This window comes from Desulfoluna sp. CYM3A (assembly GCF_056829965.1).
In genome coordinates this window covers 2,112,668-2,169,794 of sequence record NZ_CP186556.1, presented here as the reverse complement: position 1 = coordinate 2,169,794, position 57,127 = coordinate 2,112,668, and the positions used below count along the sequence as shown (strand labels likewise).

General features: G+C 57.0%; 56 protein-coding genes and 2 pseudogenes (1 of these 58 only partly in view). 30 read left to right on the top strand and 28 right to left on the bottom strand.

What is annotated here, in order from left to right:
- On the bottom strand, positions 1–73 hold the beginning of the coding sequence (locus tag ACOYW1_RS11200; protein ID WP_482422859.1) for a hypothetical protein. Its footprint begins 113 nt before the window's first position; 73 of the gene's 186 nt are visible here — the first part of the coding sequence; its start codon is at positions 71–73; its stop codon lies off the left edge, out of view.
- Here ACOYW1_RS11200 and ACOYW1_RS11195 point away from each other — a divergent pair.
- The gene (locus tag ACOYW1_RS11195) at positions 62–349 is read left to right on the top strand and encodes a hypothetical protein (protein ID WP_482422858.1); all 288 of its coding nucleotides are present in this window, start codon (positions 62–64) and stop codon (positions 347–349) included. The genes ACOYW1_RS11200 and ACOYW1_RS11195 overlap by 12 nt on opposite strands.
- Here ACOYW1_RS11195 and ACOYW1_RS11190 read toward each other — a convergent pair.
- Together ACOYW1_RS11190 and ACOYW1_RS11185 are read right to left on the bottom strand one after the other, a co-directional pair.
- Positions 318–815, bottom strand: coding sequence for a glycyl-radical enzyme activating protein (locus tag ACOYW1_RS11190; RefSeq protein WP_482422857.1), 498 nt, complete (start codon positions 813–815; stop codon positions 318–320). The genes ACOYW1_RS11195 and ACOYW1_RS11190 overlap by 32 nt on opposite strands.
- A 99-nt stretch (positions 816–914) precedes the next feature.
- Positions 915–1,814: a sulfite exporter TauE/SafE family protein gene (locus ACOYW1_RS11185; RefSeq protein ID WP_482422856.1), complete on the bottom strand. Its 900-nt coding sequence runs from the start codon at positions 1,812–1,814 to the stop codon at positions 915–917.
- Between the two features lie 155 nt (positions 1,815–1,969).
- Here ACOYW1_RS11185 and ACOYW1_RS11180 point away from each other — a divergent pair, with 155 nt between their 5' ends.
- The 3 genes from ACOYW1_RS11180 (at position 1,970) to ACOYW1_RS11170 (ending at position 4,532) form a co-directional block, all read left to right on the top strand.
- Positions 1,970–3,019 (top strand): TOBE domain-containing protein, encoded by a 1,050-nt coding sequence (locus ACOYW1_RS11180; protein ID WP_482422855.1) that lies wholly within the window; start codon positions 1,970–1,972, stop codon positions 3,017–3,019.
- Positions 3,020–3,106: 87 nt separating this feature from the next.
- A complete protein-coding gene (locus ACOYW1_RS11175; protein WP_482422854.1) occupies positions 3,107–3,796 on the top strand; it encodes a DsbA family protein in 690 nt (229 codons plus the stop codon).
- A 388-nt stretch (positions 3,797–4,184) separates the two neighbouring features.
- Positions 4,185–4,532 carry a hypothetical protein gene (locus tag ACOYW1_RS11170; protein ID WP_482422853.1) on the top strand — a complete coding sequence of 116 codons (348 nt, stop codon included), beginning with the start codon at positions 4,185–4,187 and terminating at the stop codon, positions 4,530–4,532.
- 94 nt (positions 4,533–4,626) lie between these two features.
- Here the strand turns inward: ACOYW1_RS11170 and ACOYW1_RS11165 are convergent, their stop codons facing one another.
- The gene (locus ACOYW1_RS11165; RefSeq protein WP_482422852.1) at positions 4,627–5,760 is read right to left on the bottom strand and encodes an amidohydrolase; all 1,134 of its coding nucleotides are present in this window, start codon (positions 5,758–5,760) and stop codon (positions 4,627–4,629) included.
- A 262-nt stretch (positions 5,761–6,022) separates the two neighbouring features.
- Between ACOYW1_RS11165 and ACOYW1_RS11160 the strand changes: the two genes are divergently transcribed.
- Positions 6,023–7,945, top strand: a complete 1,923-nt coding sequence (locus ACOYW1_RS11160; protein WP_482422851.1) for an AMP-dependent synthetase/ligase — start codon at positions 6,023–6,025, stop codon at positions 7,943–7,945.
- On the opposite strand, the gene ACOYW1_RS11155 is transcribed toward ACOYW1_RS11160, so the two are convergent.
- The 4 genes from ACOYW1_RS11155 to ACOYW1_RS11140 all read right to left on the bottom strand — a co-directional run bounded on the left by ACOYW1_RS11155 (position 7,915) and on the right by ACOYW1_RS11140 (position 10,358).
- On the bottom strand, positions 7,915–8,409 hold the full coding sequence (locus tag ACOYW1_RS11155; protein WP_482422850.1) for an Lcl C-terminal domain-containing protein: 495 nt from the start codon (positions 8,407–8,409) through the stop codon (positions 7,915–7,917). The two genes, ACOYW1_RS11160 and ACOYW1_RS11155, sit on opposite strands and share 31 nt — an antisense overlap.
- 120 nt (positions 8,410–8,529) lie before the next feature.
- Positions 8,530–9,321, bottom strand: coding sequence for a DUF3786 domain-containing protein (locus ACOYW1_RS11150; protein ID WP_482422849.1), 792 nt, complete (start codon positions 9,319–9,321; stop codon positions 8,530–8,532).
- 135 nt (positions 9,322–9,456) lie between these two features.
- On the bottom strand, positions 9,457–9,729 hold the full coding sequence (locus tag ACOYW1_RS11145) for a universal stress protein (protein ID WP_482422848.1): 273 nt from the start codon (positions 9,727–9,729) through the stop codon (positions 9,457–9,459).
- Positions 9,678–10,358 carry a universal stress protein gene (locus ACOYW1_RS11140; protein ID WP_482422847.1) on the bottom strand — a complete coding sequence of 227 codons (681 nt, stop codon included), beginning with the start codon at positions 10,356–10,358 and terminating at the stop codon, positions 9,678–9,680. The genes ACOYW1_RS11145 and ACOYW1_RS11140 overlap by 52 nt, the downstream gene beginning before the upstream one ends.
- A gap of 113 nt (positions 10,359–10,471) precedes the next feature.
- On the opposite strand from ACOYW1_RS11140, the gene ACOYW1_RS11135 reads away from it, so the two are divergent.
- A complete protein-coding gene (locus ACOYW1_RS11135) occupies positions 10,472–10,669 on the top strand; it encodes a hypothetical protein (protein WP_482422846.1) in 198 nt (65 codons plus the stop codon).
- A 129-nt stretch (positions 10,670–10,798) separates the two neighbouring features.
- Here the strand turns inward: ACOYW1_RS11135 and ACOYW1_RS11130 are convergent, their stop codons facing one another.
- The 9 genes from ACOYW1_RS11130 to ACOYW1_RS11090 form a co-directional block, all read right to left on the bottom strand.
- On the bottom strand, positions 10,799–11,707 hold the full coding sequence (locus ACOYW1_RS11130) for a (Fe-S)-binding protein (RefSeq protein WP_482423705.1): 909 nt from the start codon (positions 11,705–11,707) through the stop codon (positions 10,799–10,801).
- Entirely contained in the window at positions 11,592–12,188 is a 597-nt protein-coding gene (locus ACOYW1_RS11125; protein WP_482422845.1) for a 4Fe-4S dicluster domain-containing protein, read from the bottom strand. The genes ACOYW1_RS11130 and ACOYW1_RS11125 overlap by 116 nt, the downstream gene beginning before the upstream one ends.
- A 41-nt stretch (positions 12,189–12,229) precedes the next feature.
- Positions 12,230–12,907 (bottom strand): sulfate respiration complex protein HmcE, encoded by a 678-nt coding sequence (gene hmcE, locus ACOYW1_RS11120; protein WP_482416398.1) that lies wholly within the window; start codon positions 12,905–12,907, stop codon positions 12,230–12,232.
- A 113-nt stretch (positions 12,908–13,020) separates the two neighbouring features.
- The gene (locus ACOYW1_RS11115) at positions 13,021–13,968 is read right to left on the bottom strand and encodes a cytochrome c3 family protein (RefSeq protein ID WP_482422844.1); all 948 of its coding nucleotides are present in this window, start codon (positions 13,966–13,968) and stop codon (positions 13,021–13,023) included.
- Positions 13,969–14,589: 621 nt separating this feature from the next.
- Positions 14,590–15,978, bottom strand: a complete 1,389-nt coding sequence (gene hmcF / locus ACOYW1_RS11110) for a sulfate respiration complex iron-sulfur protein HmcF (protein WP_482422843.1) — start codon at positions 15,976–15,978, stop codon at positions 14,590–14,592.
- A gap of 79 nt (positions 15,979–16,057) precedes the next feature.
- Positions 16,058–16,735, bottom strand: coding sequence for a sulfate respiration complex protein HmcE (hmcE, locus tag ACOYW1_RS11105; RefSeq protein ID WP_482422842.1), 678 nt, complete (start codon positions 16,733–16,735; stop codon positions 16,058–16,060).
- Between the two features lie 15 nt (positions 16,736–16,750).
- Positions 16,751–17,698: a cytochrome c3 family protein gene (locus tag ACOYW1_RS11100; protein WP_482422841.1), complete on the bottom strand. Its 948-nt coding sequence runs from the start codon at positions 17,696–17,698 to the stop codon at positions 16,751–16,753.
- A 650-nt stretch (positions 17,699–18,348) separates the two neighbouring features.
- Positions 18,349–18,942 (bottom strand): hypothetical protein, encoded by a 594-nt coding sequence (locus ACOYW1_RS11095; protein WP_482422840.1) that lies wholly within the window; start codon positions 18,940–18,942, stop codon positions 18,349–18,351.
- A 158-nt stretch (positions 18,943–19,100) separates the two neighbouring features.
- Positions 19,101–20,912 carry an acyl-CoA dehydrogenase gene (locus tag ACOYW1_RS11090; protein ID WP_482423704.1) on the bottom strand — a complete coding sequence of 604 codons (1,812 nt, stop codon included), beginning with the start codon at positions 20,910–20,912 and terminating at the stop codon, positions 19,101–19,103.
- A 222-nt stretch (positions 20,913–21,134) separates the two neighbouring features.
- Here ACOYW1_RS11090 and ACOYW1_RS11085 point away from each other — a divergent pair, with 222 nt between their 5' ends.
- On the top strand, positions 21,135–21,956 hold the full coding sequence (locus ACOYW1_RS11085; protein WP_482422839.1) for an SDR family NAD(P)-dependent oxidoreductase: 822 nt from the start codon (positions 21,135–21,137) through the stop codon (positions 21,954–21,956).
- A gap of 346 nt (positions 21,957–22,302) precedes the next feature.
- Here the strand turns inward: ACOYW1_RS11085 and ACOYW1_RS11080 are convergent, their stop codons facing one another.
- On the bottom strand, positions 22,303–23,058 hold the full coding sequence (locus ACOYW1_RS11080; RefSeq protein WP_482422838.1) for an alpha/beta hydrolase: 756 nt from the start codon (positions 23,056–23,058) through the stop codon (positions 22,303–22,305).
- A gap of 239 nt (positions 23,059–23,297) precedes the next feature.
- The gene (locus tag ACOYW1_RS11075; RefSeq protein ID WP_482422837.1) at positions 23,298–26,006 is read right to left on the bottom strand and encodes an FAD-binding and (Fe-S)-binding domain-containing protein; all 2,709 of its coding nucleotides are present in this window, start codon (positions 26,004–26,006) and stop codon (positions 23,298–23,300) included.
- A 593-nt stretch (positions 26,007–26,599) separates the two neighbouring features.
- On the opposite strand from ACOYW1_RS11075, the gene ACOYW1_RS11070 reads away from it, so the two are divergent.
- Complete coding sequence (locus ACOYW1_RS11070; protein WP_482416406.1) at positions 26,600–27,865, top strand: 3-dehydroquinate synthase family protein; 1,266 nt, start codon at positions 26,600–26,602, stop codon at positions 27,863–27,865.
- Positions 27,866–27,881: 16 nt separating this feature from the next.
- Here the strand turns inward: ACOYW1_RS11070 and ACOYW1_RS11065 are convergent, their stop codons facing one another.
- Positions 27,882–28,322: an acyl-CoA thioesterase gene (locus ACOYW1_RS11065; protein ID WP_482422836.1), complete on the bottom strand. Its 441-nt coding sequence runs from the start codon at positions 28,320–28,322 to the stop codon at positions 27,882–27,884.
- Between the two features lie 413 nt (positions 28,323–28,735).
- Here ACOYW1_RS11065 and ACOYW1_RS11060 point away from each other — a divergent pair, with 413 nt between their 5' ends.
- From ACOYW1_RS11060 to ACOYW1_RS11000, 13 genes and pseudogenes are all read left to right on the top strand, one after another.
- Positions 28,736–30,388: a sigma-54 interaction domain-containing protein gene (locus ACOYW1_RS11060; RefSeq protein ID WP_482422835.1), complete on the top strand. Its 1,653-nt coding sequence runs from the start codon at positions 28,736–28,738 to the stop codon at positions 30,386–30,388.
- The gene (locus tag ACOYW1_RS11055; protein WP_482422834.1) at positions 30,372–30,518 is read left to right on the top strand and encodes a helix-turn-helix domain-containing protein; all 147 of its coding nucleotides are present in this window, start codon (positions 30,372–30,374) and stop codon (positions 30,516–30,518) included. Before ACOYW1_RS11060 ends, ACOYW1_RS11055 begins: the two co-directional genes overlap by 17 nt.
- Positions 30,519–30,999: 481 nt before the next feature.
- The gene (locus tag ACOYW1_RS11050) at positions 31,000–32,433 is read left to right on the top strand and encodes a hypothetical protein (protein WP_180145087.1); all 1,434 of its coding nucleotides are present in this window, start codon (positions 31,000–31,002) and stop codon (positions 32,431–32,433) included.
- A gap of 76 nt (positions 32,434–32,509) precedes the next feature.
- Entirely contained in the window at positions 32,510–33,220 is a 711-nt protein-coding gene (locus ACOYW1_RS11045) for a nuclease-related domain-containing protein (protein ID WP_482422833.1), read from the top strand.
- A gap of 265 nt (positions 33,221–33,485) precedes the next feature.
- On the top strand, positions 33,486–33,857 hold the full coding sequence (locus ACOYW1_RS11040) for a hypothetical protein (protein ID WP_482422832.1): 372 nt from the start codon (positions 33,486–33,488) through the stop codon (positions 33,855–33,857).
- 908 nt (positions 33,858–34,765) lie between these two features.
- A pseudogene (locus tag ACOYW1_RS11035) lies at positions 34,766–35,547 on the top strand (4-hydroxyphenylacetate 3-hydroxylase N-terminal domain-containing protein); the annotation flags it as partial.
- A gap of 57 nt (positions 35,548–35,604) precedes the next feature.
- A complete protein-coding gene (locus ACOYW1_RS11030) occupies positions 35,605–36,243 on the top strand; it encodes a 4-hydroxyphenylacetate 3-hydroxylase C-terminal domain-containing protein (RefSeq protein WP_482423703.1) in 639 nt (212 codons plus the stop codon).
- A complete protein-coding gene (locus ACOYW1_RS11025) occupies positions 36,236–36,568 on the top strand; it encodes a hypothetical protein (RefSeq protein ID WP_482422831.1) in 333 nt (110 codons plus the stop codon). The genes ACOYW1_RS11030 and ACOYW1_RS11025 overlap by 8 nt, the downstream gene beginning before the upstream one ends.
- 22 nt (positions 36,569–36,590) lie before the next feature.
- Positions 36,591–37,124: a hypothetical protein gene (locus ACOYW1_RS11020; protein WP_482422830.1), complete on the top strand. Its 534-nt coding sequence runs from the start codon at positions 36,591–36,593 to the stop codon at positions 37,122–37,124.
- A complete protein-coding gene (locus ACOYW1_RS11015; RefSeq protein WP_482422829.1) occupies positions 37,067–37,891 on the top strand; it encodes an acetyl-CoA hydrolase/transferase family protein in 825 nt (274 codons plus the stop codon). Before ACOYW1_RS11020 ends, ACOYW1_RS11015 begins: the two co-directional genes overlap by 58 nt.
- Positions 37,892–38,824: 933 nt before the next feature.
- Positions 38,825–39,334: a hypothetical protein gene (locus tag ACOYW1_RS11010; protein WP_482422828.1), complete on the top strand. Its 510-nt coding sequence runs from the start codon at positions 38,825–38,827 to the stop codon at positions 39,332–39,334.
- Positions 39,303–39,776, top strand: a complete 474-nt coding sequence (locus ACOYW1_RS11005; protein ID WP_482422827.1) for a uroporphyrinogen decarboxylase family protein — start codon at positions 39,303–39,305, stop codon at positions 39,774–39,776. The genes ACOYW1_RS11010 and ACOYW1_RS11005 overlap by 32 nt, the downstream gene beginning before the upstream one ends.
- Complete coding sequence (locus ACOYW1_RS11000) at positions 39,727–39,963, top strand: uroporphyrinogen decarboxylase family protein (RefSeq protein WP_482422826.1); 237 nt, start codon at positions 39,727–39,729, stop codon at positions 39,961–39,963. Before ACOYW1_RS11005 ends, ACOYW1_RS11000 begins: the two co-directional genes overlap by 50 nt.
- 104 nt (positions 39,964–40,067) lie before the next feature.
- On the opposite strand, the gene ACOYW1_RS10995 is transcribed toward ACOYW1_RS11000, so the two are convergent.
- On the bottom strand, positions 40,068–41,432 hold the full coding sequence (locus ACOYW1_RS10995) for an acetyl-CoA hydrolase/transferase family protein (protein WP_482422825.1): 1,365 nt from the start codon (positions 41,430–41,432) through the stop codon (positions 40,068–40,070).
- A 296-nt stretch (positions 41,433–41,728) separates the two neighbouring features.
- Entirely contained in the window at positions 41,729–42,331 is a 603-nt protein-coding gene (locus ACOYW1_RS10990) for a hypothetical protein (protein ID WP_482422824.1), read from the bottom strand.
- A 493-nt stretch (positions 42,332–42,824) separates the two neighbouring features.
- Between ACOYW1_RS10990 and ACOYW1_RS10985 the strand changes: the two genes are divergently transcribed.
- The 4 genes and pseudogenes from ACOYW1_RS10985 to ACOYW1_RS10970 all read left to right on the top strand — a co-directional run bounded on the left by ACOYW1_RS10985 (position 42,825) and on the right by ACOYW1_RS10970 (position 45,144).
- Positions 42,825–43,025 carry a cold-shock protein gene (locus tag ACOYW1_RS10985; protein WP_180145060.1) on the top strand — a complete coding sequence of 67 codons (201 nt, stop codon included), beginning with the start codon at positions 42,825–42,827 and terminating at the stop codon, positions 43,023–43,025.
- Positions 43,026–43,370: 345 nt separating this feature from the next.
- Positions 43,371–43,838, top strand: a pseudogene (locus ACOYW1_RS10980) (type 2 periplasmic-binding domain-containing protein); the annotation flags it as partial.
- Positions 43,839–43,933: 95 nt separating this feature from the next.
- A complete protein-coding gene (dctP, locus tag ACOYW1_RS10975) occupies positions 43,934–44,392 on the top strand; it encodes a TRAP transporter substrate-binding protein DctP (protein WP_482422823.1) in 459 nt (152 codons plus the stop codon).
- 191 nt (positions 44,393–44,583) lie between these two features.
- On the top strand, positions 44,584–45,144 hold the full coding sequence (locus ACOYW1_RS10970) for a rhodanese-like domain-containing protein (RefSeq protein ID WP_482422822.1): 561 nt from the start codon (positions 44,584–44,586) through the stop codon (positions 45,142–45,144).
- 59 nt (positions 45,145–45,203) lie between these two features.
- On the opposite strand, the gene ACOYW1_RS10965 is transcribed toward ACOYW1_RS10970, so the two are convergent.
- The 4 genes from ACOYW1_RS10965 to ACOYW1_RS10950 all read right to left on the bottom strand — a co-directional run bounded on the left by ACOYW1_RS10965 (position 45,204) and on the right by ACOYW1_RS10950 (position 49,042).
- Complete coding sequence (locus ACOYW1_RS10965; RefSeq protein WP_482422821.1) at positions 45,204–46,052, bottom strand: HAD family hydrolase; 849 nt, start codon at positions 46,050–46,052, stop codon at positions 45,204–45,206.
- Between the two features lie 589 nt (positions 46,053–46,641).
- The gene (locus ACOYW1_RS10960; protein ID WP_482422820.1) at positions 46,642–47,859 is read right to left on the bottom strand and encodes a DNA/RNA helicase domain-containing protein; all 1,218 of its coding nucleotides are present in this window, start codon (positions 47,857–47,859) and stop codon (positions 46,642–46,644) included.
- Positions 47,775–48,707: a DNA/RNA helicase domain-containing protein gene (locus ACOYW1_RS10955; protein ID WP_482422819.1), complete on the bottom strand. Its 933-nt coding sequence runs from the start codon at positions 48,705–48,707 to the stop codon at positions 47,775–47,777. Before ACOYW1_RS10955 ends, ACOYW1_RS10960 begins: the two co-directional genes overlap by 85 nt.
- A gap of 86 nt (positions 48,708–48,793) precedes the next feature.
- Positions 48,794–49,042: a hypothetical protein gene (locus ACOYW1_RS10950; RefSeq protein ID WP_482422818.1), complete on the bottom strand. Its 249-nt coding sequence runs from the start codon at positions 49,040–49,042 to the stop codon at positions 48,794–48,796.
- A 1,285-nt stretch (positions 49,043–50,327) separates the two neighbouring features.
- Between ACOYW1_RS10950 and ACOYW1_RS10945 the strand changes: the two genes are divergently transcribed.
- From ACOYW1_RS10945 to ACOYW1_RS10925, 5 genes are all read left to right on the top strand, one after another.
- Entirely contained in the window at positions 50,328–50,606 is a 279-nt protein-coding gene (locus ACOYW1_RS10945; protein WP_482416422.1) for a hypothetical protein, read from the top strand.
- Between the two features lie 310 nt (positions 50,607–50,916).
- A complete protein-coding gene (locus tag ACOYW1_RS10940) occupies positions 50,917–51,714 on the top strand; it encodes an RNA ligase RtcB family protein (protein ID WP_482422817.1) in 798 nt (265 codons plus the stop codon).
- Positions 51,708–52,049: an RtcB family protein gene (locus ACOYW1_RS10935; RefSeq protein WP_482422816.1), complete on the top strand. Its 342-nt coding sequence runs from the start codon at positions 51,708–51,710 to the stop codon at positions 52,047–52,049. Before ACOYW1_RS10940 ends, ACOYW1_RS10935 begins: the two co-directional genes overlap by 7 nt.
- Positions 52,046–52,672, top strand: a complete 627-nt coding sequence (prfH, locus tag ACOYW1_RS10930; RefSeq protein WP_482422815.1) for a peptide chain release factor H — start codon at positions 52,046–52,048, stop codon at positions 52,670–52,672. The genes ACOYW1_RS10935 and prfH overlap by 4 nt, the downstream gene beginning before the upstream one ends.
- A 1,216-nt stretch (positions 52,673–53,888) precedes the next feature.
- Positions 53,889–55,547: a hypothetical protein gene (locus ACOYW1_RS10925; RefSeq protein WP_482422814.1), complete on the top strand. Its 1,659-nt coding sequence runs from the start codon at positions 53,889–53,891 to the stop codon at positions 55,545–55,547.
- Here ACOYW1_RS10925 and ACOYW1_RS10920 read toward each other — a convergent pair.
- Both ACOYW1_RS10920 and ACOYW1_RS10915 read right to left on the bottom strand, forming a co-directional pair.
- Entirely contained in the window at positions 55,531–55,797 is a 267-nt protein-coding gene (locus ACOYW1_RS10920) for a helix-turn-helix transcriptional regulator (protein ID WP_482422813.1), read from the bottom strand. The genes ACOYW1_RS10925 and ACOYW1_RS10920 overlap by 17 nt on opposite strands.
- Entirely contained in the window at positions 55,748–56,686 is a 939-nt protein-coding gene (locus ACOYW1_RS10915; protein ID WP_482422812.1) for a hypothetical protein, read from the bottom strand. The genes ACOYW1_RS10920 and ACOYW1_RS10915 overlap by 50 nt, the downstream gene beginning before the upstream one ends.
- Positions 56,687–57,127 lie beyond the last annotated feature (441 nt).

Below are 57,127 nucleotides of genomic sequence, written 5' to 3'. Positions count from 1 at the left end.
TTCCGTGCCAGAGCGGATTGTAAGGCAGGAGCTGAACCTCCCGGGCCCCCAGGGAGCTGAGATGGTCGGCCACGGCCGTGATGTTCTCATCGGTTGCCGTGATCCCGGGAACCAGGGGAATCCTGGGGAGAAGCTCCAGCCCCCCTTCCTGGTGAAGTTCCAGGAGGTACTCGAGGTTTGCGAGAATGCGCGCGTTGCCCGCACCGCAATACTGTTTGTGGGTTTCAGGGGAGATGAGCTTGATATCGACGTATACCGTGTCGGTGTGGGGACGGATGTGGGCGTCAAAGGCCGACCGGGAGAAGTGGCCGCTGGTCTCAAGGAGTGGTGTGAATGCCCCGTGACTTGAACCGCTGCATGAGCTCGCCGCAGTATCGGGGAAACAGGGTCGGCTCGCCTCCGGACAGGGTCACCCCTCCCCCTGAGGCGTCGAAAAAGGGCATGTCTTTTGACACCGCCGACACCACCTCATCCGGTTCCATGGTGCTGCCCACAGGCTCCAGGGCCTTTGACGGGCACACCTCGGTGCATGCCATGCAGAGGGTGCATCGGGAGCGGTCCGGCCCCCACCCGGGGTCGAGGGCCCCTTGCCGACATACCCTCAGGCACTCTCGGCAACCGATGCATTTTTCCGCGTCGAAGGAGAGCTCCGCCCCTGTCTTTTTGCTTTCGGGGTTATGGCACCAGGCACAGTCAAGGGGACACCCTTTGAGAAAAACCACCGTCCTGATGCCGGGGCCGTCATCCAGTGACGCGCCCTTGATCTCCAGGACCAGGGGCGCATCGCGTTTGTCAGCCGCTTCTGGGGGATTCATGCGCACCTTCATGTATGGGGTAAATCCATCTATTTTTACGTCGGATCAGTCCATATGGGCATGAAACACCGTAACGATGTTTACAAGAGCGGTCAATCCTTATCTACGGGCGGACGTGCGTGATAAATTCAACGATGTACTTTCCGGCGGTTCCGGCAAGAACAAGGCAGAGGAGCCACTTGAGCCCGCTTCGGTACGGTACATTTTCTGGCACCGGGCGCCCGTGTAGATGCCTGCGATGCCGCCCAGGCCGAAGAGAAGCCCCAGGCCCCAGTCCGGGGCAATATGCATGGAGGGAAAAAAAGGGGCCATGCCCTGATAGAAAAGCACCCCGGTAATGGAGGTCACAAAGGTGCCCATGAGGGTCGCCCCGGCGATGGTGTGGACCGGAAGCCTGTAAAACGAAACAAAGAACGGCGCGATGATGGCCCCGCCGCCTATGCCGTAAATGCCACCGATGATGCCCACCACAAAACTCATAAAAGAGATGCCGGGCACCGAAAAGCGATGGGTATGCCCCCGAAAGGTATAAGCCATCTCCCGAAGGTTCCAGAAAAGGACCGTGGTCTTAAAATCACCCCCCTCTTCCGTTTTCGGCTCCTTTTCCCTGGTGTCGAGGAGCTGCCTGACCATGCGAAACCCGATGTACAGAAGGACCATGCCCACAAACATCTTGAAGTGAAGCGGGTCCGGCAGGTAGAGCACCCGGATCATCGCCCCCAGAATCACCCCGGGCATGGTTCCCACCACCACCACCAGGGTCAGGGGCCAGACCATGCGCCCCTCCTTGATAAACCGCCACACCCCAGAAGGGATGGCCACAATGTCAAGAGCTGATCGTGCCACCGAGGGGTGCACGTAGCCAAGGACGGACATCTGAAAGGGAAGAAGCAGAAAGGCGCCTGAGAGTCCGGCCATGGAGGTAATGAAAGAGACGCCGAAGGCCACGACGGGGGGGATCCAGGGGGCCACGTGGATACCTGCGGTTTCGAAAAGCATGGTCACCTCCTTTGGGAAGGGGGTTGTCATGAAGCGCGCCCGATGGTTAATTGGCACGGTTTTTATAATTTACATGTCACTTGTACCATTCGATTTCCAGCCATGTCAACCCGATTTCCTTGGAAAGAAACGGATCTGCCGCTATAATGCCACCCATGAAAACACCGCCGCACGCATCCGCCAACCCATCGACCATCCTCACGCCTTCCGAGGAGGAGCGCACCCTCGACCCTGTTCAGCTGGCCGCCCTGGAGACAGCCTTTCGGGACTGGGTCTCGGCTGCACGGCGCTCCGACGTGCGAAGGTCCCGGCAGAGAATTTTCTGCATCTTCCTGCTCATTCGCTACACCGGTGCCCGTTTAGGGGAAATCCTGGGCATCGCCTCCACCGATCAGATCGATTTTACGGGCCACACCGTGCATATCGGAAGCCGGTCCGCCGGGTACCGGGATGTCCAGATCCCTCCCCACGTGGCCGAGGGAATCCTCGAGGTCCTGCCGCCATCCACCGAAGCCCCTTTTTCCGTGGATCCGGGGCATGTGCGGAGAAAGTTTTATGAACAGGCAGAGTCCTGCGGGCTGGTCAAGGCCATGGGAAGCCCCAACGTCATCCGCCGGTCCCGTGCCCTGGAGCTCCTGCGCAGCAACCTGCCCCTTCCCGTGGTCCAGAAGATGCTCGGCCACAGCACGGCGGGCCTCACCGCCTCCTGGCTCGATTTTTCCGAACAGGACATGCAGCGGGTGGTGGCCCATGTCACCCGACGCGAGAGCAGGATCAAGACAAGCGCAAGGAACAGCTTTGCCGGAAAGGTGGCCCGCATGGTCCCCGGAGAGATCCAGACGGTGGTCACCCTGGACACCCTGGGGGGCTACCCCATCACCGCCATCATCACCAATGAAAGCGCCGGCCGACTGGCCCTGAAGCCCGGAACCCTTCTCACCGCCGAGGTAAAAGCCCCCTGGGTCCTGGTGGCCGCAGGGCCCCACCCTCCCCTGACCAGCTGCGCCAACACCCTTGAAGGAACGGTGCGACGTATTATTAAAGGTGGAAACACAACCGAGGTGATCCTCGGTCTCAAAGACGGCACCGAGGTCTGCGCCCTCATGACCCGCTCCGGGGACGATGATCTGGGGCTTCGGCAGAACGATACGGCCTGGGCCCTCATCGATGCGTTTTCCGTGATTCTCCGTATGGGGGACCTGTAGCGCCAAAAAGGCGCCTTGAGCTGGGGGCAAGGTATGGTATAAGTGGGATCTTGTGAGGATCAAACGGGGAACCGGAGGACGAAAGACATGAGCCAGACAAACGACAAAGAGATTATTTATGTGGGCGACCCCATGTGCGCCTGGTGCTTCGGATTTGAGCCGGTCCTGGATGCCCTCATGGAGCGCCTCGGGTCTTCGGTGCCCTTCCGGTTTATGATGGGGGGGCTGCGGGTGGAGGATCCCATTGCCATCACCGACGCCATCAAGCCGAAGCTTCTTGAAAACTGGCAAGGAGTGACCCGGGCCACGGGTCAACCCATCAACGGCCACCTGCTGGCAGATGCCCCGGATTTTCTCTACGACTCGGCACCGGCCAGTCAGGCGTTCGTTGCCGTCAGACGCCTGGACCCTGCCCTGGCCCTGCCTTACTACCGCGCCCTTCATCACGCGTTTTACCTGGAAATGAAAGACATCACGCAGCCGGAGATCCTCTGCGACCTCGCCAAAGGGATCGGCGTGTCCCCGGAGCAGTTTCTGCCCCTTGCGCAAAGCGACTCTGTCCGTGCAGAGGCCTTCGACGATTTTGCCCTGGCCCGGGACTACAACGCCCTGGCGTTTCCCGCCCTGGTTCTCAGGGAAGGCGAGGCGGCATCGGTGCTCAACCAGGGCTACAAACCGCTCTCCGCCCTCACCGGCATCCTCGATGACTGGGTGGCGGGCACCCTGCCCACCTCCGAGATCACCCCTGCCCTCCTCATCTTCGGCCGCGCATCCTGATGCGGAGGAATCATCGCAACCTATCAATATTCATATCAATGTTTAGAAAAATAACACTTCATATTCATTCCGTCCCGTGACATAATTCAATCATCCGTAAACGGTCGGACACCCCCACGCCTCCACCCCCACACTGCGCTTTTAAACCAAACCCCACCTCTCCATCAGGCCCCCAGACCGAAGACGTCGGGCCAGGCCCGGGCACCAGCCATCATGAAATAACCAAATCATTGGGCCACCCCGCAGGGCTGACACACCTTCCGGGTCGATCCGGCCTGCCGCGGAACGGATAAAGCGCCTGCTTTCCCCATGGGACAGACGGGGTTGCAGGGATGTTTGACGGGTTGTAAGTCGCTGTTTTTCATTCTTTAAGAATCAGGAGAATTCCATGCTCAAGCCATTTTCAACCAACCACGACATCAAGGGTAAAGCAACGGGTTTTTCCATAACAAACAGCGAAGGCAAGGAACGCAAGTTTGCCCTGACGGACAACACGTTGCCCGAGTCCCGCACAGACAGGCCCCAGTCCTGTTTTGTCCGCGCCCCCTTTTCCCTTTTGTTCAAGGGCGCTGAGTGCACCTGCTCATCCAGGGGAAGGGTGACCATCCGTCCCCCGGCCAGGGAAGACGCCTCCGGGTTTGAGACAACCGAGCCCCGGGACGAAAACGGCAATGAGGCCCCGCGCCTTCGCTTCCAGGCGGTGTTCAATTCCAACTCCGGGTTGTGGAGCACCTGATCCGCCCTGGCCCGGATATGTCATGAGAAAGCATCCAGGCAAAACGTAAATCAGCGTTTGCTGTTTGATTTTCTCACCCTTCGGGCGAGCCGGGTCAGAGGGTCATGCTGCGCTGAAACGTTCGGATGATGGCGGAAAAAAGGGCAACACCCGGCCCGAGAAGGGCGTCCGGAAAGTTGTAATCTGCGTTGTGAAGCTGCGGCCCCTCGCCGCAGCCCAGCCCCACCATCACCCCGGGGTACCGGTGGGTGAACCACCCGAAGTCCTCACTCCACCTCATGGGCTCGGAAAGTGTGGTGACGTCCAGGCCCGCATCGGTGGCGGCCTCCATCACCATTTCCGCCATCTCCCGGTCCACGGGTGTTCCCGGAAACTCATTGGTCACCATCACCTCGCATCCCACGCCTGAAAGCCCGCTTTTCTCCTCCAACGCCTCCTTGATACGGGACATACGGTAATGCAGGTATGCGTCCGCCTCCCCTCGCAGGGTGAGCTGCACCCGGGCTTCGCCGGGGCTCACCCCGAAGCCGGGTCCTCCCACCTGAAGATGGGTCACCGTGCTCATGAAAAACGGTCCGCCCTGTTCCCGTGCCAGCAGGCCCTCATCGGCCAGGAGCGACTGCACGATGGGCATGGGGGAGTTCCCGTGCTCCGGCCAGGCCGCATGGCTGGGTGTGCCGGAGAGGTGAATGTCCATGCCCAGGGAGGCGCAGGCAAACAGCCTGTCCGGCACGCACACCTGCCCCAGGGGCCTGCCGGGCAGGTTGTGAAGGGCAAAGACCCGATCCGGGATGATACCCTGGAACCGAGGGTCCTTGATGACGGCCTCGGCACCGTCCCCGGTCTCTTCGGCCGGTTGAAAGAGAAGCACCACCCGCCCCCGCTTCGGGGGAGCCTTTGAGAGTTCCCGCGCCAGGCCGCAAAGGATGGCCGTGTGCCCGTCGTGGCCGCAGGCATGGGACAACCCCTTATGAACCGATGCATAGGGAAGGCCGGTCATCTCGGTGACGGGCACTCCGTCAAGATCGGCCCGGAAGAGAAGGGTCTCTCCGGTGGACATCCCGTCGAAAAAAACGGCCACTCCGTGGCCGCCCAGATCCCTCACCATGCCGTGATGGTCGCAGCCACTGAGCCAGTCTGCAACCATCCCTGCTGTCTTCTCCTCTTGCCCGGAGGCTTCGGGTATGCGATGCAGTGCCTGCCGAAGTGCTACCAAGTCTTCATCCATGATCCCCATGTCCCACATCTGACGGGCACCTGTAAGGTGCCCTCGTTGACCTTGGCCCAAGGGAGAGCGCCATGCTCCTCCAGGGCTGAACAAACGACCCGCATCACAACGAAAACGAGCCGACGGCGTGCAAACAACTGGACGCCCCTGTGCAGATATGCCATGAACATATACGCAGAGCCACCAGCATTTCAACCACCCTTTCGCCCCCTTTCTCCGCTTGTCATCGGTGAACGCGGGCCGACGCATTCCGGAGCCTCCCATGACCATCACCCCCACGGACAAATGGTACATCACCACCCAGACCTTCCCCGAACTCCTGAACCGAAACGTTACCCGCTTCGGGCACCGCATCGCCCAGCGCTGGAAATGCAGAGGATCAGATGAAACCGCCGCCCTCACCTATGGAGAGATGGGCGAAGCCGTCCGCGAGGTAAGCTGCGGCCTCATGGCCCTGGGCATTGAAAAAGGCGACCGGGTGGGGATCATGGGCACCACATCGCCCCAATGGACCCAGGCGGACTACGCCATCCTCTGTGCCGGGGGCATCACCACCTGTGTCTACCCCAGCCTCACGGCCAAAGAGCTGGCCTATCTCATCAACGATTCGGGAAGCACGGTGCTGTTTGTACAGGACGCCTCTCTCCTGGAGACGGTGCGGGCCGCGCGAAACCGGATGCCGAACCTGTCCCGGGTCATTCTCCTTGAGGGAAACGAGGCGGGGGGCGCCGACACCCTCACCCTCGACGAATTGAAGCAACGGGGCCGGACGGCCCACGACGCCACTCCGGAAGCCTGGGAGGCGAGGTGGAAATCCGTGGGCCTTGGGGACCCCATGACCATTGTCTACACCTCGGGAACCACCGGCAACCCTAAGGGCGCCGTGCACACCCACGCTTCCGTCAACGCCGCCTGCAGGCGGGACCTGGCGGCCATCCCCGTCCTCACGGAAAAGGACCTCCTCCTCTCCTTTCTGCCACTGGCCCACACCTACGAACGCGAATGCGGCCACGCCATCGCCATGCACGCGGCCCTGCCCGTGGCTTACTCCAGCCCCAAAACCCTGCTGGCGGACCTGGCTGTGTTCCGCCCCACCTTTTTCATGTCTGTGCCGCGGATTTACGAACGCATCTACATGGCCATGAAAGAGAACGCATCGGCCTCTCCCCTGAAGCGCCGCCTCTTCTTTTCTGCCATGGAGACCGGACGGCGCGTGGTGGATGCCCGGGCCGACGAGCGGGGGTTCGTGGACATGTCCGAAGGGACCGATCTCCTCTCCGGGGCCGGGCCCCTGCTCTCCGTAAAATACCGGCTCTTCGACCGGCTGATCTTCGAAAAGGTCCGCAATAGACTGGGCGGACGGTTCCGTTTCGCGTTTTCCGCCGCCGGAAGCCTCTCCGCGGACCTGTGCAAAACCTTCATGGCCATGGGGGTGCGCATCTTCGAGGGGTACGGCTCCACCGAAACCTGCAACACGGTCAATCTCAACACTCCGGGGGCCATCCTGCCCGGATCGGTGGGCGCCCCGTGCGCGGGTGTGTCCGGTCGCATTGCAGACGACGGGGAGTGGGAGGTCAAAGGGGAGAATCTCTTTGTGGGGTATTGGAACAACGAAGAAGCCACGCGGGCGGCCTTTACTGAAGACGGGTACTACCGGACCGGGGACATCGTTGAAAAGGTGGCCGGGGACCACATCCGCATCGTGGACCGCAAAAACGGGCTCCTTGTGCTGGACACGGGCAAAAACGTGCCCTCGGCAAAAGTGGAAGGTCTTTTTGCCCTTTCCGCGTATATTGACTCCGTCATGGCCGTCGGCAGCGGGAAAAAATACGTCACCGCCCTTGTGATCCCCGACTTCGACGCCCTTCTATCGGCCCTTACGGCCCGGGATCCCGAAGCAGAGCGGTACGCCCTCTCCCATGCCAACGGCCTCTGCACGGAGGTGATGCGCGAAATGCTCCACCTCCCTGAGGTGAGGGCGCTCATCCAGGCTGAAATCGATACGGCCAACGGCCAGCTGGAGCCCCACGAACAGATCAAGGCCTACCATGTCTCCCACCGGCGCCTCACCGAAGAGGCCGGGGAGCTCACCCCCACCTTCAAAGTGAAGCGCAAGGCGGTGATGGCCCGCTACGCCCGTGACATGGAGGCGCTTTACGGCAGGGACCGTACGGCCCGGACATAATAATGATTCGCTTTGTTGCTGATGTTGACGTACCCGATGTAGTAGAAATCGATGCGCCAGGCATAGCCGGAATTGGCTTCATAGGTGGAGGAGGACCAGTAGCCCGAGGACGCCGTGTCCGGAAAAATCCGGGGGTCCACCGCGGGATCGTAGCTCAGGTAGTTAATGATACTCTGGAGTTCATCGGAACTGGGCAGGCGCCAGTCGTCATACCCGGCCAGGTCGAGTTTTTTGCAGTAGGCCACCGCTTGGGCCCAGGTCAGGGCCTCATTGTCATTGCCTGTCTGGCGTTGCCACATGAGGCCTGTGGCGGTGTCGACGACCACCCCTTTTTTTTCATCCACCTTGAACTCGGCCAAGGCGGGTCCTGTGAGCATCACCACCAGAAGCAGCATGCCTCCCAGGGTCATTCCAAGGGTTCTCAGGTTTTTCCTCGCATCTTTTTTTTCTCCTTTACCTGTCATGGCTCACCTCCATGCAGCTTTCATCCCGGAAAGGGCCTTTCCCCTGCGACCACCGGAAGGAGAAGGCCTCTCCCTGCCATATATTGTCTCAAGCCCCGGGGCCCGTCGGCATGGTCCCCCTTACCCGTGCCGAAGGGCAAGACGCTCCAGCATATAGGTGAATCCCACCCCGAGGTAAAAGAGGGATTCGGCGTCCACGTTTTCGATGGCGGTGCTGTCGTAATAGACATTCACGGCTGAACCCAGGCCGTCCTGATCGTTGCAGTAGCAGATCATAAAGGGAACCGTGGGGAAAAAGTGAAGGACCACCGAGATATCCGACTGGAACTGGGGCGGCACCTCTTTGGCGTCGAAGAGATGCACCAGGTCGTCAAACAGGCCGGTGTGTCCGTCCGCCAGGCGCAGAAGGTTCTCCTCGCAGCGCCGATGAAACAGGTTGTACTGCTCGCGCCCTCCCGGAATGTCCCGATAAGAGACCCACTGCCCTTTGGCCGGAACCCCCTTGCCGTCCAGGACATGGTTGAGAAAGGGCACCCCAAGGTAGGGGTTCACGTGCAGGTCGGTGTGAAACCGGCCCTGGTGATCCACCCCCACATCCTTGCCCAGCACCTTGAGGGTCAGCACCTCGCCGGACAGCGTTGCCCCGATGCGCCGGGATGCCTCGTCAAAATCGCAGGTCCTCATTTTTTCCTGGAGGGCGGCAAGGTAGATATCGCCGTTGTCTCCGGTCTCCCCTGCCCCGCCCCTGAACAGGGCCCGTGTGGCCTCATCCGTCCTGGGACAGGCGTCTATGGACTTGGCGCCCGTAAACACAGCTCCGGCAAAGGCCAGGCAGCTCTTTTCGCCGCACTCCCGGCAGTTGGATTTCTCCAGGTGCTTGAATATCTCCATGGCGTTTTTGGGTCGGGACACAGGTATACCTCCGTATTGTTGGGTCTCAGGATGAGGATGAGGACGGTCGCAAAGGGAACCTACCTTCATTCATAGCCCAAAGAGAGCCGGGAACAAACCAAAATATGAACGCAGGCGGCGATTCCTTGAGGGTGATTATCCCTTTTCGCCATGGTTTACGCTCACCACCGGGCAGGAGGCCCGTATGACAACCTGCTCCAGGGTGCCTCCCATGGCCGGGCCCTCTTCCGGGCCTTTGCCGTGGTGCGCCATGACAACAAGGTCTCCGTGGCACCTGCGGGTCAGCTTCAGGATCTCCACGTACGGGGTCCCTTCGCACACCTCCACCTCCAGATTGGTGAAATCCCCGGCGCGGCTTAAAAAACGGGCTTCGACGGCTGCCCGCGCCTCGGCCAGGCGTCTGTCCATGGCAACGGGATCTTCGGGGATCCCCGTGATCTCCAGGGTATGGAGCAGATGGCAGGTAGGTCTGCATTCCGGGCGATCTTCACGGCAAAGTCAAAGGCGGCATCCGATGCCTGCGACAAGTCGGTGGCAAAGACAATGTGCTTGAAATCCCAGTGCGGAAGAGGACAGAAACGATTGATGATAAGGACCGGTGCCCTGGCGCTTTTTGCCACCTTCTGCATGGTGTTGCCCAAGGTGTTGCGAAACGTAAGGGACGCACCGGTGCAATCCAGGCGGGTATGGGTCCCCATGACGATGAGGTCGCTCTCCCAGGCCCTGGCCCGGCGCAGGATTTCCGTTGCGGGAATCCCGGGTTTTACCACCACCTCACAATCCATGGACGTATCGGCCAGGTGTTTGTGGGAGGCACGGATTTCACGGGTCAGGAGCGTTTCGTAATCCGCGTCCGGCACCTCCTCGCTTTCGGGGCTGTACGCTTTGACCTGGGCCGTAAAGCCGTGGGAGGGCAAGCCGTAGACGTGAAGGACTTTTAATCCGGAGTGAAATTTTTCGGCCAGGTTGTAGGCAAACCGGGCGGCTTCGTCGCAGATGGGCGACGCGGTGGTGGTGAACAGAATGTTTTTGAACATAAGGAACCTGCCTGTCTGAAGTGTCAGCATCAAACTCGATCGAATGGTTCGACGAAAGAGGTCAGGGGAAACGGGAAGAGAGGGGCAAAGGGAGGTTTGTGCAGGGAGACCGGGTGACATGGGCAAGGGGAACCGACGGTGCCGAGCCCTGGGACGAACACGGCACCGGGGTGCGGAAGGGGTGTCCCCCGCAGATCGGCACGTCCCATGCTGTCACCGTGATACGCTTCATGTCCCTGGCTCCTGGTTTCTGGTGCCACGCCATGGCCTCCCCCGGGTGCCGAGTTGCAGCCGGGGGAGACGGGCCATAACTAACTACTAACTAAAGCAGTTATTTTTTCAAAGTTCAATCAATTACCGTCCATGGGGTGTTTTTTCCTTATGAAAGAGGCGTTCCCCATGAAAAACCGGCAAATCAAGAGAACGCCAGAGAGCTGTTTTTACTCTTCATTGTGCGTCAAGTGATCCGGCACCACCACCATGGGAATGAGCAGGGGTTTCAGGAAAGACCACCGGATCCCGATATGGTAGACCTCCTCCAGGTCCCGGATGGCGTCCCAGCAGTTGTGGCAGGGAGAGATCACCAGCTTGGCCCCGGTCTCAAGGATCTGGTCTCGCTTGACTTTCAGGCCGGTGTTCCGCTGTTCCCGGTACCGTCCGATGCCGTTCATGCCCCCTCCCCCGCCGCAGCAGTAGTTGTGTTCGCGGTTGGGGGTCATCTCGCGAAAATCCTCGGCGATCTGGCTCATGATGTACCGGGCGTCGTCGGCCAGGCCGGCATTGCGGATGTAGTTGCAGGAGTCCTGGAAGGTCACGGGCTCCTTGATCCGTTTGGCCGGGTCGATCTTGAGCTTGCCCGTGCGCAGGGCTTCGGCCACCCACTCCACGTAGTGCAGGCTGTCCACCGGGGCTTTGCCCGACTTGATGCCCGCCCAGTAGGGCCCTTCGGTCACCGTGGCCCGGTAGGCGTGGCCGCACTCGGTGACCACCATGCGCTTGGGCTTCAACCGGTCGATGGCGGAGTAAACGGACTTCACCTGCATGGTGGAGGCTTCCCAGTCTCCGGCAAACATGGCCAGGCTGGTCTCTTCCCACCCTTCGGAAGGAACGGTCCAGTTTTCCCCGGCCAGGTGAAAGAGCACCGCTGCGTCGGCGAGGTCCTCGGGGTAGTGCTTGGCCTCGCGGGCGTTGACCGTGTAGATGATATCGGCGTCCTCTTTGTCCACGGGGATTTCAAGGCCCGGCCACTCCTCTTCGGTCTCCTCTTCCATCCACTGGCAGGTGTCCACCCAGTCCTCGGTGGTGATGTCCATCTGGGCGCGATAGACCCGGTGCATGCCCGATCCGATCTTCATCTCCCACGGCACGAATCCCTGGGAAGAGCACCCCGCGAAGGTAGGAGAACATCACCCCCATGTCGATACCCATGGGGCAATACATGGCGCACCGGTTGCAGCAGGTGCACTGGGACCAGGCCACATCCATGCAGTGCATCATAAAAGCGGTGTCCACCTCCCCTTTTCGCCGCACCAGCTCCCCCAGGGTGGACTGGATCTTGTAGGAGGGGACCTGCTTGGGGTCCTTGTCGTTGGCGATATAAAGAAAGCAGGAGTCGGCGCAGAGCCCGCATCGCATGCAGGAGTTCAGCCAGGTCTTGAGCCGTGATTTCAAGGTGTTTTTCAAAAGGGCCTTCAACGCCGGGACGTCCACGTCGAGGCTCTCCATCTCTTTGTAATATTGGGCGCCACCCTTGTCTCCCAGGAGTTCCTGGAGTTTTGCTTTGGTTCCGATGGGGGTTCGGTTGCACAGTATGCCTTGCTGCTTTGTCATGGTTCCTCACTCACAAAATCGTTGTATCTTAAAAAAGATGGTTACCAGGGAAATCCAGGGGCCTTGAGCCCACCGCGCTTGATGCTGAAATCCATGCCGAGTTGGATGCGCGAGCAGAAAAAAAGCACGATATGGGAGAGCTTGGTAAAGGGCACGGCCACGAGAAAGAGCTCCCCGCTGAGGATGTGCGCCAGGGTCCAGAAGGTGACGTCTCCGATCTGGTGATAGGCCATGAAAGCGGTGGCAAAGGGCGCCACCGACAAAAAGAGCACGCCGATGTCCCGGGGCCTTGTGAGCTGTCGCACCTCGGGGAGCACCATGCGGCGGATGAGAAGCCCTGCGGCCCCTATCAGAACGCCCACGGTGAGGGCATCGGCCACGGCATCGGGCATGGCCGGAATGGAGATACCCCAGCGGTACTTCAACAGGATCCCGTGGGCCGAGACAAACAGCGGAACGGCTACAGCCCCCACGTGAAAGAGATAAAACAGCAGGGTGTGTACGGGGTTCTGCCGCCAGCAACGGGTCCCGAAGGGCGTCAGCCAGAGCACAATGGAGCGCAGGGCCCCTTTCAGCCCGCTTGCGATGCATGTGTCGTAGGCCACCCGGTCCAGGCGGGCGTCGAGGTTTTTGATATAAAGAGCCACATGGGCAATGCAACCGATGGAAAAAATCCCGAGGGAAAGCCACAACAGCGGCCCGGTGATAAATTGATACATGGTGTTTCCTCTTTGTTCATTCCGGTAAGATACAGGCCCTTGCTGATGCTCCGGTGACGAAGGGTCCGGGCTCGGGAAATCATCCGAGCCCGGGAGGTGTCCATCCCGATCGTTTAAGGGGTTCCCCCGCTGAACGGGGCATGGCAGGCGGTGCAGTCGTCCACCTCCCCTGCCCCCATGGCGTCATGGCAGCCGATGCAGCTGCGGTCGGCTTGCCGGCTGTGCATGGCAGCGTACAGGGAGACGCCGCCGCCCCGGGGAGAACCCGACGCGTCATGGCATTCGAAGCAGGAGGTTTCCGGTTCCTTGTGGTGACAGGTCTCGCAGGAGATGTCTGCGCCTTCATGGAGGTCGTGGTCAAAGAGCACCTCACCGCCACCGGCGGCAACGCGCGGCATGGAGGAGGTGTCCACAGGGTCGGTGTGGCAGGCTGTGCAGGTTACGGGACCGCCGGGTTCACCGGAATCAAGGGTGGACACATGGCAGCTTACGCACAGATCGTGGGAGGTTTCCCGGGGTGACATGGCCGGGCTGTCCGTTGCACCGGGCTCACCGTGGAGCCTGTCGTGGCATGTGCGGCAGTCAAGGGTGGCCTGCTCGGTGTGGATGCTGTGCAGGGTATCGTCAAAATCGATGGCGTGGGACGAAGAAGGTGATGATGCGGGCTCGCCATTAACGTGGCAGCCGCCGCAGACCTGGGGCCCTGTGGCCCCTGTTGCCGCGGCCGCATCGGCGTGGCACTGGATGCATTGGGCGTGGTAATAGTCCCTGGCCTCCATGCCGGAGAGCCCTTTACGCTGCCTGAACGCCAGGGAAACCCCGCCGTCTGGCCGCGCCTCATGGCACTGAAGACACGTGTCCTTCTCGGCATCAATCACATGTTTTTCGTGTGGGAAGTGTACCTTGGGGCGCTGAAGTACCCCGTAGGAAGTGATGGTGTCCATGGAGATGACATCTACACCCCGATTCTGTTCGTCGGTGCCCTCGGAATATGCAAGACAGAGGCCGAAAAACAGAAGACCAAGGAGAAATGCCAGGCTTGCCCCGACTCGTTTGCGCATAACTGCTCCTTACCAAACCCTCAAGTTAACAGAAAACAATGGCTATATCCGTACCGGGTCGTCGCGACGCCGGTTTCAATGCCGAGCAATCGTCCCTGAATTTGAAATTCAGAAACAGCTTCTCTTTGTTTCCTGCTGAATGAGGGCCAACACCATTTGGTGCAAAGGTGCAGCCTGTCAGGGCGTGGGAATAACTATCCCCACAACAGACGTTATAACGCCTGCAATTATGTTACACGTATTACTAGATAAAAAACTCCAAGCCCACTGCGTATGAGCAAAAGCACTTTACCATGTGGCGGTTCATTGTCAAATATTTTTTAACAAAAAACGGAGAGCATGCTCCTGAGCATTGTGTTTTTTATCGTTAAAAAACAGAGTGTTAAGTTAAGAAATTTTTCCGAATTTCATTTACTATACCATGGCAGTATAGATTGTAATGGTATGTTAAATTCAATTGAATACATTCCTCAGTTAGACTTTTTAAACACCCTTTTCAACGCGCCACAGACCTTCCTGAGCAAAAAGCCCGGCAGGCGAAAATCCCGCCTGCCGGGCCCGGGGCAACGAACGCCCTGATGCTGTCAAAAAAATCCCCCTGAAAAGGGGCTCCCCCGCGGCCTACTCTTCCACGTGGGTCAGGTGCTCGGGGACCTCCACCATCTTGATGAGCAGGGGCTTGAGAAACGACCAGCGGATCCCGATCTTGTAGACCTCTTCAAGGTCCCGGATGGCGTCCCAGCAGTTATGGCACGGAGTGATCACCAGTTTGGCCCCGGTGGCCAGGATCTGGTCCCGCTTCACTTTCATGCCGGTATTGCGCTCCTGGCGGTAGCGCCCGATGCCGTTCAGCCCCCCTCCCCCGCCGCAACAGAAGTTGTGTTCGCGGGTGGGCGTCATCTCCCTGAAATCCTCGGCGATCTGCCCCATGATATACCGTGCGGCCTTTGCCAGGCCCGCGTTGCGGATGTAGTTGCAGGAGTCGTGATAGGTCACGGGCTCTTTGATGCGTTTGGCCGGGTCGATCTTGAGCTTGCCGGTCTGCAGGGCCTCTGCCACCCACTCCACATAATGCAGGGTCTCCACCGGGGGCTTCCCGTCCTTGATCCCCGCCCAGTAAGGCCCTTCGATGACCGTGGCCCGGTAGGCGTGCCCGCACTCGGTGACCACCATGCGCTTGGGCTTGAGGCGATCAATGGCCGAGTAGACGGACTGAACCTGCATTTTTGCAGCCTCCCAGTCCCCTGCGAACATGGCCAGGCTGGTCTCCTCCCACCCTTCGGAAGGGACAGTCCAGCTCTCCCCGGCCAGATGAAACAAGGTGGCGGCGTCGGCAAGGTCTTCGGGGTAATGCTTGGGTTCCCGGGCGTTGACCGTGTAGATGATGTCCGTGTTTTCCTGATCCACGGGTATTTTCAGGCCCGGCCACTCCTCCTCGGTCTCTTCCTCCATCCACTCACAGGTATCCACCCAGTCTTCGGTGGTGATGTCCATCTGCGCGCGGTAGACCCGGTGCATGCCCGAACCGATCTTCATCTCCCAGGGCACAAACCCCTGGGAGTAGAGCAAGCCGCGCAGGTAGCTGAACATCACCCCCATGTCGATGCCCATGGGGCAGTAGAGGGCGCATCGGTTGCAGCAGGTGCACTGGCCCCAGGCCACATCCATGCAGTGCATCATAAAGTCGGTGTCCACCTCCCCTTTCCGCTGCACCAGCTCGCCCAGAGTGGACCGGATCTTGTAGGACGGAACCTGCTTGGGGTCCTTGTCGTTGGCAAGATAGAAAAAACAGGAGTCGGCACAGAGGCCGCACCCCTGGCAGGTATTGAGCCAGGTTTTCAATCTGGATTTGAGGGTCCGCTTGAGTTCTGCCTTCAGGGCGGGGACATCCACCTCAAGGGACTTCATCTCTTCATAATATCTGGCGCCCCCCTTGTCCTGCATAAACGCCTGGAGTTCGTCTTTGGTATCGATGGGTTTTCTGTTGCAAAATGTTCCTTCCGGCATCATCTTTTCCTTCTTATGATCATGGTCCGTACACATCGTAAGCCCCTTAAGGGACGTTGTTGTCTCCGTTTCTACCAGGGGGTCACACAGGCATGCCCGCGGATTTCATCCCCCCTCGCTTAATGCCGAAATCCATGCCCAGCTGAATCCGGGAGCAGAAAAAAAGCACCACATGGGAGAGCTTGGTAAAGGGAACGGCCACCAGCAGCATCTCCCCTGAAAGAATATGGGCCAGGGTCCAGAAGGTGCTGTCCCCTATCTGGTGATAGGCAATGAACCCGGTGACAAAGGGAGCCACGGCGATGACAAGGGTTCCGATCTCCCGACTTGTGGTGAGAACGCGCACTTCAGGCAACGCCAGACGGCGGATCACCATGGCCAGTGCCGCAAGGATCACCCCCACGGTCATCCAGTCCGCCACCACATCGGGCAGGGTCGGCAAGGCAATGCCCCAGCGCAGCTTCAGGATCACCACATGGGCGGAGAGAAACAGGGGCGCGATCACCGCCCCAAGGTGAAAAAGGTAAAAGATAACCGTATAAACAGGCTTTGCCCGCCAGCTTCGTGTGCCGAAGGGAAGCATCCAGAAAACAAGGGAGCGCAGAGCACCACGGATGCCCCAGCCCACGTGTGAGCCATAGGAGACCCGGTCCAGGTCCTGGTCCAGATTCTTGACGTACAAAACCACATGAACAACGCACCCGACAAAAAAAATGCTGAAGGCGAGCCAGAGAAGGGGCCCGGTAATAAACTGGTACATGATATGTCCTCCAAATTAGGATCCGATAAGAAAACAGGCGCAAAGACGGTTGCCTACTGAGTTCGGAGCCTCTGAAGGGACATGGCACCCGGTACAGTCTATGACGCCGGCACCCATGGTGTCATGGCATCCAATGCAGCTGCGATCAGAGGTCCGGGAGTGCATGGCCGCCTGAAGGGAGACGCTGTCGCCCCCGGGCTCACCGCGCCTGGGATGGCACTCGGCGCAACCGGTGTCGGGCTCCTTGTGATGACAGACCTCGCAGGAGATATCGGCTTCTTCATGGAGGTCGTGGTCGAAGTCGACCTCACCGCCGTGGGCGGCCCCATGGCCCTCCCCTTTGGAGGCGGAAAGGGCATGACACCCCGTGCACTCCAGGGGGGCGTCGGAGGCCGAGTCCAGGTGGCAGGTGACGCACAGGCCGTGGGCCTCATCACTGTTTCCTCCTGACGGCAGGGCATCATGGCACGCCTTGCAGTCAAGGGCGGCATCATCGGTGTGGCGCATGTGGAGTTGGGCGTCAAAGGTTATGGCGTGTGATATGGGGGGAGAATCGGGGACAGGTTTTACATGGCACCCGCTGCAGACCTGGGGGCCGGTGGCAAGCCCTGCTGTTTCACGGTCGGCATGACATCCGATGCACTGGTTGTGGTAGAGGTCCTGAAGCGCCTCACCGGAGAGTTCATGGCGGTTTTTCATGGAAAAAGAGATCCCATGACCGGCACCGGGGGCCGGGTCATGGCATGCCAGGCAGCCAGCAGACTCGCTTGTGGCCGACACATGGATCCCATGGGGGAATCGAACAGGGGGACGTTGAAGGGTGTCCAACGGGGCAATGGAATCAATGGTAATGAGATCAACGCCTTCTTCCGGCGGCATCCGGTGTTCGGTATACGCCAGCCGCAACCCCACACAGGACAGGATCAAAAGAACAGCCAGGGTTGCCTCGACTCGTTTTCGCATAACGGTTCCTTCTCATGGCTCAGGTTAACAGAAAACAATGGATATATCGGGCCCAGTCATCTCGACTGCGGCATCGGTCCAAACAAACAGATCCCCCGGCAGCGCTGCCGGGAAATGCGTTCTCCTGTGATCCCTGCTGAGAAGGCGAATTCCTCAAAATGTGGATTCCTGCGGGCGTGGGCCCGCAACGTAAATATCGCCCCGTTATGTGTCTCTCAATGTATTACTCATCAATACTCCATGCTCACTGCGTATGAGCAATGAAACCCTACGCCCCGTGTGTGATCCTTGTCAATTATTTTTTTTAAAAGGGCTAAAGAAGAATGCACATCATTCCTTATAAACAATATGATTCGGGTACATTACAGAGAAAATAACGTAAACGCATTTTGTATTTCAGCCCGATTTGGTGAAGAAATAAAAAAGACATCATCAATTATACTGATGATGTCTTTCAATAGAATTGCGAGTGAGACATAAAGGAACAAATCAACCTTTTACAGGTGACAGCACGAGCCGTGGTTTGGAACGCGGAATAAAGCGAAAAGAAGAGAGGGAGAAGGCATGAGGCCACTGCCGGGGCCCCCGTAACCGAACCGGAGGCTGCCCGCGTGCACACAGGTCTGAAGGGCATGAAGGAGGGAATGTGATCAGTAACGCTTGACGCGCCGGATGGATTCACCATGCCAGAGACACCCGCCCAGGGCGCAAAGCCAGGCAGATCTTTCATCTGCCATCTGCCCCTTGGCAGGGGCAAGGGAGACCACCGGGTACTCCGCGAGTTGATCCTCGTTAAAGCTCCCTTTTTTCACAGTGCTTTCCAGGGCTGCAACCATCATGGGGGCGGTCACCACATGGCAGTTGTGAAAGGCATCGGACTTGAGGCGTTGCCGGGCGGTCTCATCGGGCTCGGTGCTTAAAAGCACCTCCACGGACGCGCATCGCCTTCGCATGGCCTCTGCCATGCGCACCTCATCGTCCCAGGAGGAGAGAAGGATCAACGGAGGCTCTTTTTTGGTCTTGGCGGGACGACCGCTCTGGCTGAACACCTTCTTCACCGCTGTCCAGCGATCATCCAGGCGCATATCAAGGAGGGTTCGGGTCAGGGCGTCGTGGTCTTTTTCCTGAAGGATTTCAGCATGGACGATGCGGTATCGCTTGGTGCCGCTGTAAAATCCCTTTTCCACCACAACCACCTCGGCAGTCCCCTCTTCCCGCTCCAGATACGCCCCCAGAAAAAACATCTCCGCCTCCACATCCACAATCAGCAAACAGAACAAAGGCCCTGGCAGATAAATCGTGGGATCTATCTGCCAGAGCCCCAATACACCGGAACCTTGGAACGATATCTATACCTGACGCCCCGTGATGTCAATCACGGAGGGCTTGTGTGCCAGGCACCTTACCCGAAAAATGAGGACTCCGGAATGGTCATGGCGGCATCCGACCCCTTGAGGATGGCACGCATGCGCCCCTGGGCCACAGGAAGCTCCGTCTGGATGTAGTGGGCGGCCGAGGCCAGGATGCCTCCGTAGAAATCCTTGTCTTTCTTTTTGGCCTTTTCAAGGGCCGCAGTTGCGGTAACGGCCCGCCAGAGATGCATCCAGGCAAAGACCACGTCCCCTGTGACGGTCATGAAAGGATGTGCGCTGGCAAAGGCGTTCATCACCTCGGTGCTCATGGCGGTCTTGCCCATGTACATGGCCACCTCGCCGAGTTTACCCACAGCCTTTTCAAGCTCGTCTGCAAGGGGAGAAAGGGCCTCCACCCCGCGCGCTTCGGCAATGGTCTTCTGCATCTCTCCCATGAGGTCCATGACGGCCTTGCCCTTTTTCATGCCGAGTTTGCGACCCAGAAGGTCCATGGCCTGAATCCCGTTGGTGCCCTCGTAGATCATGGTGATGCGACAGTCCCGGAGCAGCTGGGCCTGGGGGTACTCTTCAATGAACCCGTAGCCCCCGTAGACCTGCATGCCGTGGGAACAGACATCGTAGGAGCGGTCCGTGACGTACCCCTTGCCGATGGGGATGAGCACGTCGATGATTCCCTGGAGGCGCTCCTTCTCTTCCTCGGAATCACTCACTTTTTTGAGGTCCGAGCAGTACCCGATGTAAAAGAGGAGGCTTCGCATGGCCTCCACGTTGGCCTTCATGGTGATGAGCTGACGACGGATGTCCGGATGCTGGATGATGGGCACGGCAGGCGGATTCTTCTCCATCATGGACATAAGGTTGGGCCCCTGGATCCGCTCCTTGGCGTAGGTCAATGCGTTGGCGTACGAAGCCCCGGCCACGCTGAGACCCTGGATGCCCACAAAAAGACGGGCCTCGTTCATCATCTGGAACATGGCGCGCATGCCCTTGTTGGGCTCACCCAGGAGTTCGCCTACGCAACCGCCCTTCTCTCCCAGGGCAAGGGAGCAGGTGCAGTTGCCGTGGATACCCATTTTGTGCTCGATGCCCGTGCAGACCACGTCGTTGAGTTCCCCCACGGATCCGTCTTCGGCAACCCGGTACTTGGGCACGGTGAACAGGCTGATGCCCTTGGTGCCGGCAGGGGCCCCTTCGATGCGGGCCAGGACAGGGTGCACGATGTTTTCGGCCATGTCGTGATCGCCCCCGGAGATAAAGATCTTGTTGCCCTTGATGCTGTAGGTGCCGTCGGCGTTGGGGGTGGCCGTGGTGGTCAGGGCGCCCACGTCGGACCCGGCGCCGGGTTCGGTGAGGAGCATGGTGCCGGTCCACTGGCCGGAATACATCTTGCGCAGGTACGTCTCTTTCTGGCTCTGGGTGCCGAAGGCCTCCACAAGGTTGGCGGCGCCGTGGGTCAGCGCCACGTACATGTACATGGCCATGTTGGCCCCGGAGAGGTACTCCGTGCATGCCATGGAGAGGGCGTGGGGCATGCCCTGGCCGCCCCAGGACGGGTCCTCGCTGGTGGCGATCCACTCCCCGTCCCGATACAGATCCCAGATCCGCTTGAACTCCTCGGGGATCTGCACCTGCCCCTTATCCAGGCTGCAACCGGTCTGGTCCCCGGGGGCGTTGGTGGGAAGCACCTCTTTCAAGGCCAGGTTCCGCGCCTCGGAGATCACCAGGTCGATGGTTTTCTTATTGAACTCTCCGTAGGTTTCATGGTTGCTCAGGTCACTCAGGTTCAGCTGCTCATGAAGAACAAATTCAACGTCACGTCGATCTGCAAGTTGGTGTGCCATCATGCCTCTCCTCTGGTTGAAAACTCGGAATAAACAACATGGTGCAAGTGCTTCGGCCGCTTTACGGGGTTGCCGCGGGATCTCCACAATAACGTTAACGTCAGCTTTAGCTAAGAGACCCCGTCCGTGTCAAGATGATTGTCTCCATATGTAAACTTTGTTACCATTTGAATAAAAACACTCACCCATCTTCTTTTTTTCCCTTCCGGGAGGCCCACTGACATGAAACGGATTGTACTCATCACCGGATGCTCATCCGGCATCGGAGAGGCCCTGGCCCAGAATTTTCTCAAGGCCGGATGGACCGTTTACGCCACTGCCCGCAAGCGCGACGCCCTGACGCCCCTTGTCTCCCTCGGGGCACAACCCGTGGCCATGGACCTCACAGCCCAGTCATCCGTCAGCCAAGCCGTGGAACATGTCCTGGGCCGGGAAGGCCACATGGACATGCTCATCAACAACGCCGGGTACGGGGCCATGGGTCCGCTGGCCGAGATGCCCGTGGACGAGGTCAGGCGGCAGTTCGAAGCCAATCTCTTCGGCCAGATAGCCCTCATCCAGGCGGTTGTCCCCGCCATGATCCAGCGCGGCGCAGGACACATCATCAACATCGGAAGCGTCTCAGGGATCCTGCCCACTCCGTTCTCCGGTGCCTATGCCGCCAGCAAGGCGGCGTTCCACGCCGCGAGTGACGCCCTGCGCCTGGAGCTCGCCCCCTTTGGGATCAAGGTGGTGATTGTGCAGCCCGGGGGCATCGCCTCCCGTTTCTCCGCCAACGCCGAGGCCCAGCTCAAAGAGACCACGAAAAACCTCAACCACTACGCCGCCTCCATGGACGCCATTGTCCGGCGCACCCGCATCTCCCAGGAGAGCGCCATGCCCCTGGACCGGTTCGCCGAAAAGCTCACAGCCATCCTCCTTCGGGAGCCCATCCCCCCCGTCATCCGCCTGGGCACCCACAGCACCCTCATGCCCTTCCTCAAGAAATGGGTCCCCACGCAGCGACGCGATGCCATCCTGATGAAGAAGTTCAAGCTGAACTGACGCCAGATAAAAAGCAGACAAAAGCGTGCCTCCGGCGGCGAGGTGAGCCACCTCGAAAGCAGGTTGCCATTGCGCTTTGCCCTTCGTTCCTCAGGGCAACGCGCAATGGCATTTGTTGCTGCATGGGTTTTCATGACCTTCACAATTCTTCGGAGGTGCGCAAAGGGCAACCGACCTCATCCCCCTGCGCCGTCCGCTCCGCAGGACTCGCCCATATGCAAAATCAAGCCGTGGATAGCACACGTCACAGAACCTGGAGGTATCTCACATGGAGGCAGAGCCTCCGAGACGCATGCCCAGGCGGAACCTGTTTATTAAGGTCTGTATGTGAAACGCTTTAGAAGCGTTACTTCCGGCACGGCCGCCGGAGGCTTTTTTTCAGGAGGTCATAGAAGGGAGCCCTGGCCTGTGTCTCCTTCCAGGGGACATGGCCGCACTGCGGCAAGAGAAAAAGAAACTCATCAAGGGCCTTTTCAAGGGGGACCCGCACCCCGTCGGCCGGGTGGGGGTCGTAGTCGCCGTGGATGGCGGTCACCGGGCAGGTCAGGGAAGATGCCGCGGTCAGCAGGGAGCCGTTTCGGCGGCACTGAGCAGCCTCGGGCCACACCGCGTTGAAGATGTCGGCGGAGCAGAAGATGTCCGCCTTATCAGCGTCCATGGGGTCAAAGGCATCGGCCTTTGAAAAGATCCTGCCGAACCGGAGAAACACCTCGTTGCGGACACGCGCAGACGGATGCTTCAGGTTCGGCAGCAACCCCTTGACCTCGGCCCGCTCTTCAGGCGTCAGGCGCCCCATGCGCTCGGCATCAATGCCTGCGGCATCGGCTTCGAGGAAAGGGCCGCTACCCACCAGGATCAGTTGGTTCACAAGCTCCGGGAAGCGAGCGGCCAGGATCACACTCAGCCAGGCACCCCAGGAGAACCCGATGAGGGCCACAGGGCACGTGGCATGTTCCAGAATCGCCGAGCGAAGTTCTGCCACCTGGCCTTCAAGGCTCAAGGCCGTCTGAAGGGGCTCCAGCACCCCCCATTCGTGTGAGAGCTCCCGGGCCACCGGTGCCATCTCCCCTGCCCCGCCCGGCCCGCCGTGCACAACAGCCACCCCAAAAGGGCGCCTTCCCGTACGTTCGTCACACTTTCACTTGTTCAGACCTTTCCATGAAATCCTCAGACGCAAAACAGCCCGCAACACAGGAGACCCATATCACGGGCTGCCCAAACATGCACCCCCGCCGCCCCTACACCCCAGGGTTAACGCATTTAGATTTTTGCCTCCGGCGGCCCTGCCCCCATACCCTATGACCCATACTCTATGGCCTTATTTCCCTCTATCCTCTTTCCCTACATCTCCCCCGTCCTCACGATACGCTCCGTGCACCGATCCACCAGGTAGAGAATGGATGAATAGGTGATGCCGCCGTGGAGGGAGAGGCCGATCTCGCAGGTACGGCTGGTGGAAAATCCTTCCCGGCAGCCTGCCACCTTATCCTTCAGGCCGTCCAGGGCCGCTTCGTTCAGCTCGGGGACGTTGAATCCCCGGTCTCCGGCAAAACCGCAGCAGTTGATGTCTTCCGGCACCACCACCCGTGCGGCACAGAGTTCGGCCAGCTCTTTGAGCTTTCCCTCCAGGCCCAGCTTAAGGGTGGTGCAGGTGGCGTGGACGGCAATCTTGTCGTCGCTCTGGTTGAAGATAAGGCGCTTTTTCAGGAACTCCAGGATGAACCCCACGGGCTCATACAGGGAAAGGGATTCGGAAAGGGTCTCTTTCATGTGGTAAAGGCAGGGGCTGGTGTCTGCAAGGATGGGGTATTCACCGTCCCGGCTCGCCGCCATCAGGGCCTTTTCAAGCTCAGCGGCCTTTTTATCGGCCTGGCGGGTATACCCCTTGCTGGCAAAGGGAAGGCCGCAGCAGAGTGTGTTGAGTCCCTCGGGGATGATCACGTCGTAGCCCGCCTTTTCAAGGACGGAGAGGGTCACGTCTCCCAGGGGACGCTTATCTTCCATCTCAAGCGAGGCGCCAAAGCTTCGACTGATGCATGAAGGAAAGTAGACAACCTTCAGGGGATTCGATGATTTTCCTTTGAGCTTTCTCATTTTCCTTGCAGCGTCGGGGAGGGCACGGTTCCACATGGGAAGTGTCTTGAGGGAGAGGCGGCGGGCATGCATGGCCACGGCTTCCATGATGCCGTCCCCGGCAAGCTTATGCACCATGTGCGCCCCTTTGAGCCCTGCCCGCACCGTGCGGGTGGTCCCGTTGTAGTGGTCGGCCAGAAAAGAGGCGGTGCGGTTGCCCATTTTCCCGGTGGCCTCGGCCCGCTGTTTCTTGGTGAAGGTCCCGGTGTTGATCCCCACGGGGCACCGCTGGGCGCACAGGCCGTCTGCCGCACAGGTCTCAAGGCCAGGGTACTGATATCCCCTCTTCCACTTCCGGGCACCGGAACCGTTTTCAAGGCGCTTTGCCTCCCTCCAGGCGGTGATGCGATGCCTGGGGGTAAAGGTCAGGTTTCTGGAGGGGCAGACAGGCTCGCAGAACCCGCACTCGATGCACTTGTCCACGATCTCATCGGCAGCGGGCATGGGTTTGAGGTGGGTGATATGGGCCTGGGGATCGTCGTTCAGGATCACCCCGGGGTTGAGGATCCCCTCGGGATCGAACAGGGCCTTGATCTCCTTCATGAGGGCGTATGCTTCCCTGCCCCACTCCATCTCCACATACGGCGCCATGTTGCGGCCGGTGCCGTGCTCGGCCTTGAGGGAACCATCATAGGTGGTCACCACCATGCCGGCCACCTCGTCCATAAAATCCCGATAGCGATGGATTTCCTCCTGTTCTTCAAAGGCCTGGGTAAACACGAAGTGAAGGTTCCCTTCCAGGGCGTGGCCGAAGATGATGGCTTCGTCGTAGCGGTATTTTTTAAAGAGGGCCTGAAGTTCCAGGGTGGCCGAGGCCAGGGAGTCCATGGGAAAGGCCACGTCTTCGATGATCACCGTGGTGCCGGTTTCCCTCACCGCCCCCACAGCCGGGAACAGCCCTTTCCGAATGGCCCAGAGGCGCGTAAACTCCTCCGGATCCGGGGTAAACACCGTGGGAACCACCTGGGTAAGACCGGCCAGGGAAGCCGTGACGGTTTCCACCTGGGCGGCAAGGGCCTCCCGGGTTTCGGCCCGGGTCTCCACCAGCAGGGCGGTGACGCCGTCGGCCAGCCCTTTGATGGCTTCGGGCATGCCCTCTTTGTCCTCCACCGACTTTAAAGCGGCCCGGTCCATGAGCTCCACGGCGGCCACGGGCTGTTTTTTCAAAATCATGGTGGCGTTGCAGGCGGTTTCGATGTCGGGAAACAACAGAAGGGCCGAGGCTTTGTGGGGATGCTCCACCACGGTGTGATAGGTCACCAGCTCAGAAAACCCCAGTGTCCCTTCCGACCCCACCAGCAGGTGCTTGATGATGTCAAAAGGATCATCAAAGTCCACCAGGGCGTTGAGGCTGTAGCCTGTGGTGTTCTTGATCTTGAACTTCCGACGGATCCTGTCGGCAAGCTCGGGGTTGGCTTTGACGGCATCGCGCAGGTCGCAGATCCCTTTGAGCATTTTGGGGTGCTCGTCTGCAAAGCGGCTTCGGCTGACATCGTCTTCGGTATCGAGGACCGTGCCGTCGTAAAACACCGCCCGGATATCCGCGATGGTTTTGTAGCTGTTTTCCGAGACCCCGCAGCACATGCCGCTGGCGTTGTTGGCGACGATCCCCCCGATCTGGGCGGTGTCGATGGAGGCGGGGTCCGGGCCGATCTTCCGGCCGAACTGCCCCAGCCTGCTGTTGGCCCAGCTTCCGATGACCCCGGGTTGGAGCCTTATTTTTTCGGCGTTGTTAAAAATCGCGCACCCCTGCCAGGTGTGCCCGAGCCTGACGAGGATGGAGTCGGTGACGGCCTGGCCCGAAAGGCTTGTTCCGGCGGCACGGAAGGTCACCGGCAGGTTTCGCGCCCCGGCTTCCCGGAGGAGCCACACTACCTCCCGCTCCTCTTCCACGGTGATCACGATCTTCGGCACCATGCGATAAAAACTGGCGTCCGTGCCGTAGGCCAGGGTAAAGGGGATCCGTGGTAATTCGCTCCGGCGGGATCACCTGCTTCATGGCGCGTAAAAAGGCTTTATACTCTTTGGTCAGCATGGCGGGTCCTCGCTGATGGGTTGGCAGAGGGTTGATCAAACCACCGAAGCGTTTAGGAAAAAGGCTGAAAAAACATTGGGAAGGAGGAAGGGAAAAACGAAGGGGACGGAGGGCATCCGACGAAACAGCCCCGGCTTTTTCTTTATATTATGGAAAAACCGATGTGGGGTGTCAATGGGTATTCCGAATATTGCCCTGTCACAACAGGTAGTTGCGAATCCAGAAGGCGCGATATCGTCGGAGACGAACCGCCGCGATTCCATGCTGCCAATGCCCCTTGAAAGGGCGACATTCTCAAATTGTCATCATAAAATGAATATGCTATGGTTTTGTTAATTTTTTGCTGTCATACCGGTTACCCACGCCGTTGATAAACCTTGAACAGCACTGTTATTCCTGATTCTCATCGTCATTTCCAACCATGGTTTTTGGATCCCAACACTCAGTCACGACAACCCTTTCAGGGGAGGTTTTGATGAATCGCACTCGCTTTCAGGTCTTTCCCACCTATACCCAGGAATTCCACACCCACCACAGCTACCCCGTCTGCTTTACGAACAACCTGTTTACCGGCACCAACCAGACCATTCGCCGGACCCTGACCAAGATGGGGCACGATGCCCCCCTTCGATGCGCCATTCTCGTGGACTCGGGTGTGGTGGCCCGCAACCGGAATCTGGTTAAGCAGATCATCCGCCACTTTCAAAAAGAGCATCCCTTCTTTGAACTCTGCCACGCGCCCTTTATCATGTGCGGCGGGGAGTCCGTCAAAAACAGCCAGCGAATGGTGGAGGAGACCGCCACCATCGCCCATGCCCACGGCCTGACCCAGGAGAGCCTGGTGTTCGTGGTGGGGGGCGGAGCGTTTCTGGACGCGGCCGGTACGGCCCTGGCCCAATGCCGGGGCGGCATCAAAACCATCAATGTCCCCACCTCCACCCTCTCCCAGTGCGCGGCCGGCATCGGAACCATGCGTTATATGAACACCCGCGGGATCAAGAATTTTTCCGGCATCACCGCCCCTCCCTACGCCGTGTTCATCGATTTTTCCCTGCTCAGGACGCTCCCCTTCGAGCACCACATCAGCGGCATGGCCGAAGCGTTCAAGATGGCCCTGTCCGCCGACACCGAATTTTTCTTATTTCTGGTGAAGAAGGCGCGAAAGCTGCGACAGAACGATCTGGAGACCGTGGAAAAAGTGGTCCACAAAACCGCCACCCTCCACCTGGACCGGGCCCGTGCATCCAGCGAACCCACCCTGGACGAAGGGTCGAGCCTGGGGTGCCGTGTCGCCCACTGGCTGGAGACCCGCTCCGGGTACAAACTCCCCCACGGGCACGCCCTGTCCGTGGGCATTGCCCTCAACGCAAGCTACGCACGCCACACAGGCTCCCTGTCTGAGGCGGACTTTTCCCGGCTCGTCAACGGACTTGTCACAAGCGGCCTGCCGGTCTGGAACCGGTTTCTTGAGACCCGGTCCGAAAAGGGTTCCCTGGAGGTGACGGCCATGCTCGCCCGCTCCCTTCAGAGTACCTCAGAGCCCCTCATGGTCCCCGACGGCCTCGGTGCGTTGAAAGCCGTCTCTCATCTGGATTTCAAAGCCTTTGAAAAGGGAATCGGCGTGCTTCGGGGGCACTGCCGAAAAGAGTTCTCCGGGGATCGGCGCCTCTTTGTGGTCACCCCCTGGAACAAAACCGTGCAGAGCGATCTGTCGGGCCAGGGTGCCCACGCAGACCAATAACCTCGCAGAGACAGGGTTAGTTGCCGCACCCAAAATCAAGGGCCTTCGCCTTGAACGCCGCGGGCAGAAACGCAATGCGACGCGCTGCGTAGTTGAAGGCAACGAGCCCTGTCTCCGCAACAGCAACGGTTTTGCCGCTGCATGTCACATGATAGTGGATCCGAAACCCTGCCTCTCCCACCTCACCAAAGGCGCACCCCACGGTGAGGTTGTCCCCCAGAAAGGCCTCGGCCCTGAAGTTCACCACCAAATCATCCATGACGATGCCGGTCTTGCCGTCCCCCAGGTCCCCTTCGTGGACCCCCATGGACCGAAACAAGGCCACGCGGGCGTCGTGGAGGATCCCCACCATTTCTGAATTTCCCACATGACCGCCGTAGTTCAGGTCTCCCACCCGCACCTGGATATCGCAGGTAAACGGGTACTCTTCTTTCAGCGCAAGCTTAATTCGAGGCATGATTATTTCCTGTGCAAAGTATCTTGGGTCCATGGCCCCGGAGGCCGGAAGAGACCGTAATCCTCAGCCCGACCATCGGCCGGATTTCAGTGATAGCTGAAAGCAACCGAAAATGGAACCCGAAACAAGGCAACTCATTCCTTGTTTTCCCGCTGTCAGAAAAGGATTGATCCCGTCATCTTTTGCCTGTTACAACACATACTGTTTTCCAGGCACACCCATGGCATCCCATGGATTTCCAATTTTGCCGACAGGACGACGATGTCCTGCCGCGTGAACAGATGATCCAGGTGAATCAAGCCCCGAGCTGGTTCGAGTCTGGTGCGATGACGGTCAGTCCATCAAGGATGATGCGGCCCCGGGCACCCCGTTTCGAATGAGATCCCGGTTTGTTGCAGGTGGAGAGAGGTTGTATGACCAAGCAGACCAACCCCGTGGCCCGAGGCGATGCTGGCGCATCATTTTTTCAGAACCTCATGCAGAATATCTCGGCACAGATCATCGTGCTCATGGACTCCATCCACAACCCCGTGGTGGGAGTGGACAGCCGCAGCCGCGTGGTGCTGTGCAACCAGACGTTCACCAAGGTGGTGGGACTGTCCCGGAACGAGGTCATCGGCACCCCCATTGCCTCCATCATCCCGGAAACCCGGCTGACCCACATCGTGGCCACCGGCAAGACCGAAGCCGCCAAAAAAATCCGCATCGCCGGAAAGACCTACCTTGCCAACCGCACCCCCATCGTCAACGACGGCAACGTGGTGGGGGCCATGGCCCTTCTTCAGGATATCACGGGTATCGAAGCCCTGGGCAATGAACTCAGGCACTCCAGCGACACCAACGAAGAGCTCCAGGCCATCATCGAGTCCTCCTTCGACGGGATCTTCGTCACCGACGGCACCGGCACGGTGACCCGGCTCAACCGCGCTTACGAGCGCCTCACCGGTATCAAGCGTTCCGAGATCATGGGCAAATCCATGACAGAACTCGTCAACAAAGGGTACTACAGCGAGTCTGTCACCTTAAAGGTCCTGAAGAGCAGGCAGCCCGAGTCGGTGTTCCAGGAGGTCAAAAACGGCAAGACCATCATGGTTACCGGCACCCCGGTGCTGGACAAAGAGGGTCAGATCGCGCGGGTGGTGACCAACGTGCGGGACGTCACCCAGCTCAACCGCCTCCAGCATGAACTCTGCTCCATGCAGACCCTGCGTTCCCATTACGAGGTGGAGATCAACAGCCTGCGCCAGGAGAAGGGGGACGGCCAGTACGTGATCCGCTCCAAAAGGCTGCTGGAGATCAAGGCCCTTGCCATGCGCATCGCCCAGGTGGACTCCACGGTGCTTATCCAGGGAGAATCCGGGGTGGGCAAAGAGATGGTGGCCGAGATGGTCCACGAAAACGGCAAGCGCAAGGGAAAGCCCTTTATCAAGATCAACTGCGCCTCCATCCCCGAAGCCCTTTTGGAAGCCGAGCTCTTCGGCTACACCCCCGGCTCCTTTACCGGGGCCTCCAAAAAGGGCAAGGCAGGCCTTTTCGAAGCCGCGGACAACGGCTCCATCTTCATGGACGAGGTGGGAGAGATGTCCCTTCCGCTTCAGAGCAAGCTCCTTCGGGTCATCCAGGAAAAGGAGATCACCCGCATCGGGGACACCCGCCCCATCACCGTCAACGTGCGCATTATCGCCGCCACCAACCGGGACCTGGAAAAGATGGTCCAGGAAAAGACCTTCCGCAAGGACCTCTTCTTCCGGCTTAATGTGGTCCCCATCCACATCCCCCCGTTGCGGGAACGCTCTGAGGCCATTGTGCCCCTGATCCGGCATTTCCTGGCCAAGTACAACAAGCGCTTCGAGTTTGCCAAGCAGATCGACCGGGAAGCCGTGGACATCCTCACGGCCCACCCGTGGCCCGGCAACGTGCGTGAGCTTGAGAACGTCATCGAGCGCCTGGTGGTGATCACCCCGGGGGGCCGGAGTTGCCGCGGACATCCCGGACTCCATCCGAAACCCGGATGGAAACGGAGGGCTCCCCTCGTTGACGGGGAAACCCTTGAAGGAGCTCCTTGAAGAGGTGGAGGCCCGGGCCATTCAGGAGGCCCTCAAAACCCACGGCACCACACGAAAGGCTGCCGAAGCCCTGGGCATCAATCAGTCCACCGTGGTGCGCAAGGCGTCCCGGTACGGCTTGCGCCCCTGACTCGAACTGATGCATGGCTGCATTTTTGCGATGCCCCACAGCATCACCCGATCACCACAGACTGTTTAAAGAAGTATTGTAGCATGTTACCTGATTCTACCCACCAAATTCTCGCCACCGGAGATGCCACCGTGCATCGCCGGTGTACTGCGTCTTCCCTTCGTCCGCACCTGTTGCCCGTCAAACATCTCTCCTGTGACGTGATGGCCGTAAGCCCCGTAAACATTGGACACCCTGAGGGTCCTCCGGGCAGAGACCGGCCCTTTTTACCACCGGAGTAAGTCATTCCTGCGGCTTGGCATGCTCCTTGCGGAATACCACCTTCGAAAGCCGGTCATGATCGGTCTTCGGCAGGAGGATTCCTCGTCGGGTCACAGTCTGTGTGAATCACATACACAGTCAGGCCGGGCGGATTGCAGGGAACACATTGCTTGCCGTTGCCCGGAGCACTGAACGTCAGATGTTGGAAGGAGAATGAAGCATGAGTAAATACCGCGAGCACGGTGGCAAGCAGTCCGGGATCCCCATGGGACCCCTAACGCTCAGGCTGCCCTTTATTCACTACCGTTTCGAATGGCCGGATTACCTCCAGGGCCTGTTGATGTGCACCGTCTGTCTGGCCATTATCCCCGTCCTCACCGGCAAACTGGGCATGTCCTTTGAGGTGGCCCTGGCCATCGTTATCATGAACGGCACCCTTTACCTTGCCCACGTCACCTTCGGCGACCCGGTGGTGCCTGGCTGGGTCACCCCGGCCATCCCCCTTCTCATCGCCTATGTGGAGACTTACGCCCCCGGGGTTGAGCGCATGCAGTGCCTCATCGCCTTTGAGATGATGTTCGGGATTTTCTGTGTAATCCTGGGGGTCTCGGGGCTGGCAAAGAAGTTTGTATCCATCATCCCCAACGCCATGCAGTCCGGCATCGTGCTGGGGGCGGGCTTTGCAGCCGTCATGATCGTCTTTAAGCCCGGCAACGGCCTGAAAAGCTTTGACAACTTCCCCTGGACCGTGGTTATCTGCGTGGGCCTTGCCTTCTACCTCCTGTTTTCAGAACACTTCAAGAGCCTTCGAACCAAAAACAAGTTCTTCTTCTATCTTGCCAACCTCGGCATGATGCCCACCCTGGCCCTGGCCGTGTTTGTGGGGCCCCTCACCGGTGAGCTCTCCTGGCCCACCTTCACCGGAGAGATTATCACCTCCCCTGATTTTGCGACCCTTTTCAGGGATTTCACCATCCTCGGCAACATCCCCATGCCCTCGGGCCACATGTTTATCTCCAGTATTCCCATGGTGGTCAGCGCCTACCTCGTTATCTTCGGTGACGTGATTCAGAGCCAGGCCCTTCTCGACGACGCCCAGAAGTACCGCCCCGATGAGGACATCGACTACAACCCCAACCGATCCCACATCATCTTCGGCGTACGTAACACCATCATGAGCGTCATCGGCCCGGACATCTCCATGTGCGGGCCCCTGTGGGCGGCCATGCAGGTGGTCCTGTGCGAACGATACAAGCACGGGCCGGAAGCCATGGACTCCATCAGCGGCGGCGCAGCCTCCTTCCGTTTCGGCACCTGGACCGGCTACTTCCTGGCCCCCATTGTCTCGGCTGTGAAGCCCATCCTGGGCATCGGCCTGGCCTCCACCATGCTGATCCAGGGTTATGTAAGTGTCCGCATCGGGGTCCTGAAATCCCGGTCTTACAACGACCTGGGCATTGCAGGTGTCACCGGCGCCATCGTGGCCACCCGCGGGGCTGCCTGGGGCCTGGGGGCTGCCATCGTCATGTGCGCCCTCATCTACTTGGGCGGAGACAAGCGCAAGGCCTACATCCAGGAAGAGCCTGTCTTCCCCGGAGATTCCCCTGAAAAAATCAACAAAGAGATCGAAGAACACGTGGGCAACGTCGCCTAACGCGATGTAAACCGACACGACGCCGCCCCGCCCCTTTGCGGCGGGGCGGCATCACACCCCAGAAGGAGTTCACGCCATGGCATACATTCAAGGCAACCCCGTTGAAGGGCTCAAGCAGACCGTCACACGCCACCTTTTTCTCATGGGCACCGTCACCGTGGTGCTGGCAGGGATGATGCTCGCCTTCTCCGAGGACCCCGTGGCCGAGGCGGGCCCCATTGCCGCCATCACGGTGGTTTGCGCCGCCATCATCGGCTTTGTCTCCTTTCGCTCCAACCCCCTTGCCCTGACCATGCTCTTCAAAAAGGACCGGTTCGGGGAAGCCGTGGCCCGGGAAGAAAAGGTCATCACCCACCTGGAGGCCCTTTCCGACCGCTGTTACGTCTTCAACAACCTCACCCTGGAGCTCTTCCGCATCGACCACCTTGTCATCTCCCCCTGGGGCATCTTTGTCCTGGGCCGCGTCCGCAAAGAGGGCGAGCTCCACGTAAAGGAAAAAATCCTCCACGCGGGCCAGACCTCCCTGGACAGCCTCTGCACAAGCACATGGCGTATCTGCCACCTCCTGAACATCGTCATCCGCAAAGGCTGGAGCCAGGAGATCATGCCCATGCCCGTCATTGTTCCCCATGAAGCTCACCCCAGCCGGACCAAGGCCGTGGACGGCATCATGATGGTGGAGGCAAACCGTCTGCCCCCTTTCATTGAGTCGGGCCGTAAAGAGACCATCTCCAAGGAGATGGTGGACTCCATTACCGCCTATCTCCTGAAGCGCTACACCGCTTAACCCGGATCTTTCATGAGAAAACAACCATTCAAAAGAAAAATAATATGATTTCAAATGGGTTCAATAAAAATGTCTGCTATTTTGAAAATGTAAATCAGCGTTTGCTGTTTGATTTCCTCACCCTTCGGGCGAGCCGAATGCACCATCTTCTGCGTTATCAGAGCTTTGAGGTAAAACACTACATCTGCAGCTCTGATGCCTTGAATATGGGTGCACTCGACTCGTGAAATATCCAGGTTAATCACATACAAAAGGGAATTTTGCCATGAACAGCCTGCACCACCTGACGCTTTCCCCCACCCGAAAAATCGCCCTTGCCACCCTTACGGCGGCATGGGCCCTGGACCTGGGCTACGGCATCTTCGTGCTCAAGGGCCTTTCCCTCATCAAAGTCACCCTGCTGCTCCTCTCCTTCACCCTGGCCCTGTCCGACAAAAAAAGCGGCGCCATCGGGTGCGCCGTGGTCTCCTTTTTGATGGTCCTCTTTTCTGCGGGCACCGCCGCCACCTTAAGCCAGCAACCGCCCTCCTCCCACCTCATGATCACCCTGGTGTCCCTGGCCCTTTTCCTCATCACCACCCTTGCCATGGGGGTGGCGGCGATAAAGCAGGGAAAACAGGTGATAGGTGATAGGTGATAGGTGATAGGTGATAGGTGATAGGACAAAAAAAAGAGATCTCGTGACCTGTCAAGACGGTTTCCTTCCCCTGAACTGCAACACACCTTTTTAACAACGTATCGTACCCTCGAGCCACAAACACACCACGACCATCCCCCCCAGAGCTCCCCATAAAAGACCTAAGCACCGGTGGTCATCATGCTGCGTATCTGCCCAGGACACCGACGCCTTTCGTCTCGGTGCGTGGGACGCACCCTACGTGGTGTCGATCGGTGGTTTTTTTGTTGGTGCCACGGGGTGTTGTAGGGTGCGCCGTGCGCACCGCAGGCGATACATGCCTCTGAATTAGCCGATTTCATGAGGACATGCCGATTGGCAGGTGGTTAACCCAAAGCCGGTGGTTTGCGTTAAGTAAATCGGTGCGGGAGCCGCACCCTACGGGCCCCGATGCCCCCCCAATTCTCATCATAAATCCGTGTCTCCACACCCTGTAGGGTGCATTTATGCACCATGTTAAATGCCACCAATTATCGATTTTTACATAAATTCAGGGCAATACAGATATTTCCAGTCACTCATAGTTAAAGCCATAACCCTTGATGCGCCAGCGCGTCACAATGTTCATTGCATGCATCTCCCGTCCAACCCCTTGTTTGCATGCAATTTCTTACCCCGAACCCACGAAAGCGATGCTGCTGTGCATCTCTCATCCTGGTGGGCTGTGAAGGGTCGCCCATGGCATGGCCTGCGAAGCACCCTGTGTAATGACTTGTTATTATACACAATCAAAACAAATCAAGTAAATTCAGGTTAAAAAATGACTTCCTGGCATGCTTCTTGGAATATCTATCACCAGTCATTTTGGATGGCCGGCTTTCACCCCATTCAATCTCTTGTTAACGCCCTGATGTCGGGACGTTCCATCCATGAAGTTAGAACAAGGAGTAAGCGATATGAAAACCGCAGCGGAATACGAAGCAAGTTTGAGAGAACTCAATCTGAACGTCTACCAGTTCGGTAAAAAAGTAGAAAATGTCGTGGACGATCCCATCATTCGCCCCTCCATGAACGCCGTGGCCGCCACTTATGACTGTGCCCACAAACCCGAGTACGAAGACCTGATGACGGCCACCAGCCACATCACCGGCAAAAAAATCAACCGTTTCACCCATATCCACCAGAGCACCAGGAGCCTGTTTAAAAAAACAAAGATGTGCCGTCTTTGGGCTCCCTGACCGGATGCTGCTTCCAGCGCTGCGTGGGCATGGACGCCATGAACGCCCTGTCCATGACCACCTTTGATATCGACGCCAAGTACGGCACCGAATACAACAAGCGCTTTCTTGCTTACCTGGAATTTGTCCAGGAAAACGACCTGGTCTGCGACGGCGCCATGACCGATCCCAAGGGTGACCGCGGCCTGCCCCCCCACAAGCAGGCAGACCCCGACATGTTCCTCCACGTGGTGGAAGAGCGGGAAGACGGCATCGTGGTCCGGGGCGCCAAGGCTCACCAGACCGGTGCGGTGAACTCCCATGAGATCATCATCATGCCCACCATCTCCATGCGCGAAGAGGACAAGGACTACGCCATCAGCTTTGCCCTGCCCAGCGACGCCGAAGGGATCACCTACATCATGGGCCGTCAGTCCTGCGACACCCGCAAGCTCGAAGAGGGCAACATCGACCGCGGCAACGTCCTGTTCGGCGGCCATGAAGCCCTGGTGGTCTTTGACGACGTCTTTGTGCCCTGGGATCGTATCTTCATGTACAAAGAGTGGGATTTTGCCGGTCAGCTCGTGGAGCAGTTCGCCTCCTACCACCGCCAGAGCTATGCCTGCAAGGCGGGCGTGGGCGACGTTCTCATCGGGGCCACCCAGACCATCGCCGAGTTCAACGGCGCCCAGAAGGCCTCCCACGTCAAGGACAAGATCATCGAGATGAACCATCTCAACGAAACCCTCTTCTGCGGCTCTGTTGCCTGTGCGGCCGAAGGCCACAAAGAAAAATCCGGCACCTACCTGGTCAACACCCTCCTTGCCAACGTCTGCAAGCAGAACGTCACCCGCTTCCCCTACGAGATCTCCCGGCTCGCCCAGGACATCGCTGGGGGTCTCATGGTGACCCTGCCCTCTGAAGACGATTACCGCTCTCCGGAAGTAGGCAAATGGGTGAAAAAGTACTTCAAGGGCAACGACGAAGTGGATACCGAAGACCGCATGCGCATGCTGCGCCTCATCGAAAACCTCACCCTGGGCACCGCAGCCGTGGGCTACCTCACCGAGTCCATGCACGGCGCCGGCTCTCCCCAGGCCCAGCGCATCATGATCTCCCGCCAGGTGAATCTCAAGCAGAAGCAAAAAGTTGCCAAGCGCCTGTGCGGCATCACAAAGGACGATGAGTAAGTCGGATACGGGGGCCCTGACAGAAGACCACGGCCCGAGGCGTATCGGCCTGAAGTACTGCGGGGGGTGTGCCCCCCGCTACGACCGGGTCGAGCAGGTCAAGGCCATGGAGCGAGAGCTCCGCGGACTGGTCACCCTGCTCTCCCCGGACGCGGAAGGGCTGGAAGCCATACTCATTGTAGCGGGTTGCCCCACATGCTGTGTGGACGCCTCGGACTTCCGGCCCCTGCCTGTTCTCAGGATCCGGTGCGAGGCCGACGCCCGCCGATTTATCGACGACATACGATCCGAACCGAGCCGTGACCTGGCCGGGAGCACACTCTGAAGTGGTTGGATGAGGAGAGCACATGAACTGGAACGCACATTACGAAAACCGACAGATCACACTGGAGGAGGCCGCACAGAAAATCGAATCGGGCAACCGGGTGGTGGCAGGCCACGCCTGCGGCTCCCCAGAGCCCATCCTGGACGCCCTGGTGGACCGGGCCGATGAGCTTGAAGACGTGGAGATCGTCCACATGGTCTCCATGGGCAAGAGCGCGTACTGCCTGCCGGAATACGAGAAGAACTTCAGGCACAACTCCATTTTCGCAGGGGGCGGGTCCCGCAAGGCCATTGCCGAAGGCCGGGCCGACTTCACGGCCTGCTACTTCAGCGAAATCCCCCTGTTGTTTCGAAACGGGCACCTGCCCGTGGACGTGGCCCTGATCACGGTCTCGGAGCCGGACAAGATGGGGAACATGAGCCTGGGCATCTCCGTGGACTACACCCTGGAGGCGGCCAAGTCCGCGAAAATCGTCATCGCGAGGAGGTCTCTCCCCACATGCCCACCATCGGGGGCAACGCGTACGTCCACGCCTCGGACATCGACTTTTTCGTAAAAAGCGATCGCCAGATGATTGAGCTTCCCCTGCCCCGCATCGGTGAGGTGGAAAAAGCCATCGGCTCCCATGTGGCCAGCCTCATTGAAGACGGCGACTGCCTGCAGCTGGGCATCGGCGCCATTCCCGATGCGGTCCTCACCTTCCTGGACGAAAAGAAAGACTTAAGCGTCCACTCGGAGATGATCTCCGACGGGGTCATGAACCTGGTGGAAAAAGGGGTCGTCACCTGCCGCCGCAAGCAGCTCCATCCGGGAAAAATCATCATCACCTTTGCCATGGGCAGCCAGTCCTTCTACCAGTGGCTGGACCACAACTCCATGGTGGAGATGCACCCGGTGGATTACGTCAACGACCCTTTTATCGTTTCCCAGAACGACAACATGGTCTCCATCAACTCCGCCATCGCCGTGGACCTTCTCGGTCAGGTGGCGGCGGACAGCATGGGGGCCCGGCAGTTTTCCGGGCCGGGCGGCCAGGTGGACTTTGTCCGCGGTGCCAAGCGCTCAAAAAACGGCCGAAGCATCATCGCCATGCCTGCCACGGCAAAAAAAGGCACCATGTCACGAATCGTCAGCACCCTGGCTCCGGGCCAGGCCGTCACCACGCCCAGGAACGATGTGGACTACATCGTCACCGAGCACGGCCTCGCCCACCTGACAGGGAAAACCCTGGAACAGAGGGCCAAAGCCCTCATCGACATCTCTGCCCCCGAATTCCGAGACACACTCTGGTACGAATTCGAGGAGATCTACAGAGACAAATAGGGATTGTTTTCGGCCGGCACCTTTCACCCTTGCGTCCCTCTCCCAGGCCTTCCGGCGGTGCTGTCCCTCCATCAGCGCCGCCGGGGTCGGGCCCAAGGGCCCTTCCGCACCAACGCCAAGGCCGGAACATCCCGACTCCTTCCCACCAGCCCGCACCGTACGCTCCCACGTCGACGGGCGCCAGGATGGGAGGCATCCCAAAGCCATCACGTGTTTCATCCCCACACACGACATCCCACTATCAAAGCCTTCATCACACGCGATGGGCCAGGCGCCAAAGCCGTCTCCACCCCAACGAATACGGCTATGCCTTTGCCCATCCTACAGGACTCGGGATAACGGCTCCGGTCGCCATGCGTCACACGTAGGATGGGCAAAGCGGAGCGTGCCCATCTTTGCATCGTTAACCCGCACACCCCCCAACCCCATGAAGGAAACCCTCGCCATACGCGATGGGCACGGCGCCAAAGCCGTCTCCACCCCAACGAATACGGCTATGCCTTTGCCCACCCTACAGGACTCGGGAAAACGGCTCCGGTCGCCATGCGTCACACGTAGGATGGGCAAAGCGGAGCGTGCCCATCTTTGCCTCGTTAACCCGCACGCCCCTACCCCATGAAGGAAACCCTCGCCATACGCGATGGGCACGGCGCCAAGGCCGTCTCTACCCCAACGAATACGGCTATGCCTTTGCCCATCCTACAGGACTTGGGAGAACGGCTCCGGTCGCCATGCGTCACACGTAGGATGGGCAAAGCGGAGCGTGCCCATCTTTGCATTGTTAACCCGCACGCCTCACTTTTTTCACGATGTGGCGATGAGCTGAGAACTCTTCCCATATTACATTGACACAATACGGGGCATGTGCCCACCCTCGTTAGCGCCAGACCCTACACGCATACGATCCCACTTAATGGGACAAAGGAGCTGGACATGAACCATAAAGAACGTGCACTCACCGCCCTGAACCACGAAGAGCCGGACCGGGTCCCCATTGACCTGGGGGGCCGCAACACCACCTTGATGCTCAGCGGATATGAGGCGTTTAAAAAAAAGCTCGGAAAAGAAGAGATCCCCACCCAGGTCATGTCCAAGGTGTGGCAGACCGCCTACGTCGATGAGTATTTCCTGCAAAAATTCGGTGCGGATTTCCGTCAGGTACGGCCCCGCAACATCGCGGTGCTGGGCAGCACCAAACCCAGGGAGTTCGCTGAAGACGGATGTGAGATCTTTACGGATCAGTGGGGCGTAAAGCGAAAAGTCGACGGTGAGTACGCCACCATCTACGAATACAACCTGAACAACCCCACCCTGGATGCCCTGGAAGCCTACCCCTGGCCCGACACCACCAAAGATTTTGATTTCAGTGGGGTCCGGGAAGAGGCCAAAAAGCTCCACGACGAAGGGGAATATGCGGTGGTGGGCTGCATGGCAAGGTTTTGACCAGAGCTGGTACCTGCGGGGCATGCCCGAATTTTTCATGGACATGATGAGCCGCAAGGATTTTGCCCACGCCCTGATGCGCAAGGTCTGTGATGTGAGAAAGGAAAACGCCCGCCTTTTCCTTGAAGAGGCCGGTGAGTTTATCGACGTGTTTCAATGCGCCGACGACCTGGCCATGCAAAACGCCCCCTTCATGTCCCTGCCCATGTACCGTGAGTTCATCAAGCCCTACCAGGCCGAACTCTTTGGCTACATCAAGGGGATGACCAAGGCCAAGCTCTACTTCCACAGCTGCGGGGCGGTCGCCACCCTTCTGGACGACCTCATTGAGGTGGGGGTAGACATCCTCAACCCTATCCAGGTTTCTGCCACGGGCATGGAGACGGACAACCTTGGGCACCGGCAAGCAACTCTCCTTCTGGGGCGGTATCGACACCTTTGACGTCCTCCCCAACGGCAGCGTACAGGACGTCCGCAACGAAGTGGCTAAACGCATCGGCGACCTGGCTCCCGGCGGCGGCTACATCCTGGGCTCCGTCCATAACATGCAGTCCGACGTGCCCCCTGAAAACGTCATCGCCATGCTGGAATCTGCCGTTGAGCTGGGTCAGTATCCCATCGCCTCCTGATCAAAAAAGGCGGAAGAGATGAACCCATCCCTTCCGCCCGAACCCGCCTCGTTCAACCTGTTCCGAAGCAAGACCTTACATCATTGAATTAGTCGCCGCATTTATCAGGCGACTTTGGTGGATCCTTTTTTATTGGAGGATCTCCAGATTCCCATGGCTTCGGCATCTTTGATCAACGCCTCGCGGAAGTCGGGGTGTGCGATGGAGATAAGGGCTTCGGCACGTTCCCAGGTGCTTTTGCCTTTCATCTGGGCAATGCCGTACTCTGTTACGACCATATGGGTGGCGGTGCGCGGGGAGGTGACAATGGCCCCGGGGGTCAGGGTGGGCTTAATGCGGGACACCGGACCGTTAGGGGTGTTGAAGGTGGAGGTCATGCAGATGAAGCTCTGGCCGTTTTTGGATTTGTAGGCCCCTTCCACAAAGTCGAGCTGGCCGCCGGTGCCGCTGATGTGTTTCGTGCCGACGCTCTCGGAGCAGACCTGGCCGAAGACATCCACTTCAATGCAGGCGTTGATGGAGACAAAGTCGTCGATTTTGGCCACCACTACCGGGCTGTTGGTGTAATCCACGGAGTAGGATATGACCCCGGGGTTATCGTCGATGAAATCGTAGAGATCCTGGGTTCCCATGGCAAATGAGAAGACCTGCTTGTACGTGTCGATGTTTTTATACCGACCGGTGATCTTCCCGGCTTTGGTCATCTCCAGGTATGCGTCCACGTACATTTCGGTGTGCACGCCCAGGTCCTTGAGGTCGGATTTGGCCACCATGGCCCCCACGGCGTTGGGGATGCCCCCGATGCCAAGCTGGAGGCAGCAGCCGTCGTAGAGCTTTTCGATGATGTAGGAGGCGATCTTCTGCTCCTCCGGAGACGGGTTGGCTGCGGGCAGGGTCGGAAGGGCAGGGTTTGAGCTCTCCACCACATGGGTCACCTGGGAAAGGTGAACACACTCCTGGTTGCCGCCAAGGACCCTGGGGCAATTTTCGTTGACCTCCACGAGGACGTAGTCCGCCATCTCGATGGCAGCCATGGTGGCGGGGGCACCGGAACCAAAGCTGAAGTACCCGTGCCGGTCCATGGGGCTGGCCGTAAACATGCAGACCTTGGCGCTGGTGCAGTTGTTGCGTACCATAAAGGGCTTTTCATGGAACTTCATGGGCACGTAGGAGAGCAGGCCTTTTTTGTAGTACTTACGGTCCAGGCCACCGCAATGCCAGCTGTTCCAGTAAAAATGGTCACCCGTGGGGTCGGCATCGTTCGTATGGTGGGGCATGGCACCGATGTCGCATCGAATGTTGACCCCTGCCAGCTCATCTTTTCGCCTGGCAAGGGCGGCGTCCAGTTCGTTGGGAGCGTTCACCCCGAAGGCATACTCTACCCAGTCTCCGCTGTTTACGACCTTGACGGCCTCATCAGCTGATACCAGTTTCGCTTTATACTCATCCTTCGTAAAATCGATGATCATAAGTACCCCTTATCTTTCGTTATGGAAATTGAATACCAACAACTACTCGACATTTCAGGAGTTATGCCAACCATCGGGGTAATTTATTAACCATCTGAATTAACGGACGCTTTTATTCTAAACGCTATTTCCCTGCGAGACATACGTTCATCGCAATGGCTGGGGTTATTCCGCCACACCCCAGCCGGGGCTTCCTGACAACAGTCTGAATACATGGGCGAATCAAAGGATGGGGTCAAAGGACACCAATATGTGTCGAATCGGTAACATCACCATGCCAAAAAGGCCGTGCCACGTCAGGATTTTTCCACGGACACAGCAATGGCCTCGGTATATCGCGCGTGGATGGAGAGGCCCACCTTTAGGGTATCAAAGGTTTCCACCGAGGTATCGACCCGGGTGGTTATGACATTGCCGTCCGGCAACTTCAGGGTCACGCTTCGGTTTTCCCTGTCGATGGCCACGATCTCGGCAGAGACATCCACGGTCTCCACCAGGATCCCTGCAGGCTTTTCCCCTTTGGCCGCCCTGCCGGTAACGCTCCCACTGCGGGTGGCGGGTTTCATCCCGTGGTCCCCCAGGTACAGGGCCACCGATCCGTAATATTCCACCCGGACACGGTCGCCGATATCTATCTGATCGAAATTCCGTGCGTCCTCACTCACCTCATAGTGCACCACGTCGCCATCCGGTCCGGAAAGCATGAGCACACGATCAGCGTAGTCGATTCCCACGACCTCCGCCGTGATGACCTTTCCGCTGCCCAGCTCAAACCCGGACTCCATCTCGGAAACGGCTGCGTTTTTCCCGTCATCGGCCATAACATAAAGGGGCGCTGAACAAACCATAAGAGCCCCAAGGGCAAAGGCACACAGAAATACTGATACGTTGGTTTTCACGTCATCCTCCTGTTCGTGCGTTATTGTTGCGTTAATGATGTTATTGCAAAGCGAACACAGGCAGATTATCACCGCCGTTTACGACAATTCAAGAAGTTCCTGCAAAGGGCCAAAAGCGCTTAAAAGCCTGAGGCCCCCACGGGCAGCCGGTTTCCAGCAGGGCACAGGCCCCCAGAAATCAACAGGGTTGAAACACCGCGGCAACCGATACGGCCCTCCCGCGAAAAACACTTACAGAATCAAGCAATTCCGCCGTTTCGGCCCGGGGCTCACGGCCTTTTATTTTCAACCCATTTGTCCCCTGAGAATGCCAATTGTTTAAAAAAACTAAAAAAAGTCTTGACCAATCGAACGTTTTCATAGACTATACGTTTCCAGTGCCTCACCGGAGGCTTTAGTGTTTCGTTATCTTAAGGTAAGATCCATTTCAAGAAGTGGCAGACCCTGAAGTATCGAACAAAAATTAACACATACCAAGTAAGGAAACGTCACGATGGCTAATGGAATCGTAAAATGGTTTAACGAATCTAAAGGTTTTGGTTTTATTGAGCAGGAAAACGGCCCCGATGTATTCGTACATCACTCTGGAATCAACTCCAGCGGCTTCAGAACTCTCAATGAAGGCGACCGTGTTACTTTCGACATCGAGCAGGGCCAGAAAGGTCCCGCTGCTGTCAACGTAACCGTGCAGTAGCTTGATTAAGGCCTGATGGCCTTTTCAGCATATTGAAAGCCCCCTCGCTTTACAGTGGGGGCTACGCTCATTGCCCGAGCCTGCACGCCCAGCCTGCGCAGACACACCGCGAGCCATCCCCCGGCATGACCTCCTTCGGTACGGTGTTGATTTTGCCACCGCAAACCGGATAAAATAAGCTTTCTTCTCTCCGGATCCATCACATCCGAAACGCGCCGCCATCCGATCCGGAACAGCCCGGTTATCAAGCGATCGTCCCCTCTGTCGACCCCATGAGCCCCTGCTTGGCCATGGCGGTAAACCCGTTTGTTTTATGGATGAACCCCCGCAAAGGAGCACCTTTCCATGAACAGATTTTTCACCACGGCGGCAGCGGTCCTCCTGGCCCTGGGACTTGCTGCGGGATGCGGCAAAGAGAGTTCCGACACACCCGAGGACACCAAACCCGTGACCCTTCGCATGGCCACCCAGTACCCTGAAGACCATCCGGCCCATGCGGCTGCCCTGCGTATTGAAGAGGCTGTAGAAAAAGGCACCGAAGGCAGGGTGAACATTACCGTCTTTCCGGACAGCCAGCTGGGTGACCCGGGGCAGGTGTTCAAAGGCGTCCAAAACGGCTCCATCGACGCTGCACATATCTGGATTCCCGCCCAGGACGATCCCAGGCTGGGGACCGGAGACCTGCCCTATATCGCGCGGGGCTACGGGGACCTCAAAAACGTCTTTGCCCCGGACGCCTTTATCCCCACCCAGGTCGGGAAACTCCTCGACAAAAAAAACGTCACCCTCTTCGGCTATTACATTGAAGGGTTCATGGGGGCAGGAACAACCGGAGGCAGGACCCGTGCCAGGACACAGACAAGGGGGTTGTTGTCAGTATCTCCGACTCTGCCACGGTCAAAACAGGCATGGAGGCCCTGGGGTTTCGAACCACTGCCCTGCCCTACACGGATGTCCTTGCAGCCCTTAAGGCCGGCGTGGTGGATGGATGGGTCGGCGGCCCTCCCCGCCTCACCTACACGGGATTCCGTGATGCCATCACCACCTATTACCAGCTGAACTCGAACGTTGTGAACTCCCAGTACATCATGAGCACCAAGATCTTCCGTTCCTTCAGCCAGGCAGACAGAAAGGTGGTGGCCGAAGCCTTTGCAGCCGAAAGCCTCAAGAGCTTTGAGATTGCCGAGCAGGAGGAGGTCTCCTACCGAAAAAAAATGACGGAGGCCGGCATCACGGTCAATGAATTTTCAAGGCATGAGCTCCGCGCCATGGCGGACTACGTCCGTGAAAACGTGTGGCCCGGATTTGAAAAAGAAATGTCTCGTAAGTGGATGGAGGAGCTGGCGGCGTCGTACGCTGACAAATAGCAGAGACGAACCAGCGGAGTTGTGCTGTGTACGCAGCAACATTCCATAGCAAAATGGTCGGAAATATCGTCTTGACACCAACGCAGCGATCCCCCACAATGAGTCGTTTTAAAAGAGAAACAACCCATGGAATAAAATGGCACGGGGCCAAGGGCCCTGTACCTCGCTTGATTACAGCAACAGGAGTTCCCATGCGCCAACGACTCATGTATGTCATCACCTTCGTTCTTTTGACGGTGATCCCAGCCGGAGGGGCTTTTGCCGAGCCGCCTTCGGTTCCCCTGATGAAACAGACGAGCCTGGGCCTTTACATCACAGCCGCAGACGCTTGGGCCGAGTGGCAGAAACACCCCGAAGCCACAACAATCCTTGATGTCCGTACCCAGGAAGAGTACATGCTCGTCGGCCATCCCCCCATGGCCCGCAACATTCCCGTGATGCTCATGGAACCCATTCGCGAGCGTATCACCATGTCCGCCAACCCCGATTTCGTTGAGCAGGTCAAAAAAGTCTATCCCCCGGAAACACGACTCCTTGTTCTTTGCCGGTCCGGCGGGCGCAGCGCCATGGCCGTCAATATCCTGGCCAAAGAGGGGTATACCCAGGTCTACAACATTGTGGATGGATTTGAAGGGGACACCCTCAAAGAGACGGGCCATGAAGACTATGGCAAACGCACAGTAAACGGTTGGAAAAACGCCGGGGCGGAATGGACCTACGACCTGAACCGGGAGCTGCTCTACCTGCCCTGACGGGCCCACCCGATCCTTTCAAGCCTCCGGCGCCCCTGCCGGAGGCTCCTCACAAAGTCCTATTCGTCAGCCTGTTTTATCCCCACGGCTTTCACATTCCCATTTTCCGCCACCTTGTCCACCATGGCCTTGACGCTCCGATCCATGGGGCTGCCGTCCGTGTAATCTGCCGGGGCAATAAGGGTGGCGCGCCCGTCGTCCACCAGTCCGGCGGCCCGACTCTTTGCTCCGTTGCTCCCCGGCGCATAGGCCGCAATGGCATTGCCTCCCATGCTTGTCACCACCCGCATGCACGGAATATCCGTCTCCCCGTCCCCGATAAAAATCATGTTGGAAAAGGGAACCACCCGGTCTTCCCGGGGCATGCGTTTGTTGATGAGGGAGTTGTCATAGACATCCAGGCTCCCTTTGTTGATGCGAAAAAGGTATTGCGTCTTGGTGGTGTAATTCACGGCCAGGGCCGGCCAGCTTGCGATGCCGTGGTGGTCGTACATGAACCCCGAGGCAAAGATGGCGTCAAAGCACCCCGCGATCACCGTCCCGCGGATCATCTCCCGCAGCCCGGACGAGACAATGTAGTGGCACACCTTCACCCCCTTCTCCGCCCCGTAAGTGTTGATGCGATCAAACCACCCTTCCACCCCGTCAAACAGCTCGATACCCGCCCCGAAAGCATGAAAATCTTCCCGCCTTACCGGCACCTCATGCTGCCGGGCTTTTTTGAGCATCAGCCCCATGTACGCAAGGATCTGGTCGGCATCCTGCTCCCGGGCATACGCATCCACCTCCGCCCAGAAATCCCGGGACGCCACCTTCAGCCTCGGAATAAAGTCATACTCCTGCATGTTCCCCGGAGACAGGGTTCCGTCAAAATCATACGCAATGGCCATGGGAATCAGATTGGACACAGGCAACCTCCCTGAAGCAAAATCGAAAAGAAAGAAGACGGAAACACAATAAAACAGACAGGGCCGACAGCGCAAGGGGCATGCAGGCCGCGAACCATCGCCACCGGTCACCGTGCGTCATACGTAGGATGGGCAAAGCGGAGCGTGCCCATCTTTACCCAATCTCCCACGCCATTCATCACCTCAAAGGGCACCTCGCAGCCCGACAAAGCGCCCCGACTTGACTCATCGATAGCAATCGTATCCAGCGACAAGACCAACAAACCCGATGATCGCAAGGCACCGAAACCAAAATAACAATACAAACGTACTATGCAGCACATAAAAGCGCCACCACAGCAGGTCATGTAGATAAAAATTGGGTAATCGGAAACCGGCATCCTTTGACGAAGGGAACAATATCCTTGGAGCGCCGCACTCTGTGCGGCATAACCGTCCGGCACAAAAAAGCCGCACAGGAGTGCGGCGCTCCAGTACAGCTGATTCGTGCTGTTTTCATCGCTATAACATCTTCTATTTATCTATTCTTCTTCATAGTCTCACATAAAGACAGAAAAGTACTGCATAAACACTTATGCGCCAAAATATATCAACTTATCACACACACAAACTCAGCAATTATATTTATTTCATCAAAGTCATTACTATCAATAACAATTTCATCATACCCAAATACTGTTGTTTCTGGCTTAAGAGTTATCTTTGAATGAAACCATGCCCCATCTTCACTTACTATTTTTTCACTGGAGTAACGCTTTACTGTATATTGCCCACCAAGATCTTCATCAAATATATCTTGATGCTGAACCAAAACAATTTTCCTGCCTACTTCCCACCGGACCTTTTTGAATAGACACCATGATTTGTTAGGAATACGTTTGTTCATAGATTCGCCAACAACCTGTAAAACAAAGTAATCTGAATTCGGCTTTATATAATCTGGAAGCAAAACCCAACAATAGTCACGAACGACTTGATTCCCACTAAACAAACCTGCAGCAGCCTTTAAGTCGTAAACAGGTACTGCATTAGTATTCTTAAAAACTTCATTATCTGCTAAAATAGGAAGGTTTAATCCAGGATATAAGTCAATTATGTCCGTCGATTTGAGCTCATCCATGACACATTCATGATGAATAAGATTCTGAAAATAGGTGGACGTCTCTTGATCTGTGCAATAAATATAGCACCCTTTTTGGCCTCGTGTCATTAACGTTCTATAAGTATTCTTTATGATTTCTGAAGCTTGTTTATTCGCAGATTCAGGGTCCTTTTTCTTAAGTTTTTTATAGCCCCTTAGTGAAGCATCTGTTTTAGCACGATATTCTGGCCTTGCAATCACTTCACCATTGCGAACAACTAAATCTGGTCCTATGATCACTCCTATATAATCAAGTTCAAGTCCCTGGCAAGTATGAATACATCCAATTTCGCTAACCGATTCGGGCTTAATAAGCCATAAATTTCCATCCGTAGCCAAGTTCCACTTCATAGCAAAATCATATTCAGGAAATGAAATATCATATTCCTCGACAGAGGATCTTTTTGAAATCCAATTCCAACAATAACCAGCTACAAGTCTTGCTTTATTCGTAAATTTATTCTTCCTAAATATTATATCTCTTAAACGAACCGGCGAGTCTAACACTTCAATTTCATAATTTAATTCAGAAATATTTGTATTTGCTGTCTCTTGTATTTGAAGAGCATTATCTATCCACGCTAAATACCCATCCGATCCATTACACCTGAATTGAGAGACTTTAACTTTAAAGAGCGTACACTTGCACCAAGGCGTTGCGCCCAACGTATGATCTCCGCATTACAACCGATATCTTTAAACGTGACCCTTTGATTTTCATCAATAAAAAAAACGCTCACCTTTGCCGCATTGATTATTTCCTTAATTTGATTCTCACCAAGGTTTTGATACATTCCAGATTTAGCATTCAGCCGATGAGCTTCGTCTACAACTAAAACATCCAATTCATTAGTTTGACTTTTTGTATACGAGCCAGAGCCTTTGAACATGTTATCTATGTAATTTTTTTTTAAAGAGCCTTTCAAATTTGCTAGAATAAACAGCTCTCGGAGCTGCATTCTTCGTGACGTACTGAACCATCTTCTTTGATTAGTAAGTTCAACTAGAAGATTAATGGCAACAACAGACTTACCCGTTCCTGGTCCTCCTTCAATTATCAGAACCGATTTTTGTTCACCAGTCGCGTTTTTTGACAACTCCAAAACCGTTTCATATACAATTTTTTGATCGTCAATCATTATAAATTCAGCATTTCCCCTTAGCATAGAGTCAAGTTTTTCAGCTAAATGCTTTGATGGACTAATTTTTCCATTTTCGATACGATACATTATCCTTCCTGCATCGCCGTACTTAACATACCTCTCTATCCAAGATGCGAGCAACTCTGCATCATACTTCAAAAAAACAGGTGCTTTTTTTATATACTCGGCATAGTGTGAATTTTTGATCACATCATAACTGGTGCAATTATGAAGATAAGCACAAGGCCTTAACTTAATATTTTCATCACGAACTGTTTCATTAAAATCATGAAGTAATGCAGCATATGTCCACGCTTGATAAGAGGGATGTTCAACATCTCTAACACCTTTATTCAAAAAGGTCTCAACCACGCCATCCTTGGAGCTTAATAAAGCATTTTCCCACTGCTTCAGCTCTACAATTACAACAGAATCCTTACGATCTTGATCTCTACCCGTTAAAATAAAATCAATTCGCTTCGATGACTGAGAATTGTATACTCAATTGAAACACCTGCATCATCAGGTATTGAAGACAATGCAAGAACATTATTCATGTAAACCAGCGAATTTTTCCATGATAAAATTTCATTCTTGCTTGTACCGTATCCAAAGTTATTTTTAAATGCAGCTAAAATTTTATCTTCAATACAATTTGATAATACATCGGATATAAAACGTTTCTTTGATGTTGAATAAACGAGCATACAAAATCCTTTTACAATTCATATTCAAGGGTGCCCCAGCAAGCCTCACTTTTTACTTGAATATTTACGTCCACGAATTCACGTGTCTCTATATAATTGAGACGCCGGCTTTCTGGAAAAAGTTCCGGCGAAACTCACAACAAGACCAAATCCTTTCAGCCTAAATGAAAATCAGAGATCAGTATATGACATAACAAACCCTATTTCGGGTAGCTACAGAAACATGACAAAAATAGGCAACATCCTGCTTTTTTAGATCAATATGTTCCTTGTGCCATGCTTTTTCAAATAAAACAAATTTTTATGTTCTAATTCAGGGCTATCGTTGTTTTATGTGGTAACTTTTTTCCAAAATGGACTAATTTCAGGAATCAATTACACACGATTGAATGGCATACCCAGGGTTAAAAGCTGTAATCGACAGAGGTAAAGGTTGCTGAGCATCTGGCGGAGCCTGGCTTTGCATTGAGGGCAAAAATTTCTGTCGAAGCCTGATGCGTAGGGCTTTCTAATCCCAATCCGTAACCAGAGATCACAAACATCGCCATCAGAAAGCTGTTTTCCAGGCTTTTTCATACCAATTTGAAACAATATGGGGATTTTTCAGATAAAAAGCATTGACATCTTGAAAGGAAGAAACTATCGTGGGTGGTAATAACTAGTTATTGACGCAATGAAGAGCGACCCGACAGGATGCGCTAACATCCTGCCAGGCCTGACCAAAACAACCTTTCATGGAGGTCGTCATGGCTACACGGTTTTTTACACCACACCCACCCCCTTTTCAAGTCGTATTTTCCTCATCACGCGGTAACCCGCACCTTTTCACACCACATGTGTGTCGCAACAGATGGCCGCTAAAGGCGTGCGTTCCTGATTAACGGGAGGGGGAAGCGCCTCTTCGGATCTCTGTTCGATCTCCTCCAGGCCCGTCTTTATTGGCGATTTACGGGTCTCCTGCGCCTGACCTCACCGAAGAGGCACTTTTCTTTCGCACCCTTTGCCTATGGGTACGCATTGATATGTCGTGCCTGGACATCCACTCATTTTCCTCACGCGATGCGTTGATTTCCTCTTTCCAGAAGAAGGAAATGAGCAAGGAGCCACAGTTGCGCGCATTCTCGGGGCACCCTGGCCCTTCCAAGCCGGGCGTCACAGCGTAGAATGGATAGAGAGACGCCCTTCATGATTCCCCTTATCCGGGTGAATACCAGGCAACGGTTCTAGTGCATAGAATGCACCCTACCCAAACATGCTTAATCACCACACACCAAGGAGGCCTGTCATGACCTCACCCATGTTCTCCGGGAAAGAGATCCCGGAGCTTTGCGACGCCATCAAAGATATCCACCGCCTGCTGACATCCGTAGGCGTTTTTTTCAGCGAGCTGGACGGTGCCGAAGACCCTGGCGGCAACGGCCTGCAGATCGATTTCAAAAAATGGGGCATCCGAACCATCGCCGAAGATCTTCTGGCGCGCCAATACGAGAAAATCGACCGGATTGTAGCGATTTACCGGGAAGAACAGGGACGGATGAAAGAGAACAAGACAGGTCACAGGTAATATAGGTGATAGGTGATAGGAAAAGCGGTGGGTGGCAACAAGCGGGTATCATGCGTGAGGTAACGCGCTCTATTTCGTTGAAAAACATGTGATAATAACGTAAAGTCGCGCCCACATGGGTTGCAGGCCCATCGGAGAAAACCGGAGACAACGCAGGTCAGCGACCCTGTTGCCCCCACTCACCCACGAACCATTCACATCGATTTTATCGAAAAAGGAGGTCTTATGACGATGCATGCAAATCGAGTCAACACCATACGGCAAACCGACCCAATGAAACAAAGCGTTCAAAAAAATACTATGGAGTCCCATGGGCACATCAGAGACATCGGCGATCATTCGTGTCATCGCCTCCGAAAAAAACTGGATTGAAGGGGCTGCCCTTCAGCAACTGAACACCACCGCAACACTTCCCGGCATGAGGATGGCCATTGGCCTGCCGGACCTTCACCCTGGAAAAGGAACCCCTGTGGGGGCGGCCTTTTTCACCCTCACCACCCTCTACCCCTTCCTCATCGGCAATGATATCGGATGCGGCATGGGGCTGTGGCAAACCGACCTGAGGCACAACAAAATCAAACGGGATCGCTGGGTTAAAAAACTAACCGGGCTGGATGCACCGTGGAACGGAGACCCCGCGCCTTTTCTTGATGAAGAGCACCTGACGCAAGGCGAATGGGACCCGGCCCTGGGCACCATTGGCGGCGGAAACCATTTTGCCGAATTGCAGACCGTCAATACCATTGAAGACGACGCACTTTTCCATAAGGCAGGCTTGTCCAAAGGCGCATTGATACTGCTGGTTCACAGCGGTTCGCGGGGCCTTGGGGAGTCCATTCTGAGGCGGCATGTGGCTGTGTACAAAAACAACGGCCTTGAAGAAGGGTCAGAAAATGCCGCGGCCTACCTTCGGCAGCACGACCACGCCCTGGCCTGGGCACGCGTCAATCGAGCCATCATTGCCCATCGGTTCTTATCGGCCCTGGGCACACGGGGAGATCGTATCCTCGATATCTGCCACAACAGCCTCACACCTCAGACCATCCAGGGACAAGCCGGTTGGCTCCACCGCAAAGGCGCAGCCCCGTCCCGCCGGGGCTGGTGGTGATCCCGGGTTCCCGGGGTAGCCTGAGCTACCTTGTGTTCCCCACGGCCCCCAACGAGATGCACGGGTTTTCCCTGGCCCACGGCGCAGGCCGCAAATGGAAACGAAGTGAAAGCAAAGGCCGCCTCCAAAACAGGTACACTCTGGAGGCCCTTACGCAGACCGCCCTGGGAAGCCGGGTGATCTGCAAGAACAGAGCCCTGCTTTACGAAGAAGCGCCCCAGGCCTACAAAAACATCGACGTGGTCATACAGGACATGCTGGAGGCGGGCCTCATCACCGTTGTGGCCACCCTGAAGCCCCTCATCACATACAAAACCCGGGAGGTGCAGGCATGAGCACCTGGATACAGATCACCGCAGGCAAAGGCCCGGCAGAGTGCTGCTACGCCTCCCACCATGTAATGAAACGGTTTTCCGGCGATGCCAGGGCGCGTCATATCAAGGTCGTCACCCTGGAAACAATCCCGGGGCCACGGCCCGGCACCCTGAAGTCGGCCCTCCTCTCCCTGGATGGCCCGGACATTGAAGGGTTTGTCGCCTCCTGGGCCGGAACCATTCAATGGATCGGGCAGAGCCCTTTTCGGCCCGGGCACAAGCGGAAAAACTGGTTTGTGGGTATTTACGCTGTCACGCCCCCTGAAGAGACGGATTTCCGGGATAAAGACCTGAGAATCGACACCATGAGGGCTTCGGGGCCCGGCGGGCAACACGTCAACACATCCAACACGGCGATTCGCATCACCCACCTCCCCTCCCGGCTGGTGGCCGTGGCCCAGGAAGAGCGGTCCCAGCATCTCAACAAGAAGCTTGCCCTGGCCCGGCTGAAGGCGCTGCTTCAAGCAAGAAACGATAAGGCAAGCATGGCTGCCCAGCACGCCCAATGGGAAAGCCACACCACCCTTGAGCGGGGCAACCCGGTTCGGGTTTTCCATGGGCCGGGCTTTAAAGAGAAAAGGTAAGTCCAAGACATAAAAAAGCCGCACGGGAGTGCGGCGCTCCATTGTGGTGGCGGGCCACGTTCCGGTGAGGTGTTCATCGCTGCACGCGATGGGCACGGCGCCGAGGGTGTCGCCATTCCAATGGAGCGGGCCATCCTACATGTTCTCGGCTTATCGCCATTGGTTGCCATATGTCACCCCGTAGGATGGGCAAAGCGGAGCGTGCCCATCGTTGCGCGGGTTGCGCCGTACATTGCCAAAGCCATCATGAAATTGGGTTACCCACACAGCATGGATATCTTCGGTGAACGTGATGGGCACGGCACCAGGTGTGTCGCCATTCCAATGGGGCGGGCTTGCCTTTGCCCATCCTACATGCTCGGCTTATCGCCATTGGTCGCCATGTGTCACCCCGTAGGATGGGCAAAGCGGAGCGTGCCCATCGTTGCGCGGGTACCGTACATTCCCCCAGCCATCATGAATTTGGGTTCCGCAGCATGGATATCTTCGGTGTACGTGATGGGCACGGCGCCAGGTGTGTCGCCACTCCAATGGGGCGGGCTTGCCTTTGCCCATCCTACATGCTCTCGGCTTATCGCCATTGGTCGCCATGTGTCACCCCGTAGGATGGGCAAAGCGGAGCGTGCCCATCGTTGCGCGGGTGCCATTCACTCCCCCAGCCATCATGAATTTGAGTTCCCCACACAGCATGGATATCTTCATTACACATGATGGGCACGGCGCCGAGGATGTCGTCACCCCCATGGGGTCGGCTTGCCTTTGCCCATCCTACATGTTCTCGACTTATCGCCATTGGTCACCATGTGTCACCCCGTAGGATGGGCAAAGCGGAGCGTGCCCATCGTTGCGCGGGTTTCCGTACATTCCCAAAGCCATGATCAAATTGGTTTTAACGTCTCTCTCAACCCAATATATGGGGCCGGTACCAAGATTTGCATCCTTTCTCCACACCAGCATAAAGGCCGTTAGGCACCTCATCACACCTCTGCTCAAATCATTGATTTTAAACATAAGACGACACCGGGGATGACATAAAATCATGTCGGTTTACAGTGGGACGACTTTACCCTCTTCTTAAAAACGTGAAATCTGATCCCATAGGTTACCCACGGATGGGGCATGCCTGATACGGGCGAAGGATCGTCGCCCTGACTGAGGGTGTCTCCAAAGGTCATGGAGCCACACAGACAAACCCGACAACTGGAGAGGTACGTTTATGAAGATTCACGGGAAGACAAACTGGATGAAAAGGCTGCTGATGGTGTTGATGGCCCTTACCCTCATGGCCTGCGGAGACAGCGACAGCGACAACCCGGTCAGCACGCCAGCGACGTCAAGCACCATCACCGGTGTGGCAGCCAAAGGGGCTGCCATGGCCAATGCGAATGTGATCCTTGTGGACAGCACCGGGAAACGCCTGGCCGCCAAAACCGACGGGAATGGAAAATACAGCATCACAGGCAATGATCTCACCCCGCCTTTTGCCGTGGAGGTAACCGACGGCAATGGAGACACGTTCTATTCGGTCTCCATGGACTTCGGGTGCATCAACATCACACCGTTGACCGGGGCCATCACCTCGGCGCTTCTGGGCGGGGCCGACCCCGCAACCATTATGAACCAGCTGTCAACGGTGACGGCTGCGAAGATCACCAAGGCACAAAATGAACTGAAGGCGGTCATGGCCCCCCTTCTGGAGGCATACGGCGCCAAGGACATGGATCTTATCTGCGGTGAATTCCAAGCCAACAGCCGTGGCATTGACGCTCTTTTGGACGCTGTACGGGTTGAGATCGACGGGGCGTCCGGGACCCTGACCCTGAAGTCCACATCGGATCAGGTGATTGTGGAGGCAACCCTGGACACCAACGGAGCCACGTTGACCACGCCCTTAAACCTGAACAACATGCCTGAGCTGACAGATAAAGTATACGGCTATGATTACCATGTGGTGGACTTCAATGCAGCCACCACCGACGAGACCTCGGAGGTCAACTGGGGCTCAGCCCGGTTTATTGCGGACGGGTACGTCACCCTCGCCATCTCACAGACCAACAACGGAGATGTCGGCAGCACGGTCTATGACTATTCCCTTTCTGACACAGGCATCTTGAAAGTTGATGGTGACGCCGGTGTAGAGGGGGCCTGTAACACGGACAAGTCCCTCATGGTCCTCAGCGATGTTTCCCCGAATGACGGGGACACGGGCATGGTCTTTTTCATCAAAAAGAGCACGGAAACGCCCGCCATCGACGGAGACTACGCCATGATGTATTTCACGCGCAACAACACTGGGGAGTTCGAAACCGACAGCTGGCCCACGGACCTTCATTTTACCTGGAACGCCAACAACAAAGAGGCTGCTTACCTCGATGATGGCACCCCGGCCACCCTTGCCTACGGCGCAGACGGGACCCTTTCCGGCCCCAACGACCTGACCGTCTTTCCGACATGCGAGGGAACCATCCTTGTGGCACCCCATGCCTCCCCGGACGATCCCGGGGTCACCTTGCTGGTGAAACAACCCACGGAACCCTTTCCGGATTTCACGGACACCAATGTCAACACCATGGCGGATTTCATCACCCCGGGCTTTGTCATCAACACGGGATCCAACAGCTTTACAGGGCACCGCAATATGATGTTGATTGGAAGGCAAACCGATACAACCGGGGCACTCACATTAGGAAGCCTCATCAACGGGGCAACAATCCAATGCGAAGACGGGGTCTTTTACAAAATGAGCGGCGCAACGCGCGAAGAAGGGGTTTTCGGGGTATATCCCCACGAAGGAATTTTCCTTTGGGTGGATGAAAAGGAAGGCGATGCCGATCACAACTTCGGTTTTCATATGGGATTCAGGACAAATCCATAGATTTGGGGGCGCAGGAGTTCTCCTCTGAAGAGGCTCCGTAGGCATAGACCTTTTCCAGAAGTTCCTTGCGATTCTTGCAATCGAACTTCTGGAAAAGGCGCTGCATGTAGGTTTTCACAGTGGATTCGGCGATGCCCTCAATCTCGGCGGCCTCTTTGTAGGTCTTGCCCGCCACCACATGGGAGAGCACAGCCTTCTCCTTATCGGAGATGCGCTTTAATATCCCTTTGGGCAGGAGATCCGACAGCACAGAGACAGCTTTCTGGTCCGGTTCCGCTCCCGTGGCGATGGACCAGGACCTGGATCTTCAGATGGGAAAAAAGGGCCAGTGTGAGCACCAGCACCACGTTGGCCACCACCATAAGAATAGAGAGATAGGGGCTGAAAAGGGACACGATGAGGCTGCCCAGAAAAATCCCCCCGCACATGGACCCCATCATGCAGAACTGTTCGGCCAGAGTCCGCCTTGGGGCAATAACCAGGGCAATGACCAGCAGATCAAAGACCCCGAAGGATGCATAACTTGCGAACATCCCTATCTGAAGCAGGAGAAGGGCGTTGAAGGCCACCATGGAAAACGCCACGATCCCCAGGATCACGGCAAGGTAGATGGCTGCGTCATGGGACTTTTTCAGTATAACAACGGTAAGGGGCAGCATTACCAGGTAGGCCAGGGTATAAAGGTGGCTCGTATCCCCGGCTTCGGCAAGGGCTGGGGCGAGGTACCCGTGCATGAGTCCTCCGGTGACATAAAAAACGGAGAACAACAGGTATACCGCCAAAAAGGGACGCGCCCACAGGGTTGGTGCCGGGGCCGTGGGCTTAAAGCGGACATGTGAAAATGAGATGGCCCCCTGTATCCAGAGCCCGGCGATAAACAGTACCACGCTCATGCCCCCGAGTTTCACGGGTAAGGCCACCGGAAGCCAGTAGACGGACAAGGGGATCAGGTTGCCTGCGACGCAGGCAAAGGCTGATGCAAACAGGGGTTGCGGAACGGCCCTCAAGGTGTTCATCACCCCCACCACAAGGGGAGCTGAAAAGACACCCATGGCCATAAACAGAATAGCGGTGTGGGAGGTAACCGCCAGAAGAGAGGCACTGAGCACCCCAAGCAGCAGAAAGGCGTATTGAGACACAGCATTCAAAAATGAAGAAGGGAGCCGTGAGCAAAGAAAAAGGGCCACTGTGTGAACAGACAGGAAATGGTACACATGCAGAGAATCGGCCCACGATGGCAGCAGCACACCTTCAAGGGGTATGGCATTGAGCCATGTCAGATAGAGGGCAAGCCCGGCCGTTGCCTTTAAAAACCCTTGATGAAACATAACGCCCCCACCGATACCTACCCGTAAAAAAGCACCTGTCCCTCCCCCACCCGGTCCCGAACCGAGCCGGGGTCCCCGACCATTTGAATGCATCATATAAACTTAATACAAAACAAGCCGGGCCTTCAAGGGCGATTTCTCTAATTTTAAATTACCGGAGATGTCGTAAGGTGGCATAAATGCGAGGTGTTAAAGGCGGGAAAGACCATCAAGATTGCATCTATTTTTATCTCAACAGGAAATTCGTCACGT

Coding starts and splice junctions, on each gene's coding strand:
- ACOYW1_RS11075 (WP_482422837.1), bottom strand. CDS start 26,006: ATGGTGCCGAAGATCGTGATCACCGTGGAAGAGGAGCGGGAGGTAGTG.
- ACOYW1_RS11025 (WP_482422831.1), top strand. CDS start 36,236: ATGAGTAAGTCGGATACGGGGGCCCTGACAGAAGACCACGGCCCGAGG.
- ACOYW1_RS10995 (WP_482422825.1), bottom strand. CDS start 41,432: ATGATCATCGATTTTACGAAGGATGAGTATAAAGCGAAACTGGTATCA.
- ACOYW1_RS10985 (WP_180145060.1), top strand. CDS start 42,825: ATGGCTAATGGAATCGTAAAATGGTTTAACGAATCTAAAGGTTTTGGT.
- ACOYW1_RS10970 (WP_482422822.1), top strand. CDS start 44,584: ATGCGCCAACGACTCATGTATGTCATCACCTTCGTTCTTTTGACGGTG.
- ACOYW1_RS11005 (WP_482422827.1), top strand. CDS start 39,303: ATGCGGTGGTGGGCTGCATGGCAAGGTTTTGACCAGAGCTGGTACCTG.
- ACOYW1_RS11090 (WP_482423704.1), bottom strand. CDS start 20,912: ATGGCACACCAACTTGCAGATCGACGTGACGTTGAATTTGTTCTTCAT.
- dctP (WP_482422823.1), top strand. CDS start 43,934: ATGGAGGCCCTGGGGTTTCGAACCACTGCCCTGCCCTACACGGATGTC.
- ACOYW1_RS11195 (WP_482422858.1), top strand. CDS start 62: ATGGTCGGCCACGGCCGTGATGTTCTCATCGGTTGCCGTGATCCCGGG.
- ACOYW1_RS11175 (WP_482422854.1), top strand. CDS start 3,107: ATGAGCCAGACAAACGACAAAGAGATTATTTATGTGGGCGACCCCATG.
- ACOYW1_RS11190 (WP_482422857.1), bottom strand. CDS start 815: ATGAATCCCCCAGAAGCGGCTGACAAACGCGATGCGCCCCTGGTCCTG.
- ACOYW1_RS11010 (WP_482422828.1), top strand. CDS start 38,825: ATGAACCATAAAGAACGTGCACTCACCGCCCTGAACCACGAAGAGCCG.
- ACOYW1_RS11045 (WP_482422833.1), top strand. CDS start 32,510: ATGGCATACATTCAAGGCAACCCCGTTGAAGGGCTCAAGCAGACCGTC.
- ACOYW1_RS11015 (WP_482422829.1), top strand. CDS start 37,067: ATGCCCACCATCGGGGGCAACGCGTACGTCCACGCCTCGGACATCGAC.
- ACOYW1_RS11050 (WP_180145087.1), top strand. CDS start 31,000: ATGAGTAAATACCGCGAGCACGGTGGCAAGCAGTCCGGGATCCCCATG.
- hmcE (WP_482416398.1), bottom strand. CDS start 12,907: ATGTATCAATTTATCACCGGGCCGCTGTTGTGGCTTTCCCTCGGGATT.
- ACOYW1_RS11185 (WP_482422856.1), bottom strand. CDS start 1,814: ATGCTTTTCGAAACCGCAGGTATCCACGTGGCCCCCTGGATCCCCCCC.
- ACOYW1_RS11160 (WP_482422851.1), top strand. CDS start 6,023: ATGACCATCACCCCCACGGACAAATGGTACATCACCACCCAGACCTTC.
- ACOYW1_RS11140 (WP_482422847.1), bottom strand. CDS start 10,358: ATGTTCAAAAACATTCTGTTCACCACCACCGCGTCGCCCATCTGCGAC.
- ACOYW1_RS11180 (WP_482422855.1), top strand. CDS start 1,970: ATGAAAACACCGCCGCACGCATCCGCCAACCCATCGACCATCCTCACG.
- ACOYW1_RS11125 (WP_482422845.1), bottom strand. CDS start 12,188: ATGACAAAGCAGCAAGGCATACTGTGCAACCGAACCCCCATCGGAACC.
- ACOYW1_RS11040 (WP_482422832.1), top strand. CDS start 33,486: ATGAACAGCCTGCACCACCTGACGCTTTCCCCCACCCGAAAAATCGCC.
- ACOYW1_RS11165 (WP_482422852.1), bottom strand. CDS start 5,760: ATGGATGAAGACTTGGTAGCACTTCGGCAGGCACTGCATCGCATACCC.
- prfH (WP_482422815.1), top strand. CDS start 52,046: ATGAGCACCTGGATACAGATCACCGCAGGCAAAGGCCCGGCAGAGTGC.
- ACOYW1_RS11070 (WP_482416406.1), top strand. CDS start 26,600: ATGAATCGCACTCGCTTTCAGGTCTTTCCCACCTATACCCAGGAATTC.
- ACOYW1_RS11100 (WP_482422841.1), bottom strand. CDS start 17,698: ATGCGAAAACGAGTCGAGGCAACCCTGGCTGTTCTTTTGATCCTGTCC.
- ACOYW1_RS11065 (WP_482422836.1), bottom strand. CDS start 28,322: ATGCCTCGAATTAAGCTTGCGCTGAAAGAAGAGTACCCGTTTACCTGC.
- ACOYW1_RS10945 (WP_482416422.1), top strand. CDS start 50,328: ATGACCTCACCCATGTTCTCCGGGAAAGAGATCCCGGAGCTTTGCGAC.
- ACOYW1_RS11020 (WP_482422830.1), top strand. CDS start 36,591: ATGAACTGGAACGCACATTACGAAAACCGACAGATCACACTGGAGGAG.
- hmcE (WP_482422842.1), bottom strand. CDS start 16,735: ATGTACCAGTTTATTACCGGGCCCCTTCTCTGGCTCGCCTTCAGCATT.
- ACOYW1_RS11155 (WP_482422850.1), bottom strand. CDS start 8,409: ATGACAGGTAAAGGAGAAAAAAAAGATGCGAGGAAAAACCTGAGAACC.
- ACOYW1_RS11030 (WP_482423703.1), top strand. CDS start 35,605: ATGTACAAAGAGTGGGATTTTGCCGGTCAGCTCGTGGAGCAGTTCGCC.
- ACOYW1_RS10940 (WP_482422817.1), top strand. CDS start 50,917: ATGGGCACATCAGAGACATCGGCGATCATTCGTGTCATCGCCTCCGAA.
- ACOYW1_RS10925 (WP_482422814.1), top strand. CDS start 53,889: ATGAAGATTCACGGGAAGACAAACTGGATGAAAAGGCTGCTGATGGTG.
- ACOYW1_RS11145 (WP_482422848.1), bottom strand. CDS start 9,729: ATGGACAGACGCCTGGCCGAGGCGCGGGCAGCCGTCGAAGCCCGTTTT.
- hmcF (WP_482422843.1), bottom strand. CDS start 15,978: ATGATGCCGGAAGGAACATTTTGCAACAGAAAACCCATCGATACCAAA.
- ACOYW1_RS10950 (WP_482422818.1), bottom strand. CDS start 49,042: ATGCTCGTTTATTCAACATCAAAGAAACGTTTTATATCCGATGTATTA.
- ACOYW1_RS11170 (WP_482422853.1), top strand. CDS start 4,185: ATGCTCAAGCCATTTTCAACCAACCACGACATCAAGGGTAAAGCAACG.
- ACOYW1_RS11085 (WP_482422839.1), top strand. CDS start 21,135: ATGAAACGGATTGTACTCATCACCGGATGCTCATCCGGCATCGGAGAG.
- ACOYW1_RS11115 (WP_482422844.1), bottom strand. CDS start 13,968: ATGCGCAAACGAGTCGGGGCAAGCCTGGCATTTCTCCTTGGTCTTCTG.
- ACOYW1_RS11095 (WP_482422840.1), bottom strand. CDS start 18,942: ATGTTTTTTCTGGGGGCGTATCTGGAGCGGGAAGAGGGGACTGCCGAG.
- ACOYW1_RS11060 (WP_482422835.1), top strand. CDS start 28,736: ATGACCAAGCAGACCAACCCCGTGGCCCGAGGCGATGCTGGCGCATCA.